At 58.8% G+C, this 57,671-nt stretch carries 44 protein-coding genes and 1 pseudogene (2 of these 45 cut by a window edge); 19 read left to right on the top strand and 26 right to left on the bottom strand.

All coding sequences use genetic code 11. The features are described 5' to 3' along the window. Together AC0ZWN_RS17795 and AC0ZWN_RS17790 are read left to right on the top strand one after the other, a co-directional pair. On the top strand, positions 1–297 hold the 3' portion of the coding sequence (locus AC0ZWN_RS17795; RefSeq protein WP_476335932.1) for a glucose/quinate/shikimate family membrane-bound PQQ-dependent dehydrogenase. It extends 2,115 nt beyond the left edge of the window; 297 of the gene's 2,412 nt are visible here — the last part of the coding sequence; the start codon falls outside the window, past its left edge; its stop codon occupies positions 295–297. A gap of 530 nt (positions 298–827) precedes the next feature. Continuing rightward, positions 828–1,193 carry a DUF6124 family protein gene (locus tag AC0ZWN_RS17790; RefSeq protein WP_099757082.1) on the top strand — a complete coding sequence of 122 codons (366 nt, stop codon included), beginning with the start codon at positions 828–830 and terminating at the stop codon, positions 1,191–1,193. A 62-nt stretch (positions 1,194–1,255) separates the two neighbouring features. Here the strand turns inward: AC0ZWN_RS17790 and AC0ZWN_RS17785 are convergent, their stop codons facing one another. Further along, on the bottom strand, positions 1,256–1,444 hold the full coding sequence (locus AC0ZWN_RS17785; RefSeq protein ID WP_476335929.1) for a hypothetical protein: 189 nt from the start codon (positions 1,442–1,444) through the stop codon (positions 1,256–1,258). Positions 1,445–2,134: 690 nt separating this feature from the next. Between AC0ZWN_RS17785 and AC0ZWN_RS17780 the strand changes: the two genes are divergently transcribed. The 9 genes and pseudogenes from AC0ZWN_RS17780 to cmoB all read left to right on the top strand — a co-directional run bounded on the left by AC0ZWN_RS17780 (position 2,135) and on the right by cmoB (position 15,605). Beyond that, on the top strand, positions 2,135–2,509 hold the full coding sequence (locus AC0ZWN_RS17780) for a DUF6124 family protein (protein WP_093430622.1): 375 nt from the start codon (positions 2,135–2,137) through the stop codon (positions 2,507–2,509). Between the two features lie 243 nt (positions 2,510–2,752). Further along, positions 2,753–3,205, top strand: coding sequence for a hypothetical protein (locus AC0ZWN_RS17775; RefSeq protein WP_476335927.1), 453 nt, complete (start codon positions 2,753–2,755; stop codon positions 3,203–3,205). 207 nt (positions 3,206–3,412) lie between these two features. Next, entirely contained in the window at positions 3,413–9,139 is a 5,727-nt protein-coding gene (locus tag AC0ZWN_RS17770; protein ID WP_476335925.1) for a membrane-targeted effector domain-containing toxin, read from the top strand. Positions 9,140–9,411: 272 nt separating this feature from the next. Beyond that, complete coding sequence (lon, locus tag AC0ZWN_RS17765) at positions 9,412–11,829, top strand: endopeptidase La (protein ID WP_095048331.1); 2,418 nt, start codon at positions 9,412–9,414, stop codon at positions 11,827–11,829. A gap of 257 nt (positions 11,830–12,086) precedes the next feature. Further along, entirely contained in the window at positions 12,087–12,479 is a 393-nt protein-coding gene (locus AC0ZWN_RS17760; protein ID WP_476335923.1) for a protease inhibitor I42 family protein, read from the top strand. Between the two features lie 2 nt (positions 12,480–12,481). Then, positions 12,482–13,131: pseudogene (locus AC0ZWN_RS17755) on the top strand (lysoplasmalogenase). 127 nt (positions 13,132–13,258) lie between these two features. Then, a complete protein-coding gene (locus AC0ZWN_RS17750; RefSeq protein WP_116255138.1) occupies positions 13,259–13,753 on the top strand; it encodes a hypothetical protein in 495 nt (164 codons plus the stop codon). A 119-nt stretch (positions 13,754–13,872) separates the two neighbouring features. After that, positions 13,873–14,652: a carboxy-S-adenosyl-L-methionine synthase CmoA gene (cmoA, locus tag AC0ZWN_RS17745; protein WP_175559565.1), complete on the top strand. Its 780-nt coding sequence runs from the start codon at positions 13,873–13,875 to the stop codon at positions 14,650–14,652. After that, on the top strand, positions 14,649–15,605 hold the full coding sequence (cmoB, locus tag AC0ZWN_RS17740) for a tRNA 5-methoxyuridine(34)/uridine 5-oxyacetic acid(34) synthase CmoB (RefSeq protein WP_093430628.1): 957 nt from the start codon (positions 14,649–14,651) through the stop codon (positions 15,603–15,605). The genes cmoA and cmoB overlap by 4 nt, the downstream gene beginning before the upstream one ends. 371 nt (positions 15,606–15,976) lie before the next feature. On the opposite strand, the gene tadA is transcribed toward cmoB, so the two are convergent. The 7 genes from tadA to treP form a co-directional block, all read right to left on the bottom strand. After that, complete coding sequence (gene tadA, locus AC0ZWN_RS17735; protein WP_095048334.1) at positions 15,977–16,477, bottom strand: tRNA adenosine(34) deaminase TadA; 501 nt, start codon at positions 16,475–16,477, stop codon at positions 15,977–15,979. Continuing rightward, positions 16,477–17,853, bottom strand: a complete 1,377-nt coding sequence (locus tag AC0ZWN_RS17730) for a multicopper oxidase family protein (RefSeq protein WP_093430630.1) — start codon at positions 17,851–17,853, stop codon at positions 16,477–16,479. Before AC0ZWN_RS17730 ends, tadA begins: the two co-directional genes overlap by 1 nt. 117 nt (positions 17,854–17,970) lie before the next feature. Continuing rightward, a complete protein-coding gene (locus AC0ZWN_RS17725; RefSeq protein WP_093430631.1) occupies positions 17,971–18,261 on the bottom strand; it encodes a PTS sugar transporter subunit IIB in 291 nt (96 codons plus the stop codon). 2 nt (positions 18,262–18,263) lie between these two features. After that, the gene (gene ptsP / locus AC0ZWN_RS17720; protein WP_476335921.1) at positions 18,264–20,792 is read right to left on the bottom strand and encodes a phosphoenolpyruvate--protein phosphotransferase; all 2,529 of its coding nucleotides are present in this window, start codon (positions 20,790–20,792) and stop codon (positions 18,264–18,266) included. A 62-nt stretch (positions 20,793–20,854) separates the two neighbouring features. Beyond that, on the bottom strand, positions 20,855–22,078 hold the full coding sequence (locus AC0ZWN_RS17715; RefSeq protein WP_476335919.1) for a carbohydrate porin: 1,224 nt from the start codon (positions 22,076–22,078) through the stop codon (positions 20,855–20,857). A gap of 105 nt (positions 22,079–22,183) precedes the next feature. Continuing rightward, the gene (gene treC / locus AC0ZWN_RS17710; RefSeq protein WP_476335918.1) at positions 22,184–23,833 is read right to left on the bottom strand and encodes an alpha,alpha-phosphotrehalase; all 1,650 of its coding nucleotides are present in this window, start codon (positions 23,831–23,833) and stop codon (positions 22,184–22,186) included. A 90-nt stretch (positions 23,834–23,923) separates the two neighbouring features. After that, positions 23,924–25,366, bottom strand: a complete 1,443-nt coding sequence (treP, locus tag AC0ZWN_RS17705) for a PTS system trehalose-specific EIIBC component (protein WP_476335916.1) — start codon at positions 25,364–25,366, stop codon at positions 23,924–23,926. Positions 25,367–25,601: 235 nt separating this feature from the next. Between treP and treR the strand changes: the two genes are divergently transcribed. The 4 genes from treR (at position 25,602) to AC0ZWN_RS17685 (ending at position 35,113) form a co-directional block, all read left to right on the top strand. Continuing rightward, complete coding sequence (treR, locus tag AC0ZWN_RS17700; RefSeq protein ID WP_034156275.1) at positions 25,602–26,306, top strand: trehalose operon repressor; 705 nt, start codon at positions 25,602–25,604, stop codon at positions 26,304–26,306. A 101-nt stretch (positions 26,307–26,407) separates the two neighbouring features. Then, positions 26,408–29,494: a membrane-targeted effector domain-containing toxin gene (locus AC0ZWN_RS17695; protein WP_476335915.1), complete on the top strand. Its 3,087-nt coding sequence runs from the start codon at positions 26,408–26,410 to the stop codon at positions 29,492–29,494. Positions 29,495–29,742: 248 nt separating this feature from the next. After that, positions 29,743–31,815 carry a TerD family protein gene (locus AC0ZWN_RS17690; protein ID WP_476335914.1) on the top strand — a complete coding sequence of 691 codons (2,073 nt, stop codon included), beginning with the start codon at positions 29,743–29,745 and terminating at the stop codon, positions 31,813–31,815. 157 nt (positions 31,816–31,972) lie between these two features. Next, positions 31,973–35,113: a membrane-targeted effector domain-containing toxin gene (locus tag AC0ZWN_RS17685; protein ID WP_476335912.1), complete on the top strand. Its 3,141-nt coding sequence runs from the start codon at positions 31,973–31,975 to the stop codon at positions 35,111–35,113. 76 nt (positions 35,114–35,189) lie between these two features. Here AC0ZWN_RS17685 and guaA read toward each other — a convergent pair whose 3' ends face one another. The 4 genes from guaA to AC0ZWN_RS17665 form a co-directional block, all read right to left on the bottom strand. Further along, positions 35,190–36,767 (bottom strand): glutamine-hydrolyzing GMP synthase, encoded by a 1,578-nt coding sequence (gene guaA, locus AC0ZWN_RS17680; RefSeq protein ID WP_093430638.1) that lies wholly within the window; start codon positions 36,765–36,767, stop codon positions 35,190–35,192. A gap of 99 nt (positions 36,768–36,866) precedes the next feature. Further along, positions 36,867–38,336, bottom strand: coding sequence for an IMP dehydrogenase (gene guaB, locus AC0ZWN_RS17675; protein ID WP_034156270.1), 1,470 nt, complete (start codon positions 38,334–38,336; stop codon positions 36,867–36,869). 116 nt (positions 38,337–38,452) lie between these two features. After that, positions 38,453–39,001 (bottom strand): sugar ABC transporter ATPase, encoded by a 549-nt coding sequence (locus AC0ZWN_RS17670; protein WP_095048343.1) that lies wholly within the window; start codon positions 38,999–39,001, stop codon positions 38,453–38,455. Positions 39,002–39,152: 151 nt separating this feature from the next. Further along, positions 39,153–39,920 (bottom strand): sulfite exporter TauE/SafE family protein, encoded by a 768-nt coding sequence (locus tag AC0ZWN_RS17665; RefSeq protein ID WP_476335910.1) that lies wholly within the window; start codon positions 39,918–39,920, stop codon positions 39,153–39,155. A gap of 100 nt (positions 39,921–40,020) precedes the next feature. Between AC0ZWN_RS17665 and AC0ZWN_RS17660 the strand changes: the two genes are divergently transcribed. The 4 genes from AC0ZWN_RS17660 (at position 40,021) to leuA (ending at position 45,399) form a co-directional block, all read left to right on the top strand. Then, on the top strand, positions 40,021–40,965 hold the full coding sequence (locus tag AC0ZWN_RS17660) for a LysR family transcriptional regulator (RefSeq protein ID WP_476335909.1): 945 nt from the start codon (positions 40,021–40,023) through the stop codon (positions 40,963–40,965). A gap of 86 nt (positions 40,966–41,051) precedes the next feature. Continuing rightward, positions 41,052–42,431 (top strand): exodeoxyribonuclease VII large subunit, encoded by a 1,380-nt coding sequence (xseA, locus tag AC0ZWN_RS17655; RefSeq protein WP_099757096.1) that lies wholly within the window; start codon positions 41,052–41,054, stop codon positions 42,429–42,431. Positions 42,432–42,434: 3 nt separating this feature from the next. Then, a complete protein-coding gene (locus AC0ZWN_RS17650) occupies positions 42,435–43,256 on the top strand; it encodes a peptidoglycan DD-metalloendopeptidase family protein (RefSeq protein WP_476335907.1) in 822 nt (273 codons plus the stop codon). Between the two features lie 463 nt (positions 43,257–43,719). Further along, the gene (gene leuA, locus AC0ZWN_RS17645; protein WP_007916856.1) at positions 43,720–45,399 is read left to right on the top strand and encodes a 2-isopropylmalate synthase; all 1,680 of its coding nucleotides are present in this window, start codon (positions 43,720–43,722) and stop codon (positions 45,397–45,399) included. Between the two features lie 168 nt (positions 45,400–45,567). On the opposite strand, the gene AC0ZWN_RS17640 is transcribed toward leuA, so the two are convergent. The 14 genes from AC0ZWN_RS17640 to hscA all read right to left on the bottom strand — a co-directional run. Beyond that, positions 45,568–46,359 carry an amidohydrolase gene (locus AC0ZWN_RS17640; protein ID WP_099757099.1) on the bottom strand — a complete coding sequence of 264 codons (792 nt, stop codon included), beginning with the start codon at positions 46,357–46,359 and terminating at the stop codon, positions 45,568–45,570. Continuing rightward, positions 46,347–47,495, bottom strand: a complete 1,149-nt coding sequence (locus tag AC0ZWN_RS17635; RefSeq protein ID WP_460092191.1) for a pyridoxal phosphate-dependent aminotransferase — start codon at positions 47,493–47,495, stop codon at positions 46,347–46,349. Before AC0ZWN_RS17635 ends, AC0ZWN_RS17640 begins: the two co-directional genes overlap by 13 nt. 235 nt (positions 47,496–47,730) lie before the next feature. After that, positions 47,731–49,200, bottom strand: a complete 1,470-nt coding sequence (gene der, locus AC0ZWN_RS17630; RefSeq protein ID WP_093430647.1) for a ribosome biogenesis GTPase Der — start codon at positions 49,198–49,200, stop codon at positions 47,731–47,733. Positions 49,201–49,336: 136 nt separating this feature from the next. After that, positions 49,337–50,488: an outer membrane protein assembly factor BamB gene (gene bamB / locus AC0ZWN_RS17625; protein WP_034156262.1), complete on the bottom strand. Its 1,152-nt coding sequence runs from the start codon at positions 50,486–50,488 to the stop codon at positions 49,337–49,339. Next, positions 50,481–51,122 (bottom strand): YfgM family protein, encoded by a 642-nt coding sequence (locus AC0ZWN_RS17620; protein ID WP_093430648.1) that lies wholly within the window; start codon positions 51,120–51,122, stop codon positions 50,481–50,483. The genes bamB and AC0ZWN_RS17620 overlap by 8 nt, the downstream gene beginning before the upstream one ends. A gap of 41 nt (positions 51,123–51,163) precedes the next feature. Further along, positions 51,164–52,453 carry a histidine--tRNA ligase gene (gene hisS, locus AC0ZWN_RS17615; protein WP_476335904.1) on the bottom strand — a complete coding sequence of 430 codons (1,290 nt, stop codon included), beginning with the start codon at positions 52,451–52,453 and terminating at the stop codon, positions 51,164–51,166. Positions 52,454–52,490: 37 nt separating this feature from the next. After that, a complete protein-coding gene (ispG, locus tag AC0ZWN_RS17610; RefSeq protein WP_003227888.1) occupies positions 52,491–53,600 on the bottom strand; it encodes a flavodoxin-dependent (E)-4-hydroxy-3-methylbut-2-enyl-diphosphate synthase in 1,110 nt (369 codons plus the stop codon). A 3-nt stretch (positions 53,601–53,603) separates the two neighbouring features. Then, complete coding sequence (locus AC0ZWN_RS17605) at positions 53,604–54,629, bottom strand: RodZ domain-containing protein (protein WP_093430649.1); 1,026 nt, start codon at positions 54,627–54,629, stop codon at positions 53,604–53,606. After that, on the bottom strand, positions 54,629–55,387 hold the full coding sequence (gene pilW / locus AC0ZWN_RS17600; protein WP_093430650.1) for a type IV pilus biogenesis/stability protein PilW: 759 nt from the start codon (positions 55,385–55,387) through the stop codon (positions 54,629–54,631). The genes AC0ZWN_RS17605 and pilW overlap by 1 nt, the downstream gene beginning before the upstream one ends. A gap of 12 nt (positions 55,388–55,399) precedes the next feature. Beyond that, the gene (rlmN, locus tag AC0ZWN_RS17595; RefSeq protein ID WP_016984373.1) at positions 55,400–56,548 is read right to left on the bottom strand and encodes a dual-specificity RNA methyltransferase RlmN; all 1,149 of its coding nucleotides are present in this window, start codon (positions 56,546–56,548) and stop codon (positions 55,400–55,402) included. Positions 56,549–56,576: 28 nt separating this feature from the next. Next, on the bottom strand, positions 56,577–57,002 hold the full coding sequence (ndk, locus tag AC0ZWN_RS17590) for a nucleoside-diphosphate kinase (protein ID WP_007916882.1): 426 nt from the start codon (positions 57,000–57,002) through the stop codon (positions 56,577–56,579). Between the two features lie 88 nt (positions 57,003–57,090). Continuing rightward, complete coding sequence (iscX, locus tag AC0ZWN_RS17585; protein WP_008084655.1) at positions 57,091–57,291, bottom strand: Fe-S cluster assembly protein IscX; 201 nt, start codon at positions 57,289–57,291, stop codon at positions 57,091–57,093. Positions 57,292–57,305: 14 nt separating this feature from the next. After that, on the bottom strand, positions 57,306–57,647 hold the full coding sequence (gene fdx, locus AC0ZWN_RS17580; RefSeq protein ID WP_007916885.1) for an ISC system 2Fe-2S type ferredoxin: 342 nt from the start codon (positions 57,645–57,647) through the stop codon (positions 57,306–57,308). Beyond that, on the bottom strand, positions 57,647–57,671 hold the 3' portion of the coding sequence (gene hscA / locus AC0ZWN_RS17575; RefSeq protein WP_093430652.1) for a Fe-S protein assembly chaperone HscA. 1,841 nt of this gene lie beyond the right edge of the window; the window shows 25 of its 1,866 coding nt (coding positions 1,842–1,866); its start codon lies beyond the right edge, outside the window; the stop codon is at positions 57,647–57,649. The genes fdx and hscA overlap by 1 nt, the downstream gene beginning before the upstream one ends.

Here is a 57,671-nt window from a genome sequence, read left to right as displayed (position 1 = left end):
GACAGCTCGCCCATCCCGATCGGCTTCACCCTCGGCGTCCCAAGCATGGGCGGTTCGATGGTCACGGCTGGCGGCGTCGGCTTCCTCAGCGGCACCCTCGACCAGTACCTGCGCGCGTACGACGTGAACAGCGGTAAAGAGCTGTGGAAATCGCGTCTGCCGGCGGGTGGTCAAGCGACCCCGATGACCTACACCGGCAAGGACGGCAAGCAATACGTGCTGCTGGTTGTCGGCGGTCACGGCTCGCTGGGCACCAAGATGGGTGACTACGTGATTGCGTACAAACTGCCGGAGTAAGTTTTAACGGCGGTAAAAATGAAGGCGATGTCCCGCAAGGGACATCGCCTTTTTTTGTGCACGCCATTCCTTAACCCACCGGAGAACCCTGTGGGAGCGAGCCTGCTCGCGAAGGCGTCAGCACATTCAACATCTACGGTGCCTGACACACCGCTTTCGCGAGCAGGCTCGCTCCCACAGGTTGAAAAGTGTTTATCCGTGGGAAAGGTGCTCGTCCTACAGACGTTGAAAATTGCGCGGAGTTTTCCGACAAGTCGCGTCGGTTGTGCCTCGGAAATGGGGTGGGTAGGCTCGGGGGGTCGCTGCAAATTCAGCGATGGGGCGTCGCGGCCCGATAACTGATGCATAATCGCCAATCTGACGGCACCTCGGTGCCCGTTGTTTGTGTCATGGCGGCTGTGCGCGGGATACCGTCCTTGGAGGTATGCCGATTTCTCAGTTATCGGTCCGCGAACCCGCGTACAGCTGCCACCTCAGATTGCGTCGCGGCAATCCAAGGCAGCTCCACTATCACCAACTGAGTATTCACCATGAAAAAGCCGACACCCAATCCACCTGAAACCGAAGACACCACCCCCTACGAATTCCCCGGCTCGAAGCGATTCCACGAAGCCGCCGAACGCGCCCTCGACCACTACCTCAAACCCAACGCCTTGACCCTGCGCTTTCACAAACCCAGCACCATGTTCCAGGTTGCCCCCGAACAGGACAGCGAAAGCCTGCTGGTCCACGCCTGCGAATCGCTGGCCCAGGCCAGCCTCATGACCAGCGATATCGCCGCCTACATCGACCTGCCGCAGCGACGCACGATTCTGGCCATCCAGCAAATCATCATGCTCGCCGAACTGGCCGTGAACCGCGTGCTGGATAACCACGAAATCCCCGCAAATACCTGACAACTCACCTTGTGCGGGAGCTGCCGCAGCTCCTGCACAAGGTGAGCGTTAGCCCGGCCGATTCAAAAAGCTTTGCCTCCACTTTTTATCCGCTGCAATCGCTCAATGATCAATTGCTCAGCCTGTTCGCGGGTCTCAAGCAACAAACTCTCATCCGTTGCGCTATAGATCACCTGATAACGCAGACCTGGGGTGTCGGAGGGGTATTCGCGGATAGTGAAGCCTTCGTATTTCGTATCGGTATATCTCATGGTTTGATTCCTTGAAGTCAGTAAATTGGCATGCGCCGTCCTGCCCAAGGGCGCCGGGTTAATCTCGGATCGACCGGGTCAATGTGTCTACTGTCAGAAATTACAGGGGTTCAAGACCGCTTCGAAGTAAACCGCAATGAATTTTGATCTATGAGTTAACCGTCAGATTGAAGATGACTCCCGAGAGGCATCGCCTTTTTTGTGCACGCCATTTCTGTACCCACCGGAGAACCCTGTGGGAGCGAGCTTGCTCGCGAAGGCGTCAGCACATTCAACATCTACGGTGCCTGACACACCGCTTTCGCGAGCAGGCTCGCTCCCACAGTTTGAGATGTGTTGGTCTGTGGGAAATATGCTTGCCCTACAGACGCTGGTGATTGCGCGGAGTTTTCCGACAAGTCGCGTCGGTTGTGCCTCGGAAATCGGCTGGATAGGCTCGTGGGGTCGCTGCAAATTCAGCGAACGGGCGTCGCGGCCCGAGCAGTTCATTCGATTTGATGCATAATCGCCAGCCCAAACTGAAGCGCTCAGGTGCTTGTTGTCTGGTTTGATGGTGGCTGTGCGCGGGATACCTCCGGGTATGCCGAGATTGCCGAATGGCTCGGTCCGCGAACCCGCGTACAGCTGCCACCCTCCGTCGCGTCGCGGTGATTGAGAGTGACAGCCCCACTTATCATTCGGAGCTTCACCATGAAAAAGCCAACACCCAATCCACCCGAAACCGAAGACACCACCCCCTACGAATTCCCCGGCTCGAAGCGCTTCCACGAAGCCGCCGAACGCGCCCTCGACCACTACCTCAAACCCAACGCCTTAACCCTGCGCTTTCACAAACCCAGCACCATGTTCCAGGTTGCCCCCGAACAGGACAGCGAAAGCCTGCTGGTCCACGCCTGCGAATCGCTGGCCCAGGCCAGCCTCATGACCAGCGACATCGCCGCCTACATCGACCTGCCGCAGCGACGCACGATTCTGGCCATCCAGCAAATCATCATGCTCGCCGAACTGGCCGTGAACCGCGTGCTGGATAACCACGAAATCCGCCAATCCCCAACACACAGCTAACCCTCTGTGGAAGCGAGCCTGCTCGCGATGGCGTCAGCGCATTCGGCAGTTGGACTGACTGACACAGCGCTTTCGCGAGCAAGCCTGCCCCGCACTTGATCAACACTGTGCCTGCTATATAACTCCTATCAAGAAGGCTCATCGCGAACACGTATAAAAACCTGTCAGATATGACAGTTCACTGTCTTCACCCGCCCAATCAGACTTCCTTCTCCAACCAAGATCAGGCACAGGAAGCACCCCATGACCCATCCAAAGGCATCCCCAGCAGTTTGGGTAAACGGTATTCTCAACGTTAATGTAAAAGGCACCATTGGCGGTACGCCGGTTAATCTGACCAGCTTCGCGACAACCAGCATTTCCACCTCTTTCAACGAGCTCGGCGGTTACAATTTTTCTTTCGAAGATAACCACGGTTCATCGAGCCAACGAGCCATCTCCATCTCGCTTCGCAAGCTGCTGGATCCTGCAATCGCTGGCTACCTTGAAAATGTAGTGACCGAACGAGGTATTCAGCTTTATGACTATGAAGTGACATCCTCTTCCGACATTTCTGTAAGTCAACTCAATAGCGGCCTGTACTTATACTCCCTCGACAATTTGCAACTTTCCGGTAAGGCACGCCACGGTGATGAAACACGTGAACTCACCGGTAACGGATACTTTTTTCTCCAAGAGCTGACTTACCCTATCTAACAAACAGGTCAGGATTTCACTCGTCAGGTTAAACGTGCGTCTGCCGTTCCGTCACAGGTGTAGGGCAGACGCATGCCGACGTGAAATACCGAGTCGAACCCAAGCTCTACATCGACAGACCAATAACCCCCCTATACATATATACCACCCGCCTCCCACTGCCCCTCGCCATGCTGGCCGCTCACCCTCAGCATGGAAAAAATGCCCATGAACCTTGCCATAACCCCCACCTCCGAAGAGGTCAAAAACGATCTCAACGCGATCGCCCATCACCTGTTCAATACATCAACCCCGCTGCTTCCCGAACAAAAACCGAGTACCGAACAGGCCTTTCTGAAACGCCTCGACGAACAACTGAAAACCTATCGCACCAGCTACCTGCAACGCAGCCGCGAGCTGTATCAGGCGCTGGAAAACAGCGATCTGCAAAGCGACGAAGGCAAACAACTGATCGCCACCCTGAAAGTCAGGCTGGCCACTCAACTGATCAACATGGATCAACGCGACCGGATCGACGATAAACCGGCGAAAACCTTCCTCAAATATGACGCAGGCTTCACCGCCATCGGCCACGAAGCCAGACAGGCCGTCACCGACCGCTTGCTGCACCCGCAAGCCGGCGAACTGCTGCAAAAGCTCGATGCGGTGCCGATGCTGCGTCCGGCCATGTACGCGCTGCAGTTCAGCTATCAAGACACCACCGTTGAGCTGGCCGGCGCCTTTGTGGTCACGGAAAAGGACACTCGCCGAGTCAAGGACCTGCTGACCGACCAGAGCATGGGTTTCGCCCTGCTGTTTACCCCCGCAAGAGGCATCGAATTCTTCAACTCCCTTGCTGATCTCGACAACCAACTGCGCACATTGCTGAACCAGGCCAGCGGTAGCAAGGAGTTCATGTCCATGCTGCCGACGCGCTATCACGCCGTCGGCGCAGCAGGGATCTGGCCGCTGCTGCTCGCGCCAATCGACAGCAGACCGTTGTTCGAACACACCTACGACGCGCTGATCGAAAAACGCACGCAGGATATCGAGCGCGCCTTGAGCTTCGCCGAAAACCCACAGCAAGACCCCAGGCAATTGCTCACCGCGCTGGACCACGCCATTGCCGCCGCCCTGCCGGATCTCACGTCGCGTCTGGAATTACGCGCGCAAACCTTGTTCGAGCGCCACCTGCGCTACAGCGCACCGGACTGGTTTCGAAGCGCCAGCACCGCGCAAAAAGACGCACTGGCGCAGCATCTGCGCAACTATCAGCAGGCGCGACAAGACCTGCTCGACTTGATGGAGCCGGCCGGCAGCCTGACGGCACTGGCCCGCCAGCAATGGCTGGAGCGCCTGAGCGAAGACCTGGAAATCGACGACCTCGAGCCGGCAAAGTTAAGCATTGCGACCGATCGCCGAGTGCCGGGCTACGGCGTTTATGTGCATCAATCCAGCCTGCTCGACCTGTCCTTGCGCGGCCCGCACACCGGCGATGAATTACCGGGCTCGGAGTTTTTGAAGTACACCACCCTCACCTACGATGACGCGCCTTTGCCGCCAGCCTACGCGGACGTGACGCCGGCGTGGCTGATCAGGCAAGCCGTGGAGCTGCAGCCTCGGATTGACTTCAATCACTTGCAAAATGAGCTGCAGGCCAGGCCCGCAATCAAACCCGCCATCGAGCAGATGCTCGACAAACGTATCGTCGCCCTCGCTCACACGGCGGTGCTGCAAGGGCACTTGCTCGACAGTGACTTGCAACTGATCCAGCGCCTGCGTGACGGTAGCGATGCGCGCCTGCGCGCCGCCACCCTGTCGCTGCACGGCGCCCAGTTGCAGGATTTGTGGGTGCTGCGCCAGAACGATGACCGCGGCGCGCTCAAACGGCTGTTGCTGTGCACACCACAGGCGCCGCGAACGCAACAATTCCAGGCCTTCGACAGTGAGCGCGAATGCCAGACCCACCTGCTGGGCTGGGCCAAACACAGCGATGCCGCCGACAGCATGGCCGGCTACCTGATCAGCCGTGCGCCCATGCGCTTTCGCGCAAAGCTGCGCCACGTGTTGGCCGGACTGAGTTTCAAACCTGAGGCGCTGGAGCATCAAAAGGTCACGTTCGCTCACACCGGCAGTCATCCCGATTGCCTGCGCACGATGGCTGAACATGTGCTCGCCACACGGATCGACGACTACGATTTCTGTACACCGCTGTGGTATCGCTCCACCACGGCTGCCAACCGCCGAAAGCTGACGACCCTGAGTGAAGACGCCGAAGGCGCCTTGCGCGCGTTCAACAAGCATGCCTTGTCGGGCAGCCGCTTTCCGGCGTTTGATGACTACGTGCACGAGCAAGCCAAAATCAGCTTGAACCGCTTGCTCAAGCGCACCACCAACGATGTCGATCCGGATACCGTCTGGGCTTACTCGCCGACCGCCATCGTGCGCTCGTGGACGCCAAAACCTCTGAACTACACCACGCTGTATCGCGATGGCTACGCCGACGGCGTCGGTTTTCTCGATGAAAAATTTTCCCGCTCGGCGCGCTTCAGAGGCCCGCAGGGCATCGACCTCAGCAACCTGACCGCACAGAATGTCGCGCGCTCGGTCACCGGTGTGTGGATCGGCCAGCGCTACATCGACAAGGTCAAGGCTGAACTGCAAAGTTCGACGAGCGAAGGCTATGACTTTCGGCGCAACACGACCCTGGCCATTACCCAGCGCCAGATGAAAAGCGCCGCGCTGGAATGCCAGCTGCAGGGCCATATCGCCAGCCATGATCTGCAATGGCTGGAGCAGAGTATCGACAGCATGGCTGAAACTTCCGGCGCCATGCGCACGACCTATCCACTCCACCGTTTGATGATCGACGGCGAATGGGTGCTCGATGCGTGGCTGTTCAGCCATGGCGCCAACCCGGTTCTGCTCTACACCCCGGAGGCGCCCGACGGCGTCGCTTTCCGCGAAGCGCGGCTGTTCAATTACCTGCTTCAACAGCAGTCCGGCATGCTCGAATACCTGACGTTGCGCGTCGACGTCAGTGCCCGGACCCGGGTTCGCACATACCTTGAAAACATCAAGAAAGGGCTGCCCAAAGACCTCAATAAAACCACCCCCAGCCCTGCACGTTACGACTCGACCCGCGCGGTCGCGGCGGTCAGTGACCTGCGCACTGTCCTTTACGACATGAGGCTGCAACGTCGTATCGACGACGTTAACGCCACCACCACCAGCCGTGCCGAGATGATCGCCGGTCTGGTCTGGACCAGTGTCGAATGGATCGCCGCCATTGCCACGGCGCCGTTCCCGCTACTGAGCCTGAGCACCGGCCTGTTACTGGCTTTCAAGGACGCCATGCTCGCCCTGCATGCGTACCGTCAGGGTGACCACGGCGAAGCGTTCCAGCATCTGCTCGGTTATCTGTTCAACAGTGCCGGTGCGGTGCTGACCGACCTGCGTCCGGCGCTGCGTTCGCTCAAGCCCGTACGCCGGCCTGTGCGGCAGAGCCTCGTCAGTGCCAGCAACGAACAACGCGATGTCATGACCGTGGTCGATCAAGTAGCACCTGGCCCCAAGCGGAATGAAATGAGTCCGGTGGTGTTCAGAAATGAGCTGTTCTATATCGACAAAGATCCTGACTCCAGCGGTCGTTTTTTGCTTTACCGAGCCCATCCGGATTCCGGCGAACTCACCTCGAGCACCATCCTGACCGTGCGCAACGCAGACGGAAAGTTGGTGCGCAGTGGCGTGGCCGGCGGTGCGCCCGAGTACGAGGCCGTGCCAGAGACACCCGGCCCGGACAAGGTCTATGGTGTGGAGTCCAAATACCACGATCGCATCGAAATGGTGATGAACCCGCAAATCCGGGAGAACATCCTCAAAAACAGTCAGGACTTCAGCGGCATCGATCCGCAAATTTACCTTGTCGAGTTTGTGGAAAGTCTCGTCCCGACGCGCACCGCTTACCTGAAACAGGTCGGAAAGCTCAGCACCGACGCCACCGCGCATTTCGCCGAACTTGCCCCGTTGCCAGCCCGCGCCGAAGTCCCGCCAGTCGCCGACGACCTGTCGTTTGCCCAGTTACTGGCGAGCGACGCCGTCAAAGGAAAAAATCTGGTGATCGGCGCCCAGCCCGGCTCGATCGCCAGCAAACAGTTGCTGATCGAGGGTGTGGATGAACTCGTGAGCAACGGCTTCAAGCGACTTTACGTGGAATACCTGGCGGGCGATGTCTTCAAAATCAAGCTGGAAAAAATGAACAAGGGCGGAACCTGGAAACACATCGAAAAACATCTTAAAGCCGTCGACCTTGCGCTGGGGTATGAGAAAAAAGCGCCATTCTCTTATCTGGCACTGGTGCGTAAAGCGCGCGAAAAGGGTCTGAAAATCCATGCGCTGGATGCGTCGACCAGCTATCAACTGGAAGGAGTGATGGTACTGGACGACGTCTCGCCATTGACCCCTCGCAGCAACAGCATCAGGAATTTCTATTCGCACAAGACGCTGGCCGTCGATATCGCCGATGCGCCTGAGGAGCGCTGGGTGGTCCTCACCGAACAATCACGCATGAGCACCTTCGACAACACCCCCGGCCTGGCCGACCTGCACGCGGCTGTCGCCGTGCGCGTGGAAGATGTCGCACAGGATCAGGCGGCACGCATCAGCCTCGATTCAGCCGGGGCAATCCCCGGGGATTCGGCCGCCAAGGGCGATTATCGTGTGCAGCGGCCGACGGCGTACAAGGCGCCTCAACCCGTCTCCCGGCCAGCATCGATTGCCCCTGCTGTCGAGCATTTCAGCGAATACGATATTCCACCCGCCATGCGTGAAGACATCGCGAGGATGTTGCATCAGCACAAAGCCATGGACTCACGCTATACCCCGGCCGTACCGAAAGAACAACAGGCGCACGATGCGTTCATCGCCAACCGCAAGCGTCTGGAGAAAAAGGCCAGGGACACGTTTGCTCATTACACGCCCCCTGACGCTGCCACGCTCCCGACGCTCACCTCAGACATCAAGTTCGAGGAGTTTTTGCGGCTGGTGGCCGACGGCCGCTTGAACCTGCTGATCGGCGAGGCCCATAGCCACGTATCGAGCAAAGCGTTGCTGAAAAAGTACATGAAGGCGCTCAAGCAAGCCGGGTATGACACGCTCTACGTGGAACATCTGTTCACCGATTTGCACCAGGCCGATCTGGATACTTTTTTTCGGACACAGCGCATGCCGGACAGACTGAAGAATTACCTGCTCGTTCAGGACCGTGGCCACATGCCCACTTATAAAGGTAACGATACCTACACAGAGGTCCTCCAGGCGGCGGCCAAGTACAAAGTCCGTATCAGGGCCCTCGATTGCACGGCGTCTTACCACCTCAAGGGTGTGTTTAACGAAGATATCTCGCGAAACGAGATGTTCAGCTATTTTGCCACCCAAGTGATCGAAGCCGACCAACTGTTAAATGGGCCGCATAAGTGGGTGGCCCTTATCGGCAATGCCCACACTAACTACAACCTGGGTGTGCCGGGTCTGGCGGATACCCTCTCGGCGGTCAGTCTCCACGTACGCGACACCGCTCCGGAACTGGCCAGAGATATCCATCGCGGGACCTGGAGAGCGGTGGCCAGCGAGCGCGGAACCAATAGCCGGGCCTTGCGCAGCGATTTCCTGCTGGACGTGGCCGTCGCCGGCAAGAAAAAACCAGCCCTGACGCCGGCCGTCGAGCGCAGCAAACTGACCCGGCCCGGGATGTTCATGATCGAAAATACGGATACGGGCGAGCTCCGTCTGGTGCATAAATCCAGGGCCGACGACATCGTTGAGACACCGATTCAGGTCAATGACCACGGCTTGTTTTTCATTGATCGCTGGGAGAAAAAAGATGAGCGTTTCAAATACCTGGGGACCTTGATCGATATGCTGGTCAGTGATTTGAGAATGACCGAGGTGAAATAAGCGTCAGGTGTAACTGCGCATTGCCAACAACCACCGGGCTTGACTGCCCGGTGGTTTTTTATCGCCAATGCCACAGTTCTGCACCCTGCCGAAATAGCGCAGCCCATTGGGTGCGAGCGCGCTGCGGGCGTCGTTCCGCCGAACAACAGAGGTCGCAAGGTCCAGAGAAACCCTGTCAAAACCCTGAACACACAAGCAGAAACGTCTGCCCCCATTGAAACCACCCAAGGCCTGCCCCATCTAAGACCCATACTCCATTGCGCAGGTGCCCCATGAGCGACCAGCAAGAATTCCCGGAAAATCCCGACGACTACACCGAAGCCGAACACATCGAACACACCTCTTCCGGCAAAGGCCTCGCCCTGCCCGGCCAGAACCTGCCGGACAAGGTCTACATCATCCCGATCCACAATCGCCCGTTCTTCCCGGCCCAAGTCCTGCCGGTCATCGTCAATGAAGAGCCGTGGGCCGAGACCCTCGAACTGGTCAGCAAATCCGAACACCACTCCCTGGCCTTGTTCTTCATGGACACGCCCCAGGAAGACCCGCGCCACTTCGACACCGGCGCCCTGCCGCAATACGGCACCCTGGTCAAAGTCCACCACGCCAGCCGCGAGAACGGCAAACTGCAATTCGTCGCCCAGGGCCTGAGCCGAGTGCGCATCAAGACCTGGCTGAAACACCACCGCCCGCCGTATCTGGTGGAGGTCGAATACCCGCACCAGCCCACCGAGCCGACCGACGAGGTCAAGGCTTACGGCATGGCGCTGATCAACGCGATCAAAGAACTGCTGCCGCTCAACCCGCTGTACAGCGAAGAACTGAAGAACTACCTCAACCGCTTCAGCCCCAACGACCCGTCGCCGCTGACCGACTTCGCCGCCGCGCTGACCTCAGCCACCGGCCCCGAACTGCAAGAAGTGCTCGACTGCGTGCCGATGCTCAAGCGCATGGAAAAAGTCCTGCCGATGCTGCGCAAGGAAGTCGAAGTCGCGCGCCTGCAAAAAGAGATTTCGGCGGAAGTTAACCGCAAAATCGGCGAGCATCAGCGCGAGTTCTTCCTTAAAGAACAACTCAAGGTCATCCAGCAGGAACTCGGCCTGACCAAGGACGACCGCAGCGCCGACCTTGAACAGTTCGAGCAACGCCTCGAAGGCAAAGTCTTGCCGGCGCAGGTGCAGAAGCGCCTCGAAGAGGAAATGAACAAGCTGTCGATCCTCGAGACCGGTTCGCCCGAGTACGCGGTCACACGTAACTACCTCGACTGGGCGACGTCAGTGCCGTGGGGCGTCTACGGCGAGGACAAACTCGACCTCAAGCACGCGCGCAAAATCCTCGACAAACACCACGCCGGCCTCGACGACATCAAGGATCGCATCCTCGAGTTCCTCGCCGTCGGTGCCTATAAAGGTGAGATCAGCGGTTCCATCGTGTTGCTGGTCGGCCCGCCGGGCGTGGGTAAAACCAGCGTCGGTAAATCCATCGCTGAATCACTCGGCCGGCCGTTCTACCGCTTCAGCCTCGGCGGCATGCGCGACGAAGCCGAGATCAAGGGCCACCGCCGCACCTACATCGGCGCACAGCCGGGCAAACTGGTGCAGGCGTTGAAAGACGTCGAGGTGATGAACCCGGTGATCATGCTCGATGAAATCGACAAGATGGGCCAGAGCTACCAGGGCGACCCGGCTTCGGCGCTGCTGGAAACCCTCGACCCGGAGCAGAACGTCGAATTCCTCGACCACTACCTCGACCTGCGCATGGACCTGTCGAAAGTCCTGTTCGTGTGCACCGCCAACACTCTGGATTCGATCCCTGGCCCATTGCTCGACCGCATGGAAGTGATTCGCCTGTCGGGCTACATCACCGAAGAAAAAGTCGCCATCGCCAAGCGTCACCTGTGGCCGAAACTGCTGGAAAAGGCCGGCGTGTCCAAGGGCAGCCTGAGCATCAGCGACACCGCGCTCAAAGCCTTGATCGACGGTTACGCCCGTGAAGCCGGCGTGCGTCAGCTGGAAAAGCAAATGGGCAAACTGGTGCGCAAAGCGGTGATGAAGCTGATCGACGAACCGAAAGCGGTGATCAAACTCGGGCCGAAAGACCTCGAAGCGTCACTCGGCCATCCAGTGTTCCGCAACGAACAAGTGCTGTCCGGTACTGGCGTGATTACCGGTCTGGCATGGACCAGCATGGGCGGCGCGACGTTGCCGATCGAAGCCACGCGGATTCATACGCTTAACCGTGGCTTCAAACTCACCGGACAACTGGGTGATGTGATGAAGGAGTCGGCCGAGATCGCCTACAGCTACGTCAGCTCGCACCTGAAACAATTCGGCGGCGACGCGAAGTTCTTCGACGAAGCCTTCGTCCACCTGCACGTACCGGAAGGCGCGACACCCAAGGACGGCCCGAGCGCCGGCGTGACCATGGCCAGCGCCCTGCTCTCGCTCGCACGCAATCAGCCGCCGAAGAAAGGTGTAGCGATGACCGGCGAATTGACCCTGACCGGGCATGTGCTGCCGATTGGCGGGGTGCGCGAGAAGGTGATTGCGGCGCGCCGGCAGAAGATTTTCGAGTTGATTCTGCCGGAGCCGAACCGGGGCAATTTTGAGGAATTGCCGGATTATCTGAAGGAAGGGATTACTGTGCATTTCGCGAAGAAGTTCGCCGATGTGGCGAAGGTATTGTTCTGACAGAAAACCCCTCACCCCAACCCTCTCCCGGAGGGAGAGGGAGCTAATTGCGGAATATTGCAGAGTTATACCGACCTGAAAGTACTTCGCTGAATCCATAATCGACTCGGTCTTTCAGGTCGATGTATGACACAAGACACCTCGGTCAGTCCCCTCTCCCTCTGGGAGAGGGTTAGGGTGAGGCTTGGCGTTGTCACACTTTGTCTCATCTTCAGTTATGCTCGCCGTTCGTCGTAAACGCCGGAGCCTCTGACCTTATGTCCCCCACTCGCCTGTTTGTCCCCCTCGCCCTTTCGTTGCTGGCCGCCTGCGCCACACAACCGAAACACAACGTGACCGTGGAAAAACAAAGCGAATGCCCCGTACGGCTGACTAACGGACAAAACCTCATCATCATGCTGCCAAGCAACCCGACCACCGGCTATCGCTGGGTCATTCAGGATTCGGCTGGCGGCGTATTGCGTGCACTCAGCCCCGAGGTCTATAGCAATCCGGAAGACGCCGGCGTCGTCGGCGCAGCGGGCGTATCGACCTGGCGCTTTCAAGCATTTGCCCCCGGCACCGGGCGTCTGCGCCTGACCTCGCAACAGCCATGGGCACCGGAAGTGCTGCCAGTGGAAACCTTTGACTGCGCCATTTCGGTGAACTGATCGTGGGCTGGCTGATTCTGGCGCTGATGGGCGCGTTGACGTTTCTCTACGGTGTCAGCACCCACGCGGCGTTACTGTGTCTGTTGGTCAAACCATGCCGGTGCTGGCGCTGCTCGGCTGGCTCCATGACGCACCGCCCAGCGACTATCGGCGCTGGATCAGTCTCGGCCTGATTTTCTCGTTGCTGGGTGATGTGTTGCTGGCATGGCCAGGCGATTTGTTTGTATTTGGACTTGGCGCATTTCTGATCGCACATCTGGCGTACCTGAAGGCTTATCTGAGCGACTGCAAGCGTTTGGCGGTGATGCCCTTGGTGCTCGCGCTCGGTGTTGGAGCGGTCTTACTGGGGATTCTGATTTCCAGCGGGTTAGGTCCGTTGCTGGTGCCGGTGATCGTGTACGGCACTGCGATCAGCGCGATGCTCTGGCGCGCGCTTGCTCGTCTCGGCACCGATGTGCCGAAACGCTCGGCGTTGCTGGCGGCGGGCGGTGCAGTGGCGTTTGTGTTCTCCGACAGCGTGATTGGCATTGACCGGTTTGTATCGCCATTTCACGCTGCACCGTATGTCATCATCCTCAGCTACTGGCTGGGCCAATGGGGCATCACTGCCTCGTCATTCGAAAGAGTGGAACAACTCAAGCGCACGCTATAAGCCAATAGTTGCCCTTTTATCTCGAAATATTATAAAAACCTGTCAACTCTGACAGTAGCTCATGATTTTTGTTCTCCCTAGTATTCGTTGGCGTTATCCAATCCCATGTAATACAAGGAAGAACTTCATGAGCTTTTTCAAAAGTAAAAACACAACACTTTCCAACACTGCGGAACCTATCATTACCGTCAGTGCTGAAACACTTGCAACGGTGTCTGGCCGAGTGAAATTCGACAGCCAGATTGTGGAGTTCGATGCTGATCCGGCAAGTGATCAGATTGCACTGGTGACCCGTGCAAATTCTCAAGATTATTCGCATCGCAGTAAAAAAGGTCTGGTACTCGTATTTGATAAAACCATTAAATCGGGCAACTATCCTGTTACTGATCCAGGCTTCCCTTTCCATGATGCCTATTATTTTGAAACGGGTACCATCCCCGGCTTTACAACCTCGTTTCAATACACGGCAAAAAGCGGAACGTTCAATGTAGAGGTGATTGAGGCCACAGCCGAGAAACTGCATTACCAAATCGACTTTGATTTCAAGGGTGTCAACGAGCGTAATCAGGAACTGAAAATCGCCGGCAAATCTACTTACATCGTATTACTGCAACCTCGGTAATCAGCGTTAAATAATGAATGACCAAGCTCGCCTAGCGAACCTGGTCATTCAGCCTTTCTAAACCCGCTTTCCCACGCTTTATCAGACAACCCAAGCATCCCCGCGCCCTTTTGGCTAAAATGCCGGCCTTTTCCACCGACACCGCCGGAACCGCCGTGAGCAAAGAACCCGATCGCATTTTCGCCAAGCCTTTGGCCCAGGTACCCGACTTCGCCTTCAACGAAGACGTGGTGCGGGTGTTCCCGGATATGATCAAGCGTTCGGTACCGGGTTACCCGACCATCGTCGAAAACCTCGGTGTGCTCGCCGCGCAGTTCGCTCAGCCAAACAGCGTGCTCTACGACCTCGGCTCATCGCTGGGTGCAGTCACTCAAGCCTTGCGCCGCCACGTGCGTACCGACGGCTGCCGGGTGATCGCTGTGGATAACTCGGCAGCGATGGTTGAGCGCTGCCGCGAATACCTCAACGGTCAGGACTCGATGTTCCAGGAGTTGCTGCCGGTCGAAGTGATCGAAGGCGACATTCTCGCCCTCGACTTCCAGCCAGCCTCGGTGGTGGCGCTGAACTTCACCCTGCAATTCATCGCCCCCGATCAGCGCACGGCGTTGCTCTCGCGCATTCGCCAATCGCTGCTGCCGGGCGGCGCGCTGATCCTTTCGGAGAAGCTGCGCTTCAACGATGCCGAAGAACACGCGCTGCTCACCGATCTGCATGTCGCCTTCAAACGCGCCAACGGCTACAGCGAACTGGAAATCGCCCAGAAGCGCAGCGCCATCGAAAACGTCATGAAGCCCGACAGCCTCGAAGAACACCGCGAACGCCTGCTGGCCGCCGGGTTCTCGAAAGTCGTGCCGTGGTTCCAGTGTCTTAACTTTGCCTCGTTGATTGCCTTGCCATGATTGATCTGTCCCCCCTCGCCCGCCGTCTGGCCGGCACACCACTGGCCGAATGGGCCAACACCCTGCAAGCGCAACTCGACAAGAAAATGGAGAAAGGTCACGGCGACCTGGAGCGCTGGCAAAGTGCGCTGGATGCCCTGCCGAAAATCCAGCCGAGCGAAGTCGACCTGCTCAACGGTCTGAAACTCGACACCGACTGCGACGAGGAAACCCGCGCGCAGATGCGTACCGCGCTGATGGGCCTGTCGCCCTGGCGCAAAGGCCCGTTTGATTTGTTTGGGGTGCACGTCGACACCGAATGGCGTTCGGACTGGAAGTGGTCGCGTGTCTCTCCGCACCTCGACTTGAAGGGCAAACGCATCCTCGATGTCGGTTGCGGCAACGGTTATTACATGTGGCGCATGCTCGGTGCCGGCGCGGACAGTGTGATCGGTGTTGACCCGAACTGGCTGTTCTTCTGCCAGTTCCAGGCCGTGCAGCGTTATCTGTCAGAACCCAATGCCTGGCACCTGCCCTTTCCGTTCGAAGACCTGCCGCCAAACCTAGAAGGCTTCGACACGGTGTTTTCCATGGGCGTGTTCTACCACCGTCGCTCGCCGATCGAGCATTTGCTGGCGCTGAAGGATTGCCTGGTCAAGGGCGGCGAACTGGTGCTGGAAACGCTGGTGGTCGAAGGCGACAAGCATCAGGTGCTGGTGCCGGAAGATCGTTATGCGCAGATGCGTAATGTGTGGTTCCTGCCGTCGGTGCCGGCGCTGGAGTTGTGGCTGCGCCGTGCCGGGTTCACCGATATTCGTTGCGTGGACGTGAGCACAACCACGGTTGAAGAACAGCGCGGGACTGAGTGGATGAAGTATCAGTCGCTGAGCGACTTCCTTGATCCCGAGGACCACAGCAAAACCATCGAAGGATTGCCGGCGCCGATGCGTGCGGTGATTGTCGCTCGTAAATAATCCAATCGCCCAAACACCGCGGTGAGCCCACCCCTCACCCCAGCCCTCTCCCCAGGGAGAGGGAGCTGATCATTGGGCTTTTCAAAACTTGAGTTCGACTCGGTATGTCAGGTCGACGGACTTGGCCTATCCAGCTCGGTCAGCCCCCTCTCCCCAAGGAGAGGGAGCTGATCGTTGAGCTTTTCAAAACTTGAGTTCGACTCAGAATCTCAGGTCGACGGACTTGGCCCATCCAGCTCGGTCAGTCCCCTCTCCCCCTGGTAGAGGGGGCCGATCTTTGGGCTTTTCTAAACTTGAGTTCGACTCGGTATCTCAGGTCGGCGGACCTCGCCCATCCAACCCGGTCAGTCCCCTCTCCCTCCGGGAGAGGGTTAGGGTGAGGGGCTTTTTGCTCTTCGGGCGCGAAAGAATTCGGTCAACACCGCGCCACACTCCTCCGCCAACACCCCACCCTCATACAACACCCGGTGATTCAAAAAGCCCTGAGTGAAAAACTGCCCCTGACTCTGCACAATCCCCGCTTTCGGTTCCAGCGCGCCATACACCACCCGCGCCACCCGCGAATGCACGATCAAACCGGCGCACATGCTGCACGGCTCCAGCGTCACATACAGCGTGCTACCCGGCAGACGATAGTTATCCACCGCCTGCGCGGCCTCGCGAATGGCGACCATTTCCGCGTGGGCACTCGGGTCGCTGGTGCTGATCGGGCAATTGAAACCGCGACCGATGATCTCGCCGTCCTGCACCAGCACCGCGCCCACCGGCACTTCGCCGAGGGCTGCGCCTTGTGCGGCGAGGAGCAGCGCTTCGCGCATGAAATCGCGATCACGGCTGCGGTCGATAATTGCCGCAGGGCGAATCTGGCGCATCACTTCACCTCGATGGCGGCCATCAGGCCAGTTTCCATGTGATCGATCACGTGGCAGTGGAACATCCACACCCCCGGATTATCGGCCACCAGCGCCACTTGCGCGCGCTCGTTCTTGCCCAGCAGGTAGGTGTCGGTGAAGTACGGAATGATCTTGTGCCGGTTCGACGCGATCACCTTGAAACTCATGCCGTGCAGGTGGATCGGGTGCTGATACTGGGTCATGTTCTTCAATTCGAAGATGTAGCTCTGCCCCAGTTTCAGACTGGCAATCGGCCGGTCGGCGCAGGTCTTGTCGGTGATGTCCCAGGCCTTGCCGTTGATCTGCCACAGGCTCGGCGGCCTGCCGTTGTCGACGTTGACCGATACCGAGCCGACCCACTCGAAATTGAAGTTGAGTTTCTCGGCATTGGCCAGGTCCGGCTCCGCCACCGGGTTGGCCGGCAACGCTTTCGGCCAGTCAGTCGGCGCATCGTTATTGGCCACTGAACGCAGCGTGCCCAGACGCACCGGGCCGTTGCGCAGCGACAATTCTTCACCCGCTGCCGGCGCCTTGATCGCCAGACAAATGCGCATGCCCGGGCCCAGCCAGTATTCCTTGCCCAGCGGCCGCGGTTCGACCGGGTTGCCGTCCAGCGCATAGATCTGCGCTTCGACGCCGGGAATGTTGATGCGGTAAGTCAACGTGTTGTCGAGGTTGAGCAAACGCACGCGGGTAATCTGCCCGGCCGGCAGGTCGATCACCGGGGTTGGCACACCGTTGATGGTCGACAACCGCCCCGCCGTACCGCCACGCGCCGCTTCACGGGGAATACTGAACTCGACGAAATTGCCTTCGTCATCGATGTGCCAGTTTTTCAGGCTCAAAGTCTTTTCGTACTTGAAACCGGTCGGTTCGCGCTCTTCGATGATCAATGGCCCGACCAGGCCGCGCCCGAGCTCTTCGCTGCTGCTGACATGCGGGTGATACCAGTAGCTACCGGCATCCGGCACGCGGAATTTGTAATCGAAGTACTCGCCCGGCAACACCGGCAGCTGCGACACGTACGGCACACCGTCCATTTCCAGCGGCAGACGAATGCCATGCCAGTGAATGGTCGTCGCCACCGGCAAGTGGTTGATGAAACGCACCCGCAGCCATTCACCCTGACGCACCCGCAACTCGGTACCCGGCGCCGACGGCCCGAATGCCCAGGCCTCGGTCTTGTGCCCCGGCACCAGCTCGACGTCCAGCGGTGCGGCAATCAACTCATAGTCGTGGCCCGCCTCGGCGTCGGCCATTTTCCCCAGCCAATACCGCGACGCGCCCCCCGCACCGACACCAACGACAACAAGACCGGCCAGGCCACCGAGGATTTGGCGACGGGTAAAGGACATGAACTCAACTACCTCACGTATCAGCGACAGGCCCTGAAAGCCTGCAAAAGGCGAATACGATACACCTGCGGTTGAGAAACAGTAAGGGCGACCTGAGGCCGCACATCAGCTGTCGGCTTAAGATCGCAGCCCGGTAATCAGGTGCACGACACCGTCCTCCAAGGGCATCACGCCCGCGACCCCGGCGACGCTCAACGCCTGTTGATCGATACCCGACACATCACGCAATACAACCCGCACCCGCGTCAACGCCAGCGGTTGCTGTGACTGGAGGTTATCCACACCGCCCAGCGCCGCGACGATCGCGGCGCTCAATCCGGCGCTCGGCTCGGCGAGGACTTCGGGTGTGTCCACCACCAGATCCGGGGTCAGGGCTTTCCAGAATGCCTTCTGCCATTTATCCAACATCTTCAGTTCTCCAGAACCCGTAAAGTATCGACGGTTGCCTCGTGAAAGAGCTGCAACGCCTCGCGCACCTGCCCGGCACTTTCCAGCCCCAGCACCTGTTGGGCGATGATCTGACAATCGGCCAGCTCGAGTTCGCGCACCGTCGCCTTGACCGGTGCAATCATCGGCACGCTCACCGACAGTTCATCCACGCCCAACCCCAGCAACAACGGCACCGCCAGACGTTCCGAGGCCATTGCCCCGCAGACTCCGACCCATTTGCCATGGGCGTGCGCGGCCTTCACAGTCATGGCGATCAGGCGCAATACCGAGGGATGAAAACTGTCCGCCTGACTGGCCAGACGCGGGTGATCGCGATCCATCGCCAGGGTGTATTGCGTCAGGTCATTGGTGCCGATCGAGAAAAAATCCACCAGCGGCGCAAACAGGTCCGCCATCAGCGCCGCGGCCGGCACCTCGATCATGATCCCCAGTTTCGGCCGTTGCGTTAGCCCCAGCGCGAGGATTTCCTCGTCGAGCATTTGCCGCGCCAGACGCAGCTCCGACAGTTGCGTGACCATCGGCAACATGATGTGCAAACGTGTCAGCTCGCAGCAGCCGAGCATGGCCCGGAACTGCTCACGCAATAACTGCGGGCGCTCCAGGCACAAACGAATGCCGCGCACGCCAAGGAACGGGTTGGTTTCGCTGTCCATCGGCACGTAGGCCAGCGGTTTGTCACCACCGACATCAAGGGTGCGCACCACCAGATTGTGCGCAGGTCCCACGCAGCGAGCGATGGCGCTGTAGGTCGCAGCCTGTTCGTCATGGCTCGGCGCATGATTACGGCCCAGGTAGAGAAACTCCGAACGCAGCAGGCCGACACCCGCACCGCCAAGGGCCATGGCCTGCTCGGTTTCCGCTAGCGAGGCGACGTTGGCCGACACCTCGATGTGATGGCCGTCACGGGTCCGCGCCGCGAGCGTTGCGCTGGCCAACTCATGCTCATGGCGTTGACGCTGTTGTGCGTGCCGCGCCTGCCATTGACTGACGGCCGCAGGATCGGGACGCACATGCAATTCGCCCTTGTCGGCATCGAGCAACACCGGGGTGCCGTTACTCAACGCCAACATCTGCACCGGCACCCCGCAGATCGACGGCAGACCACAGGCGCGCGCAAGAATCGCCACGTGACTGGTTGCGCCGCCGCCGACCGTGGCAAAACCCAGCACCTTGCTGGTATCGATGCCGGCGGTCTGCGACGGGGTCAGTTGATCGGCAATCAGAATGCTTCCATGCGGCAGCTCCATTGCCTGCTCGCCAATCCCCAGCAATAGCTTGAGCACGCGGCGCCCGACATCGGTCAGGTCCGCCGCCCGTTCAGCCAGCAACGCACTGCCCAGTTGGCGAAACATCGCCGCGGTTTCTTCGGTGGCCGCGCGCCAGGCAAACGCCGCGCTTTTGCCCTCGCTGATCAATGCCTGGGCCTGATCGAGCAGCCCCGGATCTTCGAGCAGTTCCTGATGAGCCTTGAAGATTTCGGCCTCGGCCTCGCCAGCGGCGGTGTCGCGCAAATGCTGCAAGGCCAGATCGGCTTCGATCAGGGCATTGGCGAGGGCCGCGCGCTCGCCGTCTGCGCCGCCGCCAAACTCGCTGACGTCGAACACCGGCTCGCTGATCTGCACCACTTGGCCCAACGCCGAACCGGGTGACGCGCAGACGCCACGCAGCAGGGTCAGAACCTCGGTTTCGACCAGCTCGACAGGAGCCACCGCCGTCACCGTTTCACCGCAGCCCTCAATCAGTAATCGAGTCAGCGCCTCGATTGCCGCGTCAGCATCTTCGCCCACCGCACTGACCTGCACGCTGTCGCCGCACGCGGTCTGCAACGCCATGATCGCCACCAGGGATTTGGCGTTGGCCTGAGCCTGCTGTTTATGCAGGTAAATCTTTGCCACGAAGCCCTTTGCCGCTTGCGCAAACACCGCTGCCGGGCGCGCGTGCAATCCGTTGGGATTAGGCAGTTTCAACGTTTGAGAGAACACGGCCTGACCTTCTGCCGCGCCAGCATCCACGCCACAAGCCTGAGTACGGGCGAGCTCAAGCAACGGCTGACCGGTTTCGACCCATCCGCTCGACGCGACCCGCCAGGTGAACGGTTCTCCGCTAATCACCAGCATCAATGTCATCAGGCTGCGCGCATGCCGGGCAATGTAATCGGCGTCGAACTCGATCAACACTTGTCCGGCGGCAACCCGTTGCCCCTCTTCAACCAGGCGGGTGAAGCCTTGCCCGCCGAGGTTCACGGTATCAAGGCCGATGTGCATCAACACTTGTACGCCATGGTCATCGGTGATGCTCACGGCATGCCCGCTGGCCTGCACGTTGCTGATGACGCCGGCCATGGGCGCACACAGGGTCGATGAAGTCGGGTCGATGCACAGACCGTCGCCGATCACGCGCCCGGAAAACACCGGATCGGGCACCTGCTCAAGCGCGATCAGGACACCGGACAAGGGAGCCAGCAATTGCAATGGTTGGGGTGTGGCCATGACGTCACCTGCAGTTTTGTTCTTTGAAGTGCCCATGGAGCGCGACGCTCCATCAGCATCGCTTATTTCCACCAGTATTCGACCTGCAATCCGACATTCGCACCGTGGCGAGCGCTACCGAAGGCGCCGGTGTCGGAGAGTGCCGAGCCTTTGGCCAGTTCGTTGGCCGCCCGTTTGGCCGCCTCGTTCCAGGTGGCGTACGTGTAATACAGCCGCACCTCGGGGCGCGCCCAGAACTCCGGGCCTTTCGGCGACCAGGTCGGGGCAAAGGTAAATTTGCTCAGTTTGCGCGTGCCACCCGGGGCTTCGACTTGATCGTGGCCCAGTTCGGTGACCAATTTGAAGTGTTCGCTGAGCGCATAGGCGGGACGCACACCCAGGGAGATCCAGTTCTGGTCGACACCGTCCGGGCGAATGTCTTTCTGGTACACCGCCGCGATCTGGCCACCGAAACGCGGCGTCACTTGCCAGTCGAAAAACTCGACGATCCGGTAACTCTTGTTGCTGTCGTCCAGTTTGACGTTGCCGGTATAACCCAGCCCGGTGCCCGGCCCTTCACCGTATTGCAGCGCCAGTTTGTTTTTGCCGCCGAGAAAATCCGTCTGCACATGTTGCGTGGTGATCGCCCAGCCCCGGTGGGCATCGCGGCTGTCGGGTTTGTCGATATAACTCAAGCCGAACTCCAGCTCACCGCCAGGATTGGTCTTGAAACCGGCGACGTTGAAGTCGTGCCGATTGATGTAGTCCTTCTGGTACAGGTTGTCCTTGCGCGAGAAGGCGTAGCTGTATTTCAGATCGCCGATCAACACGTCTTCGACCCCGCCCCCCGTAGCGCTCTGGTTCCAGTAGTAGAAATCGGAAATATGGATGTCATTGCGCTTGTAGTAACGGCGTCCGGCCCACAATGAACCACCGTTGAGCGCGGGCATCGCCGACCACTGTGCGTAGGCCTGCGGCAAGCGGATCGAACCATTGTCGTCTTTGAACGTGGGGCGGCGGTCGTAGCGGTTATACAGCGAGGCCATGCCGTCGACACTCAGTACCGAACCGTCGTCGAGGGTGTACAGGTCCTGCCGCAACTCGAGTTCGCCGTACTGCTCGCATTCGTTACCCAAGCGATATTTGGTCTGCGCACCCGGTAACTGGAAGCACGACTGACCGCTGCTGTTGACTGACGTGCCGACACCGCTGCGCAGGTAACCGCCAAACTCCAGCGCTTGTGACGTTGGCGGTAAGGCCAGGCAAAAACCTGCGACTGCAAGGCTGCGATTTATTGTTGTTTTCATAAGCCACCCCATTGTTTTTATTGTCTGGTTGCATGAATTCGGCGCGCAGAAATCTCCCGCGCAGTGCTCTGCGTGTTTTCTGAACGTTGTTTTTTTAGTTAAAGGTCAGGGATCGATCAGGTGCAGGACGAAGGACTCGTAAGGTCGCAACGTCACCTGGCGCTTGCGCAACGGGCCGTCCGGATAGTTGCTGATCAACTGGCGCTGGCTCATCGACTCGCTAATGACCGTCGCCGGTAATTCCACTTCACAGGTTGTCCCGTAGAAGTTGTTCACCACCAACAAACGCTCGGCGTCACCTTCACGCACATACGCCCAGACCTGCGGATGTTCGGGCAGCAATTGTTGGTACAGCCCATCGGTGATCAACGGCTCACTGCGGCGCAGCGCGATCAGACGGCGGTAGTGATGCAACACCGAATCCGGATCGTCGAGCTGGTTTGCGACGTTGATCTGCGCAGCATTGGCCGGCACTCCGATCCACGGTTCGGCACGGCTGAAACCGGCGTTTGGCCCGGCGTCCCAGTGCATCGGCGTGCGCCCGTTATCGCGGGATTTCTGCATGATCGCTGCCATGTTGTCGGCATCGCTGCTGCCAGCCTCGCGCTTGAGGCGAAAAATGTTCAGCGTCTCGACATCGCGATAGTGCTCGATCGATTCGAACCCCGGATTGGTCATGCCCAACTCTTCGCCCTGATACACAAACGGCGTGCCCTGCAGAAAGTGCAGTGCGGTGCCGAGCATCTTCGCCGAGCATTCGCGGTACTCGCCGTCGTTGCCGAAGCGCGAGACCACGCGCGGCTGATCGTGGTTACACCAGAACAGCGCGTTCCAGCCGCCCCCCGCCTGCATGCCGGTCTGCCAGTCGGACAGAATTTTCTTTAGCTGAAGGAAATCGAAGTCGGCGCGCACCCACTTCTGCAGGTTTGGATAATCGACTTTCAGGTGATGAAAGTTGAAGGTCATCGACAGTTCTTTCGACTGCGGATTCGAATAGCGAATGCAGTGTTCGAGGCTGGTCGATGACATCTCGCCGACATTGATCAGGTCGTGCCCTTCGAAGACTTCGCGGTGCATCTGCTGCAAGTACGCGTGGACATTCGGCCCGTCGGTATAAAAGCGTCGGCCATCGCTGTCGTCTTCGGGGAAGTCCGCAGGCTTGGAGATCAGATTGATCACGTCCAGACGAAATCCACCCACGCCCTTGTCCCGCCAGAACTGCATCATCCGGAACACTTCAGCGCGCACCTTGGGATTGTCCCAATTCAGGTCGGCCTGGGTGTGGTCGAACAGGTGCAGGTAATACTGACCGGTCTGGGCTTCGTACTCCCAGGCGGAACCGCCGAACTTGGATTCCCAGTTGTTCGGCTGATCACGCCAGATGTAGAAGTCACGGTACGGGTTGTCGAGGCTGCTGCGCGCCTGTTGAAACCAGACGTGTTCGATCGAGGTGTGATTGACCACGATGTCGAGCATCAGCTTGATCCCGCGCTTGCCCGCCTCGGCGATCAGCAATTCGCAGTCGGCCATGCTGCCGTAGCTCGGGTCGATGGCGTAGTAATCGCTGATGTCATAGCCGTTATCGCGTTGCGGCGAACGCAGAAATGGCGTTATCCATAAACAGTCGACTCCCAGCCACTTCAGGTAATCGAGTTTGGCGACGATACCGAGCAGATCACCCGTCGGGTTACCGGCGTGACTATGAAAACTCTTCGGATAGATCTGGTAGATCACCGAACGCTGCCAGTCTTGCATGGCACAACTCCTTCAATAAGTCCGTGCGGCTCGCGCCCAGATTGAAATGCAATCAACTGTGGGAGCGAGCCTGCTCGCGAAAGCGATTGTTCAGGCAACCCGATAACCGGGCCGGACGATCTTCATGCTCAATGCACAGGTCAGAACAAACGGCACGAGCATGGCAATCAGCATCCCCAGCACAAACATCGGGATGTACTGCGGAATGATCGAGATGAAACCCGGCAGTCCACCGACGCCGATGGCCGAGGCCTGAACCTTGTTCAGCGACAGGAACACGCAGCCCAGTGCCGAACCGGTCAGCGCGGCATAAAACGGAAACTTGTAGCGCAGGTTGACGCCGAACATCGCTGGCTCGGTGATACCGAAGTAGGCGGAGATTGCCGAAGTCGACGCCATGCTCTTGTCCCGTGCATTACGGGTCATCCAGAACACCGCCAGGGCGGCACTGCCCTGAGCAAGGTTGGACATGACGATCATCGGCCAGATGAAGGTACCGCCCTGGGTCGAGATCAATTGCAGGTCGACCGCGAGAAACATGTGGTGCATGCCGGTGATCACCAGCGGCGCATACAGCAGACCGAAAATCGCGCCACCCACCATGGGTGCCAGATCAAACAGCATGACCAGCCCTTCGGTGATGAAGATGCCGATGTGGCGGGTCACCGGGCCAATCACGGCCAGCGCCAATACGCCGGTAACGACGATGGTGGTGATCGGTACCACGAGTAACTGAATGGCGTTGGGCACGCGCGCGCGCAGCCATTTTTCGATGACGCTCATTACGTAAGCGGCCAGCAGAATCGGCAGGATCTGCCCCTGATAGCCGACCTTTTCCACCTGAAACAATCCGAGAATGTCGAAGTACGGCAACTGCTGCCCGTCCAGCCCGGCCACGGCCTTGCCGTAGTTCCAGGCGTTGAGTAGATCCGGGTGCACCAGCATCAGACCGAGGACGATGCCGAGGATCTCGCTGCCGCCAAAGCGCTTCGCCGCCGACCAGCCCACCAGCGCTGGCAGAAACACGAACGAGGTGTTGGCCATCAGATTGATCAGGCTCCATAGCCCATCGAGTTTCGGGTAGGCATCGAGCAGGGTCTGCCCGTCGATGAACATGCCTTTGGCACCCAGCAGATTGTTGATGCCCATCAGCAGGCCGGCAATGATCAGTGCCGGCAGAATCGGCATGAACACGTCGGAAAACACCCGCACCAGACGCTGCATGGCGTTGATTTTTTCAGTGCTTTTCTGTTTGACGTCAGCGATCGTCGACGCCGCGAGACCGGTCTGACGACGCAGTTCGGCATAGACCTTTTCCACTTCGCCCGGACCGATCACCACCTGATACAGGCCACCGGTAAAGAACGAGCCTTTGACCAGATCAATCTGGTTAAGCGTGGCACTGTCGACCAGGCCCGGATCTTTCAGGGCCAGCCGCAACCGCGTGACGCAATGGGCGGCCTGTTCGAGGTTGTCGCTGCCGCCGAGGCTTTGCAGCAATTGCCTGGCGATGTTCGGATAGTCGTGGCTCATGCTAGTTCTTCCGCTATGGATTGTTGTTATTGGCAGCACGCCGAAGCGAAAAATACTCGTCTGTACGAGTTAATGCAACAACTCGTACAGACGAGTTTGTTTATGTATGTTCCTGCCAGACCGAAGGCGAATTTTCCTACCCCGCCTTAGGGTGATTTCCATCGCCCACATGGACAAAGCCCTACCCTGGCCTTAAGGTTCGAAGCTTTGAGCACAGTCGGCACCGAGCCTACCCATGAGCAAATACAACCAGATCTATAGCGATCTGCTGGCCAGCATCACGACTGAACGCCTGGAGCGCGGCGCCCGCCTGCCTTCCGAAACCGAACTGATGGACAGCTATCAGGCCAGCCGAGGCACGGTGCGCAAAGCCATTGAACTGCTTCAGGAACGCGGCTTTGCGCAGAAAATCCACGGCAAGGGCACCTTTGTGCTGTCGACCAACCCGATCGAGTTTCAGCTCGGCGGCATCGTCAGTTTCCAGGAAACCTATCCGCGCCTGGGCAACGATGTCAGCACCGAAGTGGTCGAGCTGAGCCAGATCCCGCTCGAAGGCGCCCTGCTCGAACACATCCATGCCGAACCCGGCAGCCTCATCACCCGAATCAAACGTGTGCGGCGGATCGACGGTAAACGCGTGATCCTCGACATCAACCACTTCGTCAGCGAAGTGATTCCCGGCCTGTCCCTCGACATCGCCGAGCAATCGATCTACGCCCATATCGAGCAGACCCTGCAGCTACAGATTGCCTACGCCCAACGCACCATCGAAGCGGTGCCGCGCAGCAAGGATGATCAACTGCACCTGGACCTTGATGGCCAGAGCCATGTGATCGTGGTCAGCAACCAGACCTTCCTCCAGGACGGGCGTCAGTTCGAGTACACCGAATCCCGCCACACCCTCGACAAATTCTACTTTTCCGACGTGGCACGGCGCTGACCCCAACACGTTTCCAACGATCATGTGCGGTACATATGTAGTGCACTCCCCTTGAGCGAATCGGCCATGCTCGGCCTTCATTTCTCAAGGATGGAGAAAGCATGTACGCCACCCAACAAAGCCTTCTGCCTAACGCGGCAGACAAGGCGGTTCTGAAGCGAATCGCCTATACCGTCGTGCACAATTGCCCCGGACTGCAGGACGCTGCCCATGAAGCCGCCCGTGATCTGCTGGAAGCAAAAGGCCTGTCGAGCCTCGACCCGGATGAGATTTATTTCCATCGCTTCAAGACGGCCCAGAGCAGCACTCGCTCGTTTACCGGCTGGGAGCACATCCGCGAGAAACCCTACGAATCGATGACCCTGACACAACTGGTCATTCATCGTTTTCGTGCCACCGACCAGGACAACGCCGACCTGCTCGATCTTTACGGTGGCTTCTACAGCGAAGGTCCGCAGGGCGAAAATTTCGACGAAAAAAACCAGGTGTGCCTGCACGGCAACGAGGTCTTGAAGGCGTTCTGGAGCCTCGATTTCAGTGGGCACTACAGCGCTACGCTGACGGACTTCTGGAACAGCCACGGCGAGGATTTCCGCACCTTGGCCAAGTGCAATTTCCTCAACCGTGCAGTGCAGGCGCTGAACCTTGGGCAACTCACCCGCAGTGACTTTCAATGGCTGGTGGACACAGTGGTGGGACCGGTCAGCTGGCCGGTCAACCTGAGCATGTTGCAAGCAAGCCACACAACAACGGGGAATGTGTTCGCCTTCGACATTGACGGGCATATCTCCACGCAATTGCTGCGTATCGTCGATTCTGCCGGTCGGCAGATTATCTATCTGCCGAGTGAGACCGCAGCGTTCGTGGTCAAGGAAACGCCGGCAGACCTGCATTGGTGGGTTCTGGATCAACTGAACGACGCCAAACGCCGCGCGACCTTCCTGGAGCATTTTGCCCTCGCCGATCGTCAGCACATGAGCGAGAACATGCCCGATCTGATGAATCGCTTGGTGGCCACCTGGGGCCGGGCCGACCATCACCTGATCAACCGCACAAACCAAGAACTGAGCGATGATGCATTCAGTTGGCTGCGTGACTCGACACGTCAGGCGATGTTTGCTGAAGCCCACCTGTCCCTGACGTCCAATGGCGATCTGCGCAAGAAACTGTGGATCGGTTATCTGAGTGCGGGCCTCAAGGTATTTGCGCCGATGGCCACCGTCGGTTGGCCGCTGGCGTTACCGGTGATTGGCGCCACCCTTGCCAGCATGGGTCTGAATATCGATCAGGCGCAAAACGGCAAGACAAGGGCCGAACGCAAGGCCGGCGTGCTGGGTGCGGTTTTGAGTGGTATCAATCTGTTATTCAACCTTCCATTGCTGATCGGCACCGGGCCGATGCTGGAGGTTGGCGCCGAGGTCGAGGCGGCAGAAGCCGCCGAAATGGCTGAGTACAGCGAAGCCTTGAATGCCTCTGCCGAAGCCGATTACCAAGAGCCGATCATGGTGCCGGACGATGCCGACATCACCCTGCCAAATGTCGATGAAACGACGTTAATTCCGGCGCAAAACGCCCTACCGCCTCCGGTGCCCGAACGCTACCAATGCAACGAGTTGCTTGATGGCACAGCACTCGGCGAAGAGTCGGGAAAATTCCAGGGTGTCTACCGCCTCGACTCGGATCCGCCCTATGCCATTCTGATGAATGACACGCCGTACTATGTGCGCTACTTCGCCAACGCTCACGGCAGCGGCGACTGGGCGATCGTCGACCCTGAGCGCCCAAACCAGCTTGTCCACGCGCTGCCTGTCCGTCTCAATGGCGAAGGAGAATGGGAGCGCATGCCAGCTTTGGGTCTCAAGGGTGGCGGCCAGTGCATGGGCAAACAATGCGCCCCGGATCTCGAGCTCGACACCTTCGAACCTGCCTCGCCCGAAACGCCCGTGCAACCGGCAGAAGAACCGCAACCCTCGACATCGAGGCCCCCACGCCCGGTGACCAGTGCCTTTGACATCGAACCGTCGGTACGCCGTTCGATAAAAGCCTGGGCGTTGAACCTCAACGAAACCCATGCCCGGTTGCAACCCGACGGTGCCGGCGGTTTCGCCATGGACGATCCGTTCGAGTTGTATGCCGCCGGCAAACGCCAACTTCTGCAAAGTTCGGCCCGAAGCTTTTTCAAGAACCTGCCGTGGGTCATCCAACCCCCGCGCCCGGTCATACCCGGGGTCAACCGGCTGATGCCACTGACCGATCTCATCGATGGTGTTTTTGAAAGTGCCTCCGGACTGGTGGTCGGAGAAACCCTCGATCGTATTGCCAGCATGGGTTTTCTGATTGAAAACATGCCGGCGCTGGCCCGACACGTGAAAACCCTTTATCTGCGCGGCCTGCTCAGTGACTTCGCTCAAGTGGAACTGAACCGCTACTTCACCAGCGGCAATATGACTGCGGATTTACACACTTACCTGAACAGCCTGGGCACCGATCCCGCCGGGCGATTCAACCCACTGGAACTGGTCCAGGTCGCCCGAGCGAACGGGGTTCGGGTCCAGGCGATCGACTGCGCCGCCAGCTACAAAATGAAAACACCGCTGCCCTCCGTCGACGAGCAAATGATGAACACCTTCCTGACCAACGACATCATGACCGGTGACATCTACCTCAACAGCCCGGGAAAATGGATCGTAGTAACCGATGCTCACAGCACCAATACCTTCAGAGGACTGCTGGGCATCAGTGAACTGAAGGGGGGAATAGGCTTGCGAATCGATGAAGTCGGCGCCGGTGAAGAGCTGGGCGTGGATGTCGATCCGGGTATTGAAGTACCACGCGGCAGCTCGCCCGGCGGCACTGTCAGACAAGGAAATCCAGACTTTCTGCGCGCCGATCTGCGCTTGAAAATGCCCGCACCCGAGGTGACCTGGACCGAAGAAACGCTGGAGAATCTGTTGTACAGGCGCGGCATGTATCTGTTCGAAAAAACAGGTGAGCGCTACACGCTGATCCACCGCAGCAAACAAGGCATGCTGCAACGCACACCGATCACTCGATCGAGTGACGGCAAGGTCTCCCTCCACCGACCTGCGTGGCAGCGGGTGAATGACATCGCATTCGCCAACCTGAAGCACATGTCTCAACGGTTGTCCGATACCGGGCTGATATTGCGTAGCCGGATCCCTGATTGAGGCTGATCGTTAGTAACCAATCTTCTGCCGAAGCAGCTTGTTACCGTTGAGACAGGCAACCACCTGACAAACAGAGACAACCTTACGTAGAATGCCGCCGTGGCTATGGAACACCTTCCTTCTAAACCTCCTATGACCTAGGGGTTTCGCTCTCCACACTGCGCCTGCTTCTTGCAGGCGTTTTTATATCTGCTGTAGACACGATGCTGCAGCTCGTCCATGACGGCGATCAAAGGAGAAACTCAAGTATGAATCAGGAGCTGTTCCTGCGTCGCCGCAGCAAAGTTCACGTCCCGATGGGCTCTGGCGGTGCTACGCGCGCCCAGGTCGCGTCGGCTGTCCAGGAAATCGCGGCGTTCCGATGCGTACTGTCAGAGTCTCTGATTGAGCAAATCGGCACGTTGTCAGCTACAGAACTGAAGTACTGGCTACGCGAAATTATCAGAGTGCTTCGACGGCAGACTGGTGCTCACGTGCATCACCGGCCGTTTTATCCTGACTTCCCAGAGCAGGTTCTGACGGCCTCCCAGGCGGAGTTGTACCTTAACGCCGTCATCCACTACCTCACGCTCTGGCGCTTACCAGCAACAGAACACGCTCGACCTCCGATGCTTGAAGGCAACTTCATATCCCGCGTTATCGAACCGGGAAGCATCTCTGAATTCGAGTCACTGCTTGAGCCGCTGGTTTCATCGCGCACTTCGCTCTCTGAAGAAGAAACGGCCGATGTAGTCTGGTTTATTCGAGAGTACAAAAGCGATGTGTTCCGCTTGCTGCCTGAGACCATTCCGTTCCGGGAGATCCGTGCACAGGTTGGCGGCGCACTGATCCGGTATGTCGCCACCGATGCAAGGGTGGACGCCTTCCTGCAACGAAACGTCGAGACCGCAACTGACGTGCTACGACTGGCTGTCGCGTTGAGTGGCGCAGATGTGTCGCTGACGACAGCTACGACACGCTTCAAAGCAATGAAGCGCTCGATGCGCCGTCTATTTTTGCGCCTGCTCGATAACATACCCAACGCTGCAGAAGACGTGATGCGCCATGCTGAGCGCTGGAAGCGCCTGGCTGAGGTATTACATCCCGGCGATTATGGCGATAAGTATCCTCGAGCTTTAGCCGTTATCACGGCAGCGCGCCGTAACGATCCGCCCGTCACATTTAACTCACGTGTCGAAACATTGCTGGCCCAACGTGACATCACCGCGCTTACGCCCCTTTTACAAAGCCGTCCAGGTGAGTTCGCACGAAGACTAGACGTGACCCTGCGCCGCACGACGGAAGCAGACCCGGTACTCGACGCGTTTGAGACGGTTGCAGCACGAGTGTCCTCGCCTGTCCTGTTGCAGGTGCTGGCCCAGGTTCGCGCCTCGCGCCCCTTGCCCCTGCGGGCGTTCACACCGAAAGGTTCATTCGCCAAAGTCTATGCCATCAGGGATCACCGAGAGCCTCTCTCACCTGAACTGTTGGCGCGCGCGGCTCGCATCTGCGAAGACGCTCTGGTAAATCGTTTTGCGCTGCTACCGCCATTAGGCCGCTGTTACGTCGATCCAGCATTACGCGAATACAAGGTGCCGCTGGCTCAGCGTGCCTCATCGAAGTCCCTGCGCACCCTCGTTCGGGGCAGTCGGCTGCCAATGCCCGACACACGTTTTATTCGACTGTTTCTGTGGTGGAAGAACGGTCGTGCTCGTACGGACATCGACTTGTCCGCCGCATTTTTCGATGCCAATTTCGTGTTCAAAGATACGGTCGCGTACTACAACCTGAAGGGTTACGGCGGCTACCACAGCGGCGACATCGTCGATGCGCCCGACGGGGCTTCGGAGTTCATCGACCTCGACCTTGATATTCTGGTTGAGAAAGGTATCCGCTATGTCGTCACGTCCATTAACTCTTTTACTCAGCAGCCGTATTGCGATCTTCCGGAATGCTTCGCCGGATGGATGGCCCGCACCGACACGGCGTCGGGTGAAGTGTTCGAGCCACGCTCCGTGGTCGACCGCATCGATATCGCCTCCGACACAGTAATTTGTCTGCCATTCGTGATGGACTTACAGGAACGACGCGTGGTCTGGGCCGATCTGGGGCTTACTTCATCTCCCCGGTGGAACAACGTCGACAAAAATCTTAGCGGGGTATCGTTGATGCTACGGGCCTTGGTGCATACACCACGGCCGGATCTGGAAACGCTGTTCGACTTACATGCTCGAGCGCGGGGAGAACGAGTGGATTCGCCGCAGCAGGCTGAGCAAGTGTTTGCGCTAGATAAAGGGCTGACGCCGTTCGATACGGATCTGATTCGATCCCAATATCTTTGATACCGATGACAGGTGCCTGGAGAACGCCATACAAGCCATCCTCCCCCATCACCCCACTCGATTATCAATAGGGGAGCAATATGCGGTAGCCGGGTAGTGCACTGCCCTTGAGCGAATCGGTCATGCTCAGTCTTTGTTTCTCAAGGATGAAGAACGCATGACCTCCCCCGAACGACGTCTCCTGCCAAACGCTGAGGACAAAACCGCCCTCAAAGCCATTGCTGCGACGATCGTGCAGACCTGCCCGAGTCTGCTCGACGCTGCCCATCAAGTTGCCAACGAAATACTGGCGGACAACGGACTGTCCGGCCTCGATTCCGACCGTGTTTACTTCCACCGTTTCAAAACGGCGCAGAGCAGCACGCTGACCTTCACGGGTTGGGAACATTTGCTGGAAAAACCTTACGAAACGCTCACCCTCACACAGTTGGTGATCCATCGCTTTCGCGCGACTGATCAAGACAACGCAGATCTGCTTGGTCTTTACTGCGGGTTCTACTCGGATGGCCCGGAGGCAGAAAACTTCAATCAGAGCAATGAAGTCCGGTTGCTGGGCAGTGATGTGCTGAAGGCGTTCTGGGACGTCGACTTCAGCGCGCGCTACATAGGCCAACTGACGACTTTCTGGCAAACCTCGTCGGATAACTTCCGAGCCATGGCAAAGTGCAACTTTCTCAGCCTGGCGGTGCAGGCGCTGCAACAGGGTGACCTTGACGGAACTGACTTTCAGCGCGTCGTCGACTCGGTAATCGGGCCCGTCACCTGGCCCGTTACCTTGCCAATGCTGCAAGCGTTACACCCGGTCGGTGCTGAAGTGCGGGCGCTGGATCTCGATGGCCACGTAGCTTCCAATGCACTGCGTCTGGTGGAAGACAGTGGCCGCCAGACCCTTTACTTGCCAGGCGAAGCCCAGACATTCCTCTTGATGGAGAATGAAGCGGATCTGCACTGGTGGATGCTGGAGCAGATGAATTCAGAGGACAAGCGCACGGCTTTTCTCAAGCATTTCCCGCTGGCTGACCGCAATCACTTGACCGAAAACCTCACCGATCTGATGAACCGCCTGGTGAGCACTTGGGGTCACAGCGATCATCAAATGATCAATCGCAGCAACGTCGCGATCAGCGGTGACGCATTCACTTGGTTGAGCGAGTCGACACGTACGGCCATGGTTGCCGAGGCGCACCTTGTGCTCACTTCCAACAGTCAATTGCGCAAAAAACTCTGGATCGGTTATTTGAGTGCCGGTCTGAAAGTATTCGGCCCGATGGCAGCGGTGGGCTGGCCTTTGGCGTTGCCTTTGATTGGCGCCAGCATCGCGAACATGGGATTGAACATTGATCAGGCCATCAACGGCACTACGCCAACCGAACGCAAAGCCGGTGTTACCGGAGCAGTGCTCAATGCGATCGACATTGTGTTCAACATTCCGTTTCTGATCAGCACGGGCGCGCAACTTGAAGTGGGCCCGCAGGTGGAGTTTGCCGAAGCGCAAGAAATGCTCGGGTTGGTCGAGTTCACTGCGCCTGACGCACCCTTCTTGCCGCCTGTGGATCAACCGCCAGTCGCGACGATTGATCCACAGGCGACCGTCGAGCTGGCAAACGAAATCGCCACCGGGACCACCATCGCATCCACCCGGCAGTTGGCCACGCCGGCTGCGCGCCAAGGTTGGTCTGTTCCAAAGATTCCTGCCAAATATCGATGCAACGAGCTACTTGCCCAGCGTTCTGCAGAGGCAGCTCCAGGCAAATATGAGGGCATTTACCGCCTGGACAAGGAGCCGGGCTATGCCATCGAAATGGAGGGTGCGGCTTACTACGTGCGCTACTTTGCCGACTCCGAAGACACTGGCCACTGGGCTATCGTCAATCCCGAGCGACCCAATCAGTTCGCTTACTCGTTGCCAGTACGCTTGAGTAGTAGCGGCAAGTGGGAACGCATACCCGCGTTGCGCCTCAGGGGAGGCGGCCAATGCGTGGGCAAGGCCTGCTTACTGGGCATTGACCTGCCCTCGTCCTCATCCTCGGCCCCAGCCTCATCAACCCCGTCAGCGGAGCTTCCCCTCGTTGAACCGGTTTCACCGGTTGCGCGACCACTGCGTCTGGTTACTCCCCTGAACGACATCGTAGGAATGGACATTGCGAAAATGAAAAGATGGGCAATGAACCTGCCCGAGACTTTCGCCGAGCTCTCCAGTGCAAACCGCGGTCGTCCATCAACTGCCGAAACGTATGAGGCTTATTTCCGCGACAGACGCACATCCCTGCTAAACGAGGCCAAAGAGTATTACTCGGAGATGAACTGGACCAACCTGCCCGCACGGCCAGTCATCCCGCCAATCGATGCCGAGACGCAGACGGCTGAGTTGATTGATCGCATCTTTGCCAATACCGATGGACTGGTCGTCGGCGAAACCCTTGATCGCATCGCCAGCATGCGTTTCATGATCGAAAACATGCCGGCGTTCGCACGGCATATCGACACACTTTATGTACGTGGTTTGCTGAGCGATTTTGCCCAGGCAGACCTCAACGACTTTTACCTGTCGGGAGAGATGTCAGAGGACCTTAGCGGCTACTTGTCCAGCCTGAGTACCGACCCTGATGACCGATTCAACATGCTCGAACTGATCAAGGCTGCCCAGGCCAATGGCATCCGCAGCCATGGTCTTGAAGTCGCACACAGTTACAAACTGAAAATACCGCTGACTTCGATCGAAGAGCAGATGATCCACGCCCGGCTCGCCTCTCAAATCATGTGGGGTGACGAGCTCCTCAACAGACCCGGAAAATGGGTTGCCTTGGTCGAGGCAACGAACACCAACGCTTTCAGAAATCTGCCAGGCATAAGCGAACTCAGGGGCGGCATCGGTTTACGCATTGAAGAAGCGGTGCCCAGCGAAGTGCCCGGCGTCAGTCTCGACCCGGGACTGAAAGTCACTCGAGGCCCGTTTGATAACGGGGCAACGACGCGCAACTCATCCGATATTCTATTCGCCGATCTGCGCTTGCAGATCGAAACACCTGTGCCGCAATGGACTGAGGCAACAGAGAACACACTCCTCAATCGCAACGGCATGTTCATACTCAAAAAAATGCAAAATACCTACATGCTCGTGCGTCGCGACAGCTCCAGCAATATCGTTCGAACAATAGTAAATTGCAGGAATGGTCAGTTTTACATCTGGGCACAGTCGATGCCCCGGATCAGCGGCATCATGTTCCGTAACCTCGGCGCTTTATCCCAGCGCCTGATAGAGATCGGCTTGACCCTGCAAAGTCGCTTACCCAACTAACCCGTTTTCAAGGCATGAAACGAAAAAACCCTTGGCTTCAGGCCAAGGGTTTTTCGTTAATCAACGAGTAGTGAGATCATTCCCACTCAATCGTCGCCGGCGGCTTGCTCGATACGTCGTAAGTGACGCGAGAGATGCCTTCGATTTCATTGATGATGCGGCCGGATACGGTTTCCAGCAGTTCGTAAGGCAGGTGAGCCCAACGCGCGGTCATGAAGTCGATGGTTTCTACGGCACGCAGGGCCACGACCCAGGCGTAACGACGGCCATCGCCGACCACGCCAACCGATTTCACTGGCTGGAACACGACGAACGCCTGGCTGACCTTGTGGTACCAGTCAGCTTTGCGCAGTTCTTCGATGAAGATGTGGTCAGCGCGACGCAGCAGGTCGGCGTATTCCTTCTTCACTTCACCTAGGATGCGCACGCCCAGACCCGGGCCCGGGAACGGGTGACGGTAGACCATATCGTACGGCAGGCCCAGCTCCAGGCCCAGACGACGGACTTCGTCCTTGAACAGTTCGCGCAGTGGCTCGACCAGTTTCAGGTTCATCTCTTCCGGCAGGCCGCCCACGTTGTGGTGCGACTTGATCACATGGGCCTTGCCGCTTTTCGCGCCAGCCGACTCGATCACGTCCGGGTAGATGGTGCCCTGCGCGAGGTACTTGATGTTTTCCAGTTTGTTCGACTGGGCATCGAAGACGTCGATGAAGGTGCGACCGATGATCTTGCGCTTCTTTTCCGGGTCAGCTTCGCCGGCCAGGTTGTTGAGGAACTGCTCCTCAGCGTTGGCGCGGATCACCTTGACGCCCATGTTCTCGGCGAACATGGCCATCACTTGCTCGCCTTCGTGCAGACGCAGCAGGCCGTTGTCGACGAAGACGCAGGTCAGCTGGTCGCCGATGGCTTTGTGTAGCAGCGCGGCAACTACCGAAGAGTCGACGCCGCCGGACAGGCCCAGCAGCACGTTGTCGGTGCCGACTTGAGCGCGGATGTTGGCGATGGCGTCTTCAGCGATCTTCGACGGCGTCCACAGGGCTTCACAGCCGCAGATGTCGAGGACGAAGCGCGACAGGATGCGACCGCCCTGCTTGGTGTGGGTTACTTCCGGGTGGAACTGCACGCCGTAGTAGCCACGGTCGTCGTTGAACATGCCGGCGATCGGGCAGCTCGGGGTGCTGGCCAGAATGTGGAAGTCTTCCGGCATTTTGGTGACCTTGTCACCGTGGCTCATCCATACGTCGAGGCCGAACAGGCCGTCAGCGTCGATGTGGTCTTCGATGCCGTCGAGCAGACGGCTCTTGCCGACCACGTCAACGCGGGCGTAACCGAACTCACGCAGTTCGGAACCTTCAACCTTGCCGCCCAGTTGCTCGGCCATGGTCTGCATGCCGTAGCAGATACCGAAAACCGGTACGCCCAGGTCAAATACTGCCTGTGGGCAACGCGGGCTGTCGGCGACGTGCACGGACTCGGGGCCGCCGGCGAGGATGACGCCTTTAGGAGCGAATTCGCGGATCGCATCTTCGTCCATGTCGAACGGGTGCAGTTCGCAGTACACACCGATTTCGCGCACGCGGCGGGCGATCAGTTGGGTGTATTGCGAGCCGAAGTCGAGGATCAGGATGCGGTGAGCGTGAATATCGAGGGCCATGATTCAGTCTCGTCTAAGTCGTTCAGAAACAGTCGTGATTCAGAAACAACTCGGGGCTGAATCAAACAGCCCCGGTTGCTTTGCTTGTTGCTTGAAGGCTCAACCTACGCGGTAGTTTGGCGCTTCTTTGGTGATCTGCACGTCGTGAACGTGGGATTCGGCCATGCCGGCGCCAGTGATCCGCACGAATTCAGGCTTGGTGCGCATTTCTTCGATGTTGGCGCTACCGGTGTAGCCCATCGAGGAACGCAGACCGCCCATCAACTGGTGAATGATCGCGCTCAGGGTGCCTTTGTACGGCACACGGCCTTCGATGCCTTCCGGAACGAGTTTCTCGGCGCCTGCCGAGGAGTCCTGGAAGTAACGGTCGGAGGAACCTTGAGCCTGGGACATGGCGCCCAGCGAACCCATGCCGCGATAAGCCTTGTACGAACGGCCCTGGAACAGTTCGATTTCGCCCGGGGCTTCTTCAGTACCGGCGAACATCGAGCCCATCATCACGCAGGAAGCACCGGCTACGATGGCCTTGGACAGGTCACCGGAGAAACGGATACCGCCGTCGGCGATCAACGGTACGCCAGTGCCTTCAAGGGCAGCGGCGACGTTGGCGATGGCACTGATTTGCGGGACGCCGACACCGGCGACGATACGGGTGGTGCAGATCGAGCCAGGGCCGATACCGACCTTGACCGCATCAGCGCCAGCTTCGGCCAGAGCCTTGGCTGCGGCGCCGGTGGCGATGTTGCCGCCGATCACCTGCACTTCAGGGAAATTCTCTTTAACCCAGCGAACGCGGTCGATCACGCCTTTGGAGTGACCGTGGGCGGTATCAACCACCACCACGTCCACACCGGCATTGACCAGAGCAGCGACGCGGTCACCGGTGTCTTTACCGGTACCGACCGCAGCGCCCACGCGCAGACGACCTTGATCGTCCTTGCTGGCCAACGGGTAGGCTTTGGCTTTTTCGATGTCTTTGACGGTCATCATGCCTTTGAGGGCAAACTTGTCATCGACGATCAGAACTTTTTCCAGACGGTGCTTGTGCAGCAGCTCGCGGACTTCGTTCTTGTCGGCGCCTTCACGCACGGTGACCAGACGCTCTTTAGGCGTCATCACTTCACGTACGGTGGCTTCCAGACGGGTTTCGAAACGCACGTCACGGGAAGTGACGATGCCGACCAGGTCGCCATCGTGCAGCACCGGAACGCCGGAAATGTTGTGCATGCGGGTCAATTCGAACAGGTCACGTACCGTGGCATCTGCCTCGATGGTGATCGGATCCTTGACGACGCCGGCTTCGAACTTCTTGACCTTACGCACTTCGGCAGCTTGCTGCTCGATGGTCATGTTCTTGTGGATAATGCCGATGCCACCTTCCTGAGCCATGGCGATTGCCAGACGGGCTTCAGTGACGGTGTCCATTGCGGCAGAAACCAGAGGAATGTTCAGCTCGATGCCACGGGTAAGGCGGGTCTTGAGACTGACTTCGTTAGGAAGCACCTCGGAATAACCAGGCACTAAGAGAATGTCGTCGAATGTCAGAGCTTCTTGGCTGATACGCAGCATCGCGGGGGCTCCCGAGCGGGAAAATGGAAGCGCGCCATTATAGTCATCCACCCCCTGCTGTTCAATGTAAAACTCAGCTTAATATCAATGTTGCTGATGTACGGGAATCCCCGCCGTTACAGCTCCACCTTGACCCAAGAGACAGGTTGATCGAGCCAATCGGCGAACTCATCGATAAAGCTCTGCTTGAAGCCCGCCTCCAGCCAGTTGTTGAAGATGAAACCGAGGTTGGAAAACCCGCACTCCTGCAGGTACAGGAAGCCGTTGATGTCGTCTTCGTGACCGCATTCCGGGCAGGTGAAGTTGTCGGTGCGCCCCGGCATCCAGTCTTCGAGGCTTTCGAACAGCGCTTCGCCGATCTCGCGACGACACTCGGCGCAACCGGCCTCTTCGAGAAAGCCCTTGGCCGGTGTGTAGATGCAGCGTTTGGTGACGATCTCCAGCCCGTTGATCGGCTCACCAAATGGCAACGCTTGCGGGTGTAGCACCACGGCACGGGCGCCATCAGCAATCGCATATGCCATGCGGTTGCCGGTGCGGCCACAGGTTGTCAGCTCTTCTTTGATGATGTTCTTGCGCACCAGCCAGCGCACGATCGCCCGGGCCCGGGGTTCGTGGACCGGCAGGGTGGAGATTTTCGGGACGATGATGCTTTGCGAATTCATGGGAAATCCTGCGGTGTGACTTCTGACGCCTTCGCGAGCAAGCTCGCTCCCACAATGGAATGCAGTTCCCTGTGGGAGCGACGGTGCGACGATTCGACCTGCTCGCGAAGAGGCCCTAAAGGCCGGCAGCTTAATCCCTGACAAAATCCGGTCAAGTGCTGAGGTAGCGCCCGATCAACGCCAGCCCGCTCGCCAGCACCAGCCACGTCACCAGCCGTACAAATGCCTCGCGCGACAACTTCATGGTCAAGCGCCGCCCGATCCACAGCCCCAGCGCCATGGCCGGCAACAGACACAGCGCCAATATCAACAAGGGTAGCTCGGCATACACACCGGCGATGGCAAACAGGCTCAAACGCACCACCGTGCTGCAACTGATCAGCGCACTTTGCGTCGCCCGCGCAGCGTCTTTCGGCAGTCGACTGTTGAGATAAATCGCGTATAGAAAGCCACCACTGCCAAACAGCGCGCCGAACAACCCGCCCACCGTGCCCATCGGCACTGCCCAGGCCGCCGACAATTGCGCCGGCCGGGCTTTGACCCACAGGCTGTAAACCGCATAAGCGCTGATAAACAGGCCCATCAACAACAGCAACAGATCGGATTTCAGATTAAGCAGGAAAATCACTCCCAGCGTGCAGCCCAGCGCCATGCACGGCAGTAGCCGCAACAACTCCGGCTTGGCCACATCCCGCCGCGACGGCAGCAGGTTGCCGAACGCTGCAACGAAATCCAGTAGCACCAGCAGCGGCACAATCTTTGACAACGGCATGAACAGAACCAGAATCGGCCCCGCCACCAATGCAGTGCCAAATCCGGCAATGCCGAACACGATGTAAGCCAATGCGATGCCCAACCCAATCACCGCCCAACCGCCAGCGCCCCACGCCCATTCACTCAACAACCCCGCCACACTCATCGTTCCGCTTCCTTTATAAGCCAGAGATGACTTTAGCCAGCGCCGAGGGTTGCGACTAACATCTTCAAAGTCGATCACCCATCTCAAAAAGGCATAACTGGTGCTTTCAACCCGTCAATTGCGTTACTTCGTCGAAATTGCCGAATGTGGCAGTTTCAGTGCTGCGGCTGAACGTTTATTCGTTGCGCAATCGGCGCTGAGCCGGCAAATCAAGGACATGGAAACGCGCCTGCAAACTCCGCTTTTCGAGCGCACCGCGCGCCAGCCTCGCCTCACTGCGGCAGGGGAAGCTTTTTTGCCGCGAGCAAGAAATCTGCTGAACGAGCTGAGCAAGGCCAGCGCCATGGCCACCGAAGTCGGCAATGGCCAGCTCGGCACCTTGCGCCTCAGTCACTCCAGCACTGTGTCTATCAGTGGCCGGCTGCTCAGTGATATCGGCGCTTATCTGCAGCAACAGCCTGCCGTGTCACTGGATATCGGCAAACTCTCTTCGGAAGCGCAACTGGAAGAACTCGCCGAAGGACGCCTCGATGTCGGCCTGCTGCGCCTGCCAGTGTTGCGCCAGCGCGAAGGTATTCAGATTGTGCCGCTGTTTACTGAACGGTTGCTGTTGGCAGTGCCGATGAATCATCGATTGGCCGAGGCTGAGCGTGTCGACCTGGCCCAACTGAAGGACGAGGCATTCATCTCGATCCCGCATCCGCAACGCGGCGGTCTGAGTTATCTGTGTGCTGAATTGTGCATGCGTCAGGGCTTCTTTCCGCGAGCGGCGCGGGTCATGTCGCGCAAGACCACCCAGCTCCAGCTGATTCAGGCCGGATTCGGCATCGCCCTGCTGCCGGAATCGATGCAGGACATCGCCCCGAGCGGTGTACGATTTCTGCCGCTGACCGATCCCGATTGCCAAAGCACCGTCGCCCTCGCCTATCGACAGGATCCCACCCCGCTGATCCAACACTTCCTCCAGACTTTCACCAATCCCCCCTGTGGGAGCGAGCTTGCTCTTGAAAGCGGATCGTCAGCCACTGAGGATGTCGAAGGATAAGACGCCTTCGCGAGCAAGCTCGCTCCCACAGGGGTTTTGTGTTGTGTCATGGTGATTGGCAGCCAAATGCCTTTAAACTGCGCCCCATGATTAAAGATCCCTTTGCAAGACTTGGCCTGGACCGTGAGGTACTGACCGTCAGCCAGCTCAACGGCCGCGCGCGGGTGTTGCTCGAAGACGTGTTCAGCAACATCTGGGTCGAAGGCGAAATTTCCAACCTCGCGCGCCCGGCGTCAGGCCACATCTATTTCACCCTCAAGGACAGCGGCGCTCAGGTTCGATGCGCGTTGTTCCGGCAGAACGCGGCGCGCGTGCGTCAGGCGCTGAAGGATGGCCTGGCGGTGAAGGTGCGTGGCAAGGTTTCGCTGTTCGAAGGCCGTGGCGACTATCAGTTGATTCTCGACACTGTCGAACCTGCCGGTGACGGTGCACTGCGTCTGGCCTTCGATGCGCTGAAGGAAAAGCTCAGCGCCGAAGGTCTGTTCAGTGCCGAACGCAAAGTGCCGTTGCCCGCGCATCCGCAGCGCATTGGCATCATCAGCTCGCCAACCGGCGCGGTGATTCGCGACATCATCAGCGTATTCCGCCGCCGTGCGCCGCAGGTGCAACTGACGCTGATTCCGACTGCCGTACAAGGCCGCGAAGCCACCGCGCAAATCGTCCGCGCGCTGAAAATGGCCGATACCCGTGGTTTCGACGCACTGATCCTCGCCCGTGGCGGCGGCTCGCTGGAAGACCTCTGGTGCTTCAACGAAGAAGCTGTAGCCCGCGCCGTTGATGCGTGTGTAACGCCAATCGTCAGCGCCGTCGGTCACGAAACCGATGTGTCGATCAGTGATTTTGTCGCTGACGTGCGCGCACCCACGCCGTCCGCAGCAGCTGAACTGCTCGCTCCTGATTCCAGCCATCTGATCCGTCAGGTCGAAAGCCTGCATCGGCGCTTGGTGATGCGCATGCGCGACCGTTTGATGCGTGATCGTCTGCGCCTGGAAGGCATGGCCCGTCGCTTGCGCCATCCCGGCGAACGTCTGCGCCAACAGGCCCAGCGCCTGGACGATCTGGACATGCGCATGCGCCGAGCGTTCGAGCGTCATCTCAATACCCGTCGCGAGCGCCTGATCCGCCTGGAAACCCGCCTCGCCGGCCAGCATCCGGGGCGGCAATTGGCGATGTTGCGCCAGCGACTCGACAGCCTCGCCGAACGCTTGCCTCGCGCCATGCGCGAAGGTCTGAAGAACCGTCGCCTGCAACTGCACAGCCAGATGCAGACGCTGCACGTGGTCAGCCCATTGGCGACGCTCGGTCGCGGTTACAGCATTTTGCTCGATGAGCGTGGCCATGCGATCCGCAACGCCGCGCAGACCCACACCGGTCAGCGCCTGAAAGCCAAACTCGGCGAAGGCGAACTGCAAGTGCGCGTCGAGGACAATCACCTGACGCCTGTCACTCTCTCTTTACTGGACTGATCCATGCCGCGCTTTCTCGCTCCACTGTTTTTGCTCTGCCTGACCTTCAATGCCCACGCCGACAGTTACATCACCCGGCTACTGAACAAACCGGTGCCGGGCGGTGTGGCGGTGGTTGATCTGGGCACCGCCGCGCAGGCACCGAAAGCCACGTATCAGGGCAAACCGGTGCTGGTGGTAAAAGAACAGAACACCTGGCTGGCGATCGTCGGCGTGCCACTTACCGTTAAACCAGGTGCGCAGCAGATCAGCAGCGGCGGACGTAACTTGCCATTCACCGTGGGCAACAAGAAATACCCGGAACAACGCATCACCCTGAAGAACAAACAGCAAGTCAACCCGGATCAGTCGAACCTCAAGCGCATTGAGGGCGAACTGGCCGAGCAGATCAAGGCTTACCGCAGCTTCAGCCCGAACACACCGAGCAATCTGTTGTTGGACAAACCGGTGAACGGTCCGTTGTCGAGCAAGTTTGGTGTGCGTCGCGTCTTTAATGGTGAAGAGCGCAATCCACATGCAGGCCTCGATTTCGCGGTGCCAGCGGGCACGCCGATCAAGACCCCGGCGGCGGGCAAGGTGATTCTGATCGGCAACTACTTCTTTAATGGCAACACCGTGTTTGTCGACCATGGGCAGGGCTTTATCAGCATGTTCTGCCATATGTCGAAGATTGATGTGAAAGTCGGCGATCAATTGGCGCGGGGCGCTGTGGTCGGCAAGGTTGGCTCGACTGGTCGGGCGACCGGGCCGCACATGCACTGGAATGTCAGCCTGAATGATGCGCGGGTGGATCCGGCGATTTTCATTGGCGCATTTCAGCCTTAAGACAGCCGATGGGCTGATGGCCCCTTCGCGAGCAAGCTCGCTCCCACATTGGATTGCGTTCAAAACACAAATCCCTGTGGGAGCGAGCTTGCTCGCGAAGGCGGACTACAACGCACATCAATACTTACTGAACTGCTATAAACCCCAATTGCGCCCCAATCAAACCTCGCGCAAATATCACAACGATCAGCGACCTCCAGCGCAATAAAATCCCGCAAAAACCCGCTTTCCGAGTATTCCTCTCAATTTTTTCCGACTGCTTGCCATCCTCTCCCCTCGCGGTTAGGGTTGAAGGCATGAAAACCTCTCACACCCTTATTCAGCTTCGCCAGCACCGCAGCCTGTGCCTCGTCAGCGCACGACTGCCAGGCTGAATCGCGGCACCTCGTCCCACGCTTTTCCAAGAACATTCGTAACACCGGCAGGCCGCCTCTTTTCGGCCCAGACAATAAGGAATTTCCCGATGAGCATGCTCAAAGATCCGTCTTCGAAATACCGCGCGTTTCCCGTCATCAACTTGCCGGATCGCACCTGGCCGTCGAAAACCATCGACACCGCGCCGATCTGGTGCAGTTCCGACCTGCGTGACGGCAACCAGTCGCTGATCGAACCGATGGACGCGGTGAAAAAGCTGCGCTTCTGGAAAACCCTGGTGCAGGTCGGTGTAAAGGAAATCGAAGCCTCGTTCCCGGCCGCTTCGCAAACTGACTTCGACTTCGTGCGTACCCTGATCGAAGAAGGCCACATCCCGGACGACACCACCATTCAGGTGCTGACCCAGGGCCGTGAAGATTTGATCGAGCGTACGTTCGAATCCCTGCGCGGTGCGAAAAAAGCCATCGTTCACTTGTACAACGCCACCTCGCCTTCTTTCCGTCGCATCGTCTTCAACCAGGACAAGGACGGTATCAAGGCCATTGCAGTCAACGCCGCCAAGCTGTTCGTCAAATACGCGGCGATGCAGCCGGACACCGAATGGACCTTCGAATACTCGCCGGAAACCTTCAGCGCCACCGAGCTGGAATTCGCCAAGGAAGTCTGTGACGCGGTGATCGAGGTGTGGAACCCGACGCCTGAGCACAAGATGATCCTCAACCTGCCGGCTACCGTTGAGTGCGCGACCCCGAACGTCTACGCCGACCAGATCGAGTGGTTCGGCCGCAACATCAACCGTCGTGACAGCGTGATCATCAGCCTGCACACCCACAACGACCGTGGCACCGGTGTCGCCGCTACCGAGTTGGGCCTGATGGCCGGCGCCGATCGCGTCGAAGGCTGCCTGTTCGGCAACGGCGAGCGTACCGGTAACGTTGACCTCGTCACCGTCGCCCTGAACATGTACACCCAGGGTCTTGACCCGCAGCTGGACTTCTCCGACATCGACGGCGTGCGCAAAGTGGTCGAAGAGTGCAACCAGATTCAGGTTCACCCACGTCACCCGTACGTTGGCGACCTGGTGCACACCGCGTTCTCCGGTTCGCACCAGGATGCGATCCGCAAAGGTTTCTCCCAGCAGAAACCGGATGCACTGTGGGAAGTGCCGTACTTGCCGATCGACCCGGCCGACATCGGCCGCAGCTACGAGGCGGTGATTCGCGTCAACAGCCAGTCGGGCAAGGGCGGCATCGCTTACTTGCTGGAGCAGGAATACGGCATCAGCCTGCCGCGTCGCATGCAAATCGAATTCAGCCAGGTTGTGCAGCGTGAAACCGATCGTCTGGGCCTGGAGATGACCGCCAAACAGATTCACTCGTTGTTGATCAGCGAATACCTGCAAGCCAACACCCCGTATGCGCTGGTCAGCCATCGCCTGCAGGAAGAAAACGGCAACAGCGCCGTCGAAGTGGAAGTGGCAAGCAAAGGTCAGGGCGAAACCAACCTGCACTGGCGCGGCAAGGGCAACGGTGCGCTGGAAGCACTGGTCGCCGGTCTGCCGATTCCGGTGGAGATCATGGACTACAACGAACACGCGATCGGCGCGGGCACCAACGCCAAAGCAGCGGCGTACATCGAACTGCGTGTGAACGGCGAACGTGCAGTGCACGGCGTGGGCATCGATGAAAACATCACCACGGCCAGCTTCAAGGCCCTGTTCAGCGCGCTGAACCGCTCGCTGAGCCAGCCTGAGGCGAAAGCGGCGTAATCGATCGCTGAAATGCAAAAGGCCCCGGCGTTTGAACTCCGGGGCCTTTTTTTGCCTGCGATCGTTCCCACGCTCTGCGTGGGAATGCCTCAAGGGACGCTCTGCGTCCAGTGACGCGGAGCGTCACGGGCTGCATTCCCACGCAGAGCATGGGAACGATCAGTTACCTCAGGTGAACTCGAAGGTGTCGGCATCCAGATTCGCCGGAAAGCGCTCGCGATACGCCGCCAGTGACGCCGCCTCCAAAACCACCTTGAACACCCCGTCCGCCTCCCCCGCCGCCAGCAAGGTCTCACCCTGGAAATCCAGCACCTGACTGTCACCGGTGTAGGCAAAGCCCTTGCCGTCCGTGCCGACGCGATTCACCGCCGCCACATAGCAAAGGTTTTCGATGGCACGCGCCGGCAACAGGCGATTCCAGTGCAGACGCCGCGCGCCCGGCCAGTTGGCGGTGTACAGCAACAGATCAGTGTCCTGCGCATCGCGGCTCCACACCGGGAAGCGCAGGTCGTAACAAATCAGCGGACGGATGCGCCAGCCCTTGAGTTCGAACTGCACCTGACGTTCGCCGGGGGTGTAGTGATTGTGCTCACCGGCCATACGGAACAGGTGACGCTTGTCGTAATGCAGCACTTCGCCGTCCGGCCGCGCCCACAGCAGGCGATTGCGATGGCTGCCGTCGGCGGCCTGGATAATCACACTGCCGGTAATGACCGCATTGAGCTTCGCCGCCTGAACCCGCAGCCATTTGCTGGTCGGGCCATTCTCGGCTTCGGCAAGGGTTTCGGATTCCATGGAGAATCCGGTAGTGAACATCTCCGGCAGAACGATCAGATCCGCCCCCCGCGCCTGCTCCAGCAACACCGCGAAATGTTCAAGGTTGGCCTGGCGGTCATGCCAGGCCAGGCTGGTCTGGATCAGCGCCAGGTTCAGATCAGGTAACGCACTCAGATCACGCATAGTTTTGCCGCCGCTTCACGCAGCGTCTCCTCGCGTTTGGCAAAACACAGACGCACCAGGCGCTGGCCTTGCGGTGGGTTCTGGTAGAACACCGACACCGGGATACTCGCCACGCCGTGTTCGCGGGTCATCCATATGGCCATCTCGACGTCGTTGAGGTCGGGACGGATCTGCGAGTAATCGACCAGTTGGAAATAGGTGCCGGTGACTCGGGTGAAGGTGAAACGCGACGGCGCCAGCAGATCGCAGAACAGATCGCGCTTGGCTTGGTAGAAGCCCGGCAACTCTTCGACGTGTTCCGGGTGCTCGGCCATGTAATCGGCCAGCGCATATTGCAACGGCGTGACGCCGCAGAAACTGACGTACTGGTGGACCTTGCGCAGTTCGGTGGTCAGCGCTGGCGGCGCGACGACGTAACCGGTTTTCCAGCCAGTGACGTGATAGGTCTTGCCGAACGAGCTGACCACGAATGCGCGCTGATACAGCTCTTCATGGGCCAGCACGCTGACGTGCGGCACGCCGTCGAACACCAGGTGTTCGTAGACTTCGTCGCTGATCAGGTAGATGTCGCGACCACGGATCAACTCTGCCAGTTGATCGAGTTCGGCACGACTGATCAGTGCGCCGCTCGGGTTGTGCGGGGTGTTGATGACGATCATTTTCGTGCGCGGACTCAGGGCAGCAGCGAGTTGATCGAAATCGATGGAGAAGTCGTTCGGATTCAGTTGTACATGTACGCAACGACCGCCCGCCAACTCCGTCGCCGGTTCGTAGCTGTCGTAGCACGGATCGAACACGATAACTTCGTCGCCGCTGTGGATAACCGCCTGAATCGCACAGAAGATCGCCTGGGTCGCGCCCGGCGTGACCGTCACTTCACTGTCGGCATTGACTTGCACGCCATAGCTGCGAGCGATTTTCGCCGCAATCTGCTCGCGCAGCGCCAGCAGGCCAGTCATCGGTGAATACTGGTTGTGGCCACTGGCGATGTGCCGACCGACCGCGTCACGCAGGGACTGCGGGCCGTCGAAGTCAGGAAAACCCTGGGACAGATTGATCGCTCCGGTCTGGGCCGCGAGCTGAGACATCTGCGTGAAAATAGTGATGCCGACATTCGGCAGCTTACTCGTGATCATCGGGGGTTCCCTGCTCAACACCCGGCTCTGACGACGGCGCGGGAGAGCCCGAGGATAGCCCATCCGGCGCCCATAAAAAAAGGGCGCCGGATGGCACCCTTCTCTCATGTTGATCGTTCCCGCGCTCTGCGTGGGAATGCAGCCTTGGACGCTCTGCGTCCACCGCTTATGTGACGCAGAGCGTCACGGGATACATCCCCACGCAGAGCATGGGAACGATCAACGAGCCGCGACCTTATTTCTTGTCGCGGCGCTTCTTGCTGGCTTTCTTGTTGTGCGACATCAAGCGACGCTTCTTGTTGACCTGGCGGTCGGTCAGCGTGTTCTTGTTGCCTTCGTACGGGTTCTCGCCGCCCTTGAACTCGATGCGGATCGGCGTACCGACCAGCTTCAGCACACGGCGGTAAGTGTTCTCCAGATAGCGCACGTACGACTTCGGCACTTTCTCGATCTGGTTACCGTGGATCACGATGATCGGCGGGTTCGCACCACCCAAGTGGGCGTAGCGCAGCTTGATCCGGCGGTTGTTGACCATCGGTGGCGCGTGCTCGCCCACCGCGTCTTCCAGAATCTGGGTCAGACGGTTGGTCGGCCAGCGGGTGACCGCCGACTTGAACGAGTTCTGTACGGACGCGTAGAGGTTACCCACGCCAGTGCCGTGCAGGGCCGAGATGAAGTGGATGTCGGCGTAGTCAACGAAGAACAGGCGACGTTGCAGCTCGACCTTGACGAAGTCGCGCTCGCTCGGCGTCATGCCGTCCCACTTGTTGATCGCGATCACCAGTGCACGACCGGATTCGATGGCGAAGCCCAGCAGGTTGAGGTCGTGATCGACCACGCCTTCGCGGGCGTCCATCACGAAGATCACCACGTTGGCGTCTTTGATCGCCTGCAGGGTTTTCACCACGGAGAATTTTTCGACTTCTTCGTGGATCTTGCCGCGCTTGCGCACGCCGGCGGTGTCGATCAGCGTGTACTTCTCTTCATTCCGTTCAAACGGGATGTAGATACTGTCGCGGGTGGTGCCCGGCTGGTCATAGACGATAACCCGGTCTTCACCGAGCATGCGGTTGACCAGCGTCGACTTGCCGACGTTCGGACGACCGATGATGGCGATCTTGATCCCGTCTTTTTCGCTCGGGCCAGGAATGCGCTTGGCTTCCTCGCCTTCGGCAACGATCTCTTCTTCGCCGTCTTCCGGCTCTTCTTCGTCTTTGGGGAAATCACCCAAGGCGATTTCCAGCATCTGCGTGATGCCACGGCCGTGAGCACCGGCGATCGGGATCGCGTGGCCCATGCCCAGAGGGGCGAATTCAGCGCGGGCCATTTCCGGGTCGATGTTGTCGACCTTGTTGGCGACCACGTAGGAACGCTTGTTACGTTTGCGCAGGTGTTCGGCGATCATCTGGTCGGCGGCGGTAAAACCGGCCTTGGCATCTACCAGGAACAGCACAACATCCGCTTCTTCAATGGCCAGCAGCGACTGCTCGGCCATTTTTTCGTCCATACCGTGCTCGTCACCGGAGATACCACCGGTGTCGACCAGAATGTAGGAACGCCCTTGCCACTTGGCCTCACCGTACTGGCGATCACGGGTCAGACCGGACAAGTCGCCGACGATGGCGTCGCGAGTCCTGGTCAGGCGGTTGAACAAGGTGGACTTGCCGACGTTCGGTCGGCCCACCAGGGCGATTACGGGAACCATGCGGCTCTCCACTTCGTTATTTCAGAAAATACAAAAGCCGCTGCGAGGCAGCGGCTGGTGCTCGGGGCAACGCCTGTTAGCGCTGCAAGCCCCATGAATCCGGGGCCGCCTGGGGGTTTAACCCCAAGCATAGTTGTTACTTGATGGTCAGGGCTTCCAGTTTGCCGCTGTTGCCATATACATAAATCGTGTCACCCACCACCAGCGGACGGGCACGCAGGCCGTCGCTGTCGATGCGCTCACGGCCGACGAAACGACCGTCAACCTGGCTCAGCAGGTGCAGATAACCTTCCAGGTCACCGACTGCAACATAGCTGGAGAACACTTCCGGAGCCGACAGTTGACGACGAGCCAGCGAATCGTTGCTCCACAATGCTGTGGTGGAACGTTCGTCGACGCCTTCAACGGTGCCAGAGGACAGGCTCACGTAAACGCTGCCGAAACCCTGAGCGATACCGGCGTAGCTCGACGCATCGCGCTGCCAGAGTTGACGACCGCTTTCCAGGTCCAGTGCCGCCACGCGACCCTGATAGCTGGCAACGTACAGCGTACCGCCGGACAACAGCAGACCGCCGTCGATGTCGACTACGCGCTCCAGTTCCGAACGACCTTGTGGAATCGCGATCCGTTGTTCCCAGACCGGCACGCCGTTGGAAATATCCAGAGCGACCACTTTACCGGTCGACAGGCCAGCCACCGCAAGGCGGTTGGTGACCAGCGGTGCGCTGGTGCCACGCAGGGTCAACACGGCCGGGGTGCTGTCATACACCCAGCGCTGAGTACCGGTGGAAGCATCCAGGCCGATCAGACGATCGTCCTGAGTCTGTACCACCACCACGTCGCCGTTGTTGGCCGGCGGCGCGAGGACTTCGCTGTTCACACGAGCGCGCCACTTCTCTTCACCGTTGCTGGTGTCCAGAGCAACGACTTCGCCGCGCAGCGTACCGATCAGAACCAGACCGTAACCCACGCCAACGGCGCCGGAGACAGGCAGGTCAAGATCCTGCTTCCATTTCACGTCGCCATTGCCGCGATCCATGGCCATCACCACGCCGGTTACATCGGCGGCGTAGATGGTGTCACCGTCGATCGCCGGCACCAGCATGTTGTAGGTTTCGCCCTGACCGTCACCGATCGAACGACTCCACTGCTTGTGCAGAACCACTTCTTCTTTGAAGTCGGTCAGTTCAGCCGGTGGCAATTCTTTCTTGCTGTTGCTGCTGCAACCCGCGGCCAGAAGGGCCAGAGCCAGCAATGCTGCATGCTTCCAACGGATCACGTCACGCATCCCCTTTGGCCAGGTCGTCGAGCTTGATTTGAAGGCCACCGACCGCCGCTTCATCCGACAGTGCCGCCTTGGCTTTTTGATACGCCTTGTTCGCGTCATCGGTACGGCCCAGCTGTACCAGCAGGTCGCCCTTGAGTTCTTCGCGAGTGGCCAGGAACGCTTTGTCGGCATCGCCGTCGAGCAGTTTCAGGGCATCTTCAGCCTTGTTCTGCGCGCCGAGTACCTGCGCCAGACGCTGACGGGCGATTTCGCCCAGCGCCGGGTTGGCCGGTTTGTCGACAATGGCTTTCAGTTCGGCCGCGGCGTCATCCAGCTTGCCGCTGTCGACCGCCACTTTGGCCACGAACAGGCTGCCGTACTGCGCGTAGGCGGAACCGCTGAATTCGCTGTTGAGCTTGCCGGCCAGATCCGCAACGCGGGCCGCATCAGGCTTGCCGTCAGGCGTCAGCGTGGTTTCCAGCAGTTGCTGATAGAGCACCGAGGCGCCTTGCGACTGGTTGCTCTGGTATTTGTGATATGCCTGCCAGCCGAACACGATGACCAGCGCCAACAGGCCGCCAGTGACCAGAGGTTTGCCGTTGCGTGTCCACCAGTCCTTCAAATCCGCCAACTGTTCGTCTTCGGTACTCGACACCCCAATACTCCTTAATCGCTAAATCGGCTGTTTGGACAGCTTCAACCCTGCACGACGCAGGTGGCCAGGTGAGCGGCGAGCGCATCCCAGGCAATGCTTTGTTGTTCGCCCTGGCCACGCAGGGGTTTGAAACCTACCACTTGCTGGGCCATTTCGTCGTCACCGAGGATCAGTGCGTACAGCGCACCGCTCTTGTCGGCCTTCTTGAACTGGCTTTTGAAGCTGCCGGCGCCGGCATTGACTTGCAGACGCAGGTTTGGAAGTTGATCACGAACACGTTCAGCCAGAGCCAGACCGGCCAGCTCGGCTTCGTCACCGAAGGCGCACAGATAGACATCGACCTGACGGGAGATTTCTTCCGGGATCTGCTCCAGGGTTTCCAGCATCAGCACCAGACGTTCGATGCCCATGGCGAAACCGACGCCGGTGGTCGGCTTGCCACCCATTTGCTCGACCAGACCGTCGTAACGACCGCCCGCGCAAACAGTGCCCTGGGCGCCGAGTTTGTCGGTGACCCATTCGAATACGGTTTTGCTGTAGTAATCGAGGCCGCGCACCAGTTTCGGGTTGAGCACGTAAGGAATGCCAACGGCATCCAGACGCGCTTTCAAACCTTCAAAGTGCGCACGGGATTCGTCGTCGAGGTAATCGGCCATTTTCGGCGCATCGACCAGCACCGCTTGAGTGTCGGCATTTTTCGTGTCGAGCACGCGCAGCGGGTTGGTTTTCAGGCGACGCTGGCTGTCTTCGTCGAGCTTGTCGTGGTGCGCCGAGAGGTACTCGACCAGCGCTTCACGATAACGCCCACGGGACTCGCTGGTGCCGAGGCTGTTGAGTTCAAGCTTGACCGCATCACGAATGCCCAGCTCGCCCCACAGGCGCCAGGTCATGGTGATCAGCTCGGCGTCGATGTCCGGACCGTCGAGATTGAACACTTCCAGACCGATCTGGTGGAACTGGCGATAACGGCCTTTCTGCGGACGCTCGTGGCGGAACATCGGGCCGATGTACCAGAGTTTCTGCACCTGGCCACCGCCGGTGATGCCGTGCTCGAGTACGGCACGCACGCACGCCGCGGTACCTTCCGGACGCAAGGTCAGGGAGTCGCCGTTGCGGTCTTCAAAGGTGTACATCTCTTTTTCGACGATGTCAGTGACTTCACCAATCGAGCGTTTGAACAGCTCGGTGAATTCAACGATCGGCATGCGGATCTGCTTGTAACCGTAGTTATCCAGCAGACGCGCAACGGTGCCCTCGAAATAACGCCACAACGGGGTCTGCTCGGGCAGGATGTCATTCATGCCACGAATGGCTTGCAGAGACTTGCTCACTTTAAATCCTTAAATTCGTTCGGCGCTTCAATCAGGCTCAGCCGCGCGCAATAACGGCAGCGTCAGCTTCGACCTTTTCGGCCGCTTTCTGGCGGATCAGCTTTTCCAGCTCGTCCACCAGATTGTCATTCGTCAGTTTCTGCGACGGCTTGCCGTCGATGTAAATCAGGTTTGGCGTGCCGCCGGTCAAGCCGATATGGGCTTCCTTGGCTTCGCCAGGGCCGTTGACCACACAACCGATCACCGCGACATCCAGCGGCACCAGCAGGTCTTCAAGGCGCCCTTCCAGCTCGTTCATGGTTTTCACCACATCGAAGTTCTGCCGCGAGCAGCTCGGGCAGGCGATGAAGTTGATGCCACGGGAACGCAGATGCAAAGACTTGAGAATGTCGTAACCGACCTTCACTTCCTCGACCGGGTCGGCCGCCAGCGAGATGCGGATAGTATCGCCAATCCCTTCGGCGAGCAGCATACCTAGGCCCACGGCGGATTTCACTGTGCCCGAACGCAATCCACCGGCTTCGGTGATGCCCAGGTGCAGCGGCTGAACGATTTCTTTGGCCAGCAAGCGGTAGGCTTCGACGGCCATGAACACGTCAGAGGCCTTAACGCTGACCTTGAAGTCCTGGAAATTCAGGCGTTCGAGGTGCTCAACGTGACGCAAAGCAGATTCGACCAGCGCAGCAGGGGTCGGCTCGCCGTATTTCTTTTGCAGGTCTTTTTCCAGTGATCCGGCGTTGACGCCGATGCGGATCGGAATGCCGCGATCACGGGCAGCATCAACGACAGCGCGAACACGGTCTTCACGACCGATGTTGCCCGGGTTGATACGCAGGCAGTCCACGCCCAGTTCGGCCACGCGCAGAGCAATCTTGTAGTCGAAGTGGATGTCGGCAACCAGCGGCACCTTGACCAGTTGCTTGATCTTGCCGAACGCCTCGGCGGCGTCCATGTCCGGCACCGAGACGCGGACGATGTCGACGCCAGCGGCTTCCAGACGGTTGATTTGCGCAACAGTGGCGGCAACGTCATTGGTGTCGCTGTTGGTCATGCTCTGTACCGCGATCGGCGCATCACCGCCCACCGGTACGTTGCCGACCCAGATCTTGCGCGAAACGCGACGTTTGATTGGAGATTCGCCGTGCATGACTTATTGACCCAACTTCAGGCGAGCAGTCTCGCCACTGGTGAACGGAGCGATATCGACCGGCTGGCCGTTGTAGCTGACCTGCGCGGCGCGGGCAACGCCCAGACGTACGTTTAGCGGCGGCTTGCCGGAAACGGTGACGCTATCGCCTTTATGCTTCAGACCACTGAAAATCACTTTGCCACGGCCATCGGTCACTTGTGCCCAGCAATCGGCACTGAACTGCAGTTGTACCTGACCATCGCCAGCCACCGGAGCGGTTGCTTCTGCGGTCGCTGCCGGTGTAGCAGGAACGACCGGAGCGGTGACGGTCGGCGCTGGAGTGGTTGGCGCGGGGCTAGCCGGGGTAGCGACAACCGGCGCCGGTGTATGAACCGGGGCGGTCGGCGTTGCAGCCGGTGCTGCTGGAGCAGTTGCCGGAGCAGCGCCTTCTGCACCAGTCGATTCAGCCGTGGTTTCCGACTGAGGCAGCGCCAACGCCGTTGAAGTATCGGCCTGGTTTTCCTCGACAGCCTGGTCCTCCGGCTCGTCGATCGGGTGAATCTGAGTCGTGCCGTCAGCACCTTCGACTTCAACGTGCTCAGGGGCCAGGGACGTCAGGTCCTTGGTGCGCTGGGATGTCTGATCCTGCCACCAGACGAAACCGCCGCCGATGACCGCGATCAGCAACAGCAGGCTGACAATACGCAAAATGGTGTGGGAAACCCGCACCGGCTCTTCGATACGGCCGAGGGCGTGAACATTGCTGCCCTGGGAATCGGTACCGGTGGACTGGTCGAACTGCTGAACCAGAACGGTCTGGTCCATGCCGAGCAATTTGGCATAAGCGCGAATGTAACCGCGAGCGAAGGTATGCCCCGGCAGCTTGTCGAAAGCGCCGGCTTCAAGATTGCTCAGGGAAGTCACGGTGAGGTTGAGCTTGAGGGCCACTTCGGCCAGCGACCAGCCATTGCTTTCGCGGGCCTGGCGCAGGGTCTCACCGGGGTTAACGCGATTCGCTGCTACAACTTCGGGATGCGCCGCTTTCATCATTGCTCCGACAGGTATTGCTGATATTCCGGCGTACCGGGATAGAGTCGTTTTAATTGCAGGCCATAACTGGCGGCCTTGTCGCGATCTTCAAACACTTTTGCCAGCCGAACGCCGAGCAATAGACTACGTGCATTTTGTTCGGTCAACTGGCTGAAACGGTCGTAATAGTCTCGCGCGGGCACATAATGCCTGTCTTCGAAGGACAACTCAGCCATTTCCAGCAACGCGCGTGGTTGTTGACGGTTCAAACGCAGTGCTTTTTCCAGCTGTTGCTGCGCCAGATCACGCTGACCGAGCTTCGCCGCCGTCATGCCGAGGTTCTCGAACACACGCGAACGCTCAGGATACAGGGTATCGGCGGCCGCCTGTTCAAAACGCTCGTAGGCTTCTTTATAACGCTGTTGTTCGTAGAGAAAGCTGCCGTAGTTGTTGAGGATGCGCGCATCGGCGGGACGGGAGGACAAAGCCTTGCGGAAGTGTTCGTCGGCCAGCTCAGGCTCCATTTCGGACTGAAACACCAACCCGAGGGCAGCGTTGGCGTCAGGATCGGAACCGTCGATTTCCAGCGCCTTCTTCAGCGGCACCTTGGCCCGCTCGGTCATGCCTTGCTGCAAGTATCCCAGCCCCAACTGCACGTAGGCAGCCCGCGCTTCATCGCGGCCCTTGCTGGTCTTCATCGGGTTGTAGTCACCCGACAGGACACAACCAGCACACAGGCTGGCCAACAGCAACAGCAGCGCAAAGCGCAGGGACATAGAGATCCTCTCTTAATTTGTGTTCGCGGCGTTCTGTGCCAGATCGCTGTCGGCGCTCAACTCGCGCACGGCGATGTAACGTTCGCTGCGACGGGTGCGATCCAGCACCTGCCCTACCAATTGACCACATGCAGCGTCGATGTCTTCACCACGGGTGGTGCGGACAGTGACGTTGAAACCGGCCTGATGCAACTGATCCTGGAAACGACGGATCGCGTTGTTGCTCGGACGCTCGTACCCGGAATGCGGGAACGGGTTGAACGGAATCAGGTTGATCTTGCACGGAATGTTCTTCAGCAGCTCGATCATCTCGACGGCGTGTTCAACCTTGTCGTTGATGTCCTTGAGCAAGGTGTACTCGATGGTCAGCACACGCTTCTCGCCAAGGGCGGACATGTAACGCTGGCACGACTCGAGCAGCATCTTAAGCGGATATTTCTTGTTGATCGGCACCAATTGGTTACGCAATGCGTCATTCGGTGCGTGCAACGACAACGCTAGGGATACGTCGATGTGCTTGGCCAGCTCATCGATCATCGGCACCACACCCGAGGTGGAAAGGGTCACGCGGCGCTTGGAGATCCCGTAGCCGAGGTCATCCATCATCAGATGCATGGCGGCGACGACGTTGTCGAAGTTCAGCAATGGCTCACCCATGCCCATCATCACCACGTTGGTGATGGCACGGTCGACCGTAGCCGGGACACTGCCGAAAGATTTGTTGGCAATCCACACCTGACCGATGACTTCGGCGGCGGTGAGGTTGCTATTGAAGCCTTGCTTGCCAGTGGAGCAGAAACTGCAATCCAGGGCACAGCCTGCCTGGGACGAAACGCACAGAGTGCCGCGTTTGCCCTGGGGAATGTATACGGTTTCGACGCAGCTGCCGGACGCCACGCGCACCACCCACTTACGGGTGCCGTCGCTGGAGATGTCCTCGCTGACCACTTCCGGACCACGGACCTCGGCAATAGCCTTGAGCTTGTCGCGCAAGGCCTTGCTGACGTTCGTCATGGCGTCGAAATCATCGACGCCAAAGTGGTGAATCCATTTCATTACCTGACCGGCACGGAAACGCTTCTCCCCGATTGAGTCGAAGAATTTTTCCATTTCCTGTTGAGTCAGACCCAGCAGGTTGGTTTTTACAGTCGATGTAGTCATGGATTCACCTTCACTCTTAAGCCAATGCTTAGCGAGTGGTTACTTCAGTAGCTGCGAAGAAGTACGAGATTTCACGAGCAGCTGCGGCTTCGGAGTCCGAACCGTGAACAGCGTTGGCGTCGATGGAATCAGCGAAGTCAGCGCGGATGGTGCCGGCAGCAGCTTCTTTAGGGTTGGTAGCGCCCATCAGCTCACGGTTCAGAGCGATAGCGTTTTCGCCTTCCAGAACCTGAACAACAACAGGACCGGAGATCATGAAAGCAACCAGGTCGCCGAAGAAACCACGAGCGCTGTGCTCAGCGTAGAAGCCTTCAGCTTCAGCTTTGGACAGTTGCTTCAGTTTCGAAGCTACAACGCGCAGGCCGGCTTTTTCGAAACGAGTGGTGATTTCGCCGATGACGTTTTTTGCAACAGCGTCAGGCTTGATGATGGAGAAAGTGCGTTGAACAGCCATGGTGTAACTCCAGAAACGGTAATTTGCGAAAAATTAAACCCGCGAATTATACGCGGGTTCTTGGGTATTGCCTAACCTGCGAGGACGATCAGTCCAATTCTTCAGCCCAGAGCGTCTGAACTGCTTCCAACACCTTCTCGCCAACACGGCCAGAGGTATTGTCGAAATCCGGCAGCTCTTTGATCCATTGCTGCAGATCGACGAAATTGACAGAAAACGGATCTACACCCGGTTTGGCCTCGGCCAATTCTTCTGCAATACGTTGAACATCATTCCAACCGTAGCTCATGACAGTCTTACCAGTCAGTGCGGCGCTTCAGCCGCATGGTTAAGCGAATATTTCGGAATTTCGACGGTGATGTCTTCTTCACCGACGATCGCCTGGCAAGCCAGACGCGATTGCGCTTCCAGGCCCCAGGCGCGATCGAGGAAGTCTTCTTCCAGCTCGTCAGCCTCTTCCATCGAGTCGAAACCCTCGCGGATGATGCAGTGGCACGTGGTGCAAGCACAGACGCCGCCGCAGGCGCTTTCCATCTCGATGTGGTGTTCGTGGGCCAGTTCGAGAATCGATGTGCCGGGCGCAGCCTCGACCACCATGCCTTCAGGGCAGAACTTCTCGTGGGGCAGAAAAATAACCTGCGGCATCAGATATCCTCGATTTCATTCAGA

It is taken from the genome of Pseudomonas sp. 3B-A001-10F (assembly GCF_056313565.1).
Note: the sequence above shows the minus strand (reverse complement) of the source record. Positions and strands in the feature narration are given on the sequence as shown.

Excerpts from the sequence above, each read along its gene's own strand:
- AC0ZWN_RS17790 (WP_099757082.1), top strand. The coding sequence starts at position 828 with ATGAAAAAGCCGACACCCAATCCACCTGAAACCGAAGACACCACCCCC.
- AC0ZWN_RS17785 (WP_476335929.1), bottom strand. The coding sequence starts at position 1,444 with ATGAGATATACCGATACGAAATACGAAGGCTTCACTATCCGCGAATAC.
- AC0ZWN_RS17780 (WP_093430622.1), top strand. The coding sequence starts at position 2,135 with ATGAAAAAGCCAACACCCAATCCACCCGAAACCGAAGACACCACCCCC.
- AC0ZWN_RS17775 (WP_476335927.1), top strand. The coding sequence starts at position 2,753 with ATGACCCATCCAAAGGCATCCCCAGCAGTTTGGGTAAACGGTATTCTC.
- AC0ZWN_RS17770 (WP_476335925.1), top strand. The coding sequence starts at position 3,413 with ATGAACCTTGCCATAACCCCCACCTCCGAAGAGGTCAAAAACGATCTC.
- lon (WP_095048331.1), top strand. The coding sequence starts at position 9,412 with ATGAGCGACCAGCAAGAATTCCCGGAAAATCCCGACGACTACACCGAA.
- AC0ZWN_RS17760 (WP_476335923.1), top strand. The coding sequence starts at position 12,087 with ATGTCCCCCACTCGCCTGTTTGTCCCCCTCGCCCTTTCGTTGCTGGCC.
- AC0ZWN_RS17750 (WP_116255138.1), top strand. The coding sequence starts at position 13,259 with ATGAGCTTTTTCAAAAGTAAAAACACAACACTTTCCAACACTGCGGAA.
- cmoA (WP_175559565.1), top strand. The coding sequence starts at position 13,873 with ATGCCGGCCTTTTCCACCGACACCGCCGGAACCGCCGTGAGCAAAGAA.
- cmoB (WP_093430628.1), top strand. The coding sequence starts at position 14,649 with ATGATTGATCTGTCCCCCCTCGCCCGCCGTCTGGCCGGCACACCACTG.
- tadA (WP_095048334.1), bottom strand. The coding sequence starts at position 16,477 with ATGCGCCAGATTCGCCCTGCGGCAATTATCGACCGCAGCCGTGATCGC.
- AC0ZWN_RS17730 (WP_093430630.1), bottom strand. The coding sequence starts at position 17,853 with ATGTCCTTTACCCGTCGCCAAATCCTCGGTGGCCTGGCCGGTCTTGTT.
- AC0ZWN_RS17725 (WP_093430631.1), bottom strand. The coding sequence starts at position 18,261 with ATGTTGGATAAATGGCAGAAGGCATTCTGGAAAGCCCTGACCCCGGAT.
- ptsP (WP_476335921.1), bottom strand. The coding sequence starts at position 20,792 with ATGGCCACACCCCAACCATTGCAATTGCTGGCTCCCTTGTCCGGTGTC.
- AC0ZWN_RS17715 (WP_476335919.1), bottom strand. The coding sequence starts at position 22,078 with ATGAAAACAACAATAAATCGCAGCCTTGCAGTCGCAGGTTTTTGCCTG.
- treC (WP_476335918.1), bottom strand. The coding sequence starts at position 23,833 with ATGCAAGACTGGCAGCGTTCGGTGATCTACCAGATCTATCCGAAGAGT.
- treP (WP_476335916.1), bottom strand. The coding sequence starts at position 25,366 with ATGAGCCACGACTATCCGAACATCGCCAGGCAATTGCTGCAAAGCCTC.
- treR (WP_034156275.1), top strand. The coding sequence starts at position 25,602 with ATGAGCAAATACAACCAGATCTATAGCGATCTGCTGGCCAGCATCACG.
- AC0ZWN_RS17695 (WP_476335915.1), top strand. The coding sequence starts at position 26,408 with ATGTACGCCACCCAACAAAGCCTTCTGCCTAACGCGGCAGACAAGGCG.
- AC0ZWN_RS17690 (WP_476335914.1), top strand. The coding sequence starts at position 29,743 with ATGAATCAGGAGCTGTTCCTGCGTCGCCGCAGCAAAGTTCACGTCCCG.
- AC0ZWN_RS17685 (WP_476335912.1), top strand. The coding sequence starts at position 31,973 with ATGACCTCCCCCGAACGACGTCTCCTGCCAAACGCTGAGGACAAAACC.
- guaA (WP_093430638.1), bottom strand. The coding sequence starts at position 36,767 with ATGGCCCTCGATATTCACGCTCACCGCATCCTGATCCTCGACTTCGGC.
- guaB (WP_034156270.1), bottom strand. The coding sequence starts at position 38,336 with ATGCTGCGTATCAGCCAAGAAGCTCTGACATTCGACGACATTCTCTTA.
- AC0ZWN_RS17670 (WP_095048343.1), bottom strand. The coding sequence starts at position 39,001 with ATGAATTCGCAAAGCATCATCGTCCCGAAAATCTCCACCCTGCCGGTC.
- AC0ZWN_RS17665 (WP_476335910.1), bottom strand. The coding sequence starts at position 39,920 with ATGAGTGTGGCGGGGTTGTTGAGTGAATGGGCGTGGGGCGCTGGCGGT.
- xseA (WP_099757096.1), top strand. The coding sequence starts at position 41,052 with ATGATTAAAGATCCCTTTGCAAGACTTGGCCTGGACCGTGAGGTACTG.
- AC0ZWN_RS17650 (WP_476335907.1), top strand. The coding sequence starts at position 42,435 with ATGCCGCGCTTTCTCGCTCCACTGTTTTTGCTCTGCCTGACCTTCAAT.
- leuA (WP_007916856.1), top strand. The coding sequence starts at position 43,720 with ATGAGCATGCTCAAAGATCCGTCTTCGAAATACCGCGCGTTTCCCGTC.
- AC0ZWN_RS17640 (WP_099757099.1), bottom strand. The coding sequence starts at position 46,359 with ATGCGTGATCTGAGTGCGTTACCTGATCTGAACCTGGCGCTGATCCAG.
- AC0ZWN_RS17635 (WP_460092191.1), bottom strand. The coding sequence starts at position 47,495 with ATGATCACGAGTAAGCTGCCGAATGTCGGCATCACTATTTTCACGCAG.
- der (WP_093430647.1), bottom strand. The coding sequence starts at position 49,200 with ATGGTTCCCGTAATCGCCCTGGTGGGCCGACCGAACGTCGGCAAGTCC.
- bamB (WP_034156262.1), bottom strand. The coding sequence starts at position 50,488 with ATGCGTGACGTGATCCGTTGGAAGCATGCAGCATTGCTGGCTCTGGCC.
- ispG (WP_003227888.1), bottom strand. The coding sequence starts at position 53,600 with ATGCACGGCGAATCTCCAATCAAACGTCGCGTTTCGCGCAAGATCTGG.
- AC0ZWN_RS17605 (WP_093430649.1), bottom strand. The coding sequence starts at position 54,629 with ATGAAAGCGGCGCATCCCGAAGTTGTAGCAGCGAATCGCGTTAACCCC.
- pilW (WP_093430650.1), bottom strand. The coding sequence starts at position 55,387 with ATGTCCCTGCGCTTTGCGCTGCTGTTGCTGTTGGCCAGCCTGTGTGCT.
- rlmN (WP_016984373.1), bottom strand. The coding sequence starts at position 56,548 with ATGACTACATCGACTGTAAAAACCAACCTGCTGGGTCTGACTCAACAG.
- ndk (WP_007916882.1), bottom strand. The coding sequence starts at position 57,002 with ATGGCTGTTCAACGCACTTTCTCCATCATCAAGCCTGACGCTGTTGCA.
- iscX (WP_008084655.1), bottom strand. The coding sequence starts at position 57,291 with ATGAGCTACGGTTGGAATGATGTTCAACGTATTGCAGAAGAATTGGCC.
- fdx (WP_007916885.1), bottom strand. The coding sequence starts at position 57,647 with ATGCCGCAGGTTATTTTTCTGCCCCACGAGAAGTTCTGCCCTGAAGGC.